The organism is Amaricoccus sp. (assembly GCF_017993425.1).
Taxonomy (GTDB): Bacteria; Pseudomonadota; Alphaproteobacteria; order Rhodobacterales; family Rhodobacteraceae; genus Amaricoccus.
The window spans coordinates 1-56,411 of the sequence record NZ_JAGOMQ010000009.1 but is presented as its reverse complement, the minus strand read 5'-3'; the positions used below and the strand labels follow the sequence as shown (position 1 = coordinate 56,411).

Below are 56,411 nucleotides of genomic sequence, written 5' to 3'. Positions count from 1 at the left end.
CATGGTCGTCGAGGAGGAGGGCGTCTCGGCCCTGGTCGGCTTCATCCGCGGGGTCGGCGACCCGCCCTTCGTCGATGCGGACATCCAGCGCTTCCACCTCTACCTGCCGCACTTCCGCGAGGCGATGCGCTGCGCCGCCCGCATGCATCGGGCCGAGGCCGGCCGAGGCGCGCTGGCCGAGCTGTTCGACTGGATGCGCGTGGCCACCGTCGTGACCGACCGCCTCGGCGCGGTGAAGCACCTCAACGCGGCCGCCCGGGAGCTGATCGCCGAAGGCGACGGCCTCGTCCGGGCGCAGGACCGTCTCGTGGCGGTCGACCGGAACGCCGACCGCGAGCTGCGCGACGCGATCCTGCGGGCCATCGCCGCGAGCGGCCCCGACCCGGCGCGGACGCTGGTGCGGATCCCGCGGCGGCGGCACGCGACCGACCTCCTGGTCTCGGTCGCCCGCGTCAGGGCCGGATCGGGATCCCGCGCGTCGATGCCGCGCCTGCTCGCGGCCCTGTTCGTGTTGGATCCCGAGCGGCGCTACGAGGGCGACGCCGAGGCGTTGCAGCGGCTGTTCGGCCTCACCCGGGCCGAGGCGGCGGTCATGGTCGCCATCGGCTCCGGCCAGCGCCCCCGCGAAGCCGGAGCCGCCCTCGGCCGCAGCTACGAGACGGTCCGCAGCCAGCTCAAGGCCGTCTACGCCAAGACCGGCGCGGCCTCGCAGGCGGACCTCGTCGGCCTCGTGCAGGCCCTGGCGGCGCTGCGCCGGCCCTGACGGCGCGACGCGCGATTTGACAGGCGACGCGGCATTTCGCATCCTCGGCGTCGGATCAGGATGGCAGCGATGCGCGACGATGCGCGTGACGAGATCACCCCCGCCCTCCTCCTGCGCGCCTACGCCTCGGGCGTGTTCCCGATGGCCGACTCGGCCGATTCCGACGAGCTCTACTGGGTCGATCCGCGCCGCCGGGGCGTGCTGCCGCTCGACGGGCTGCATGTCTCGCGCCGCCTCGCGCGGACCTTCGTCTCGACGGCGCTGGAGATCGCCGTCGACCGCGACTTCGCCGGGGTGGTCGACGGCTGCGCGGACCGGCCGGAGACCTGGATCAACCCGCGCATCCGCCGGCTTTATCTCGACCTCCATCGCGGCGGCTACGCGCATTCCGTCGAGGTCTGCGACGGGGCGGCGCTGGTCGGCGGGCTCTACGGCGTCGCGCTCGGCGGGGCGTTCTTCGGCGAGAGCATGTTCAGCCGGCGCCGTGACGCCTCCAAGCTCGCGCTCGTCGCGCTGGTGGCGCGCCTCAACGCCGGGGGGTTCACGCTCCTCGACACCCAGTTCGTCAACGACCACCTGCTGAGCCTCGGCGCCGTCGAGATCGCGCGCGCCGACTACCGCCGCCGCCTCGCCGCTGCGCTCGACCGCCCGGCGAGCTTCCGCGCCCTTGCGGCCGACACGGCCCGCGCCACGCTCCTCGCTCTCGCGACGCCGCCTCGCGCAGAGCCGGCGGCACGGTGACCGGAGGGCGGCGCTATTCCTTGCCGATGGCGGCGCGGAGGTCCGCAACCTCGCGCAGCACGTCCGCGAGCATGGTCTTCACCAGCCGGGTCTCCCGCTCGAGCGCGGCCAGGCGCGCCTCGTCCGACGTCGGCCCGGCGTCGCCGTCGGCGCGGCCATAGCGCCGCATCATGGCCTCCACCGCGGGCCTGAAGAGCGCGCTGCGGTTCTTCGGCGTCGGCGAGGCCGCCGATTTCGACGAGCCGAACTCGCCCCGGGCGATCCCCGCCTCCTCGACCACGCGCCGCGGGAAGGGCCGGTCGTAGGGGGCCCACAGCGTGTACGGGGCCATCTCCCCGGTGCGCGTCATCCGCTTCACCCGGCTCGGGAAGCGCGCGCCGATCGAGGGGACGGGGACGAAGGCGAAGCCGGTGCGGAGGCGGAACTCGGTGATGCTCTTGCCGTAGGCCACCCGCACGGGAAGGCCGGGGGGCAGCGACGAGTTGCGCCGCCAGACGGAGTCCCCCATCGCGCCGATCAGGAAGGCCCGCCCGCGCAGGGCTTCCTCGAAGCCGAGGAACCCGACGTCGTCGCCGATCCCCGCGGTGGCTATGAACTCGAGCACCGCGTCGCGCCGGTCCCCTTCGAACGCCACCGCGAGCGCGGGCACCTCGTCCCCCAGCATGTGGCTGGCGACATGCACGTTGAGCCCGAGCTTCCGTGCGATGTCGGTGCCGGAATCGAGCTTGCCCTTCACCACAAGCTCCATGGTGACGGCGTCGTTGCAGCCGGCGTCCCGCGCCAGCACCGCCACGCAGGGGGAATCGTAGCCCCGGGAGACGGGGGTGATCGGCGGGAACGGCCTCGACCGGCCCGGATCGGTCGCATTCAGGCGGATGTCGCGGATCTTGCCCACCAGGAACGCGCGGTACTCGGCGTAGGTGGTGTAGGGCGCCTCCGGGTCGACGCCGGAAAGCAAAGTGACGCCCCCCTCCGGGTCGACTATGAAGTTGTAGAACATCATGCGCTTGAGCGCGTAGCGCTCGGTCTCGCAGACCGCGGGGTTGTAGAGGTCGATGCCGAGCGTGCTGGCGGTGTTCGTCGACGGGAACAGCGTATCCGCCACGGCCTCGAAGAACGCGTCGCCGGTATCGACCCCGGCCGCGGCGAAGGCGTAGTTGAACGAATTGGAGACGAACGTCTTTCCGGAAACGCGATCCGTGAGGATGTAGAGATATTCCCAGCAGTGCTTGGGCGGGACGAAGATGACGTACTTGTTCCAGACGGCTCCCGAGCCATACACGTATTGCGACCGGTGAAACTGGTGCGCCGCGAAATCTCCGTCCCAGACGCCCTCGAAGATCGACCTCGGTCCCCGCTCGACGCCCGATCCCAGGGTGAAGTCATAGCCGCTCCGGCTGACGACGCAGAGCCACGCGAGCTGGGGAACATGCGCGTCCCGCGACACCCGGACGACCACGTCGGTATCCCGCGCCGGGCGGCCGAGCTTCGCCTGCTGGAGTTGCTGCAACTGCCGGAGCGCCGCGAGGTGCGCCCGCTGCGAGCGGGAGTGGTAGTTCTCCAGCACCTTCTTGGGAACGGTCGGATCCGGTTCTGCCGTCAGCATCTCTTCCCCCAATGTCTCCGCACCGGCCGGCCCGCAGCGCCGCGCCGGGCGTGGACCTTGTCAGGCCCCGAGAAATCCCTCACCCGCCCTCGCAGCCGAGGACCCAGACGTCGTAGCGCGGGTGGTCGAGGGCGGAGAGGGCCGGGGACGAGGCGAACATCCAGCCGGAGAACCGCGGCTCCGCCTCGCGGACGTCGCGTATCTTCAGGAAGGCGTAGGCGTCGCTCTCCGGGGCCTCGCGCGGCACGCGGCACGATTCGAACAGGATCTCGAGCTGTCCGAAGCGCACCATGTCGCCCACCTCCATGGTGATATCCTCGGTGCGGCCGTTCAGCGTGTCGAGCGCCCGAAGGGTCACCCGGCGCGCCGGCACGGTGTCCTGGCTGTTGGCGATCTGGCCGCCGACCACCGCCGGCGCGCCCGATCCCGCCGACTGCGCCGCCACCGCCTGCGCGGCGGCGAGCCCGAAGGCGAGCGCCAGCCCCAGCGCGAACCTCATTGCCCGCCCCCGCCCCCGCCCGCGAACTTCATCAGGAGGTTGAGCAGGCTCACCGAGCTCTGGGTGTTCAGGATCTCGCCTCCGTCGTCGAGCATGAACTCCGAGGCGCCCGGGGTGATCTCGATGAAAGAGCCGCCGAGCAGCCCCTCGGAGGCCACCTTCACGTCCGAATCCTCCGGCAGCTTGACGCTGCGGTCGACGGCGAAGGTCGCCGTCGCCTCGTAGCTCGCCGGGTCGAGCGCGAGGCCGGTCACCGAGCCCACGCGAATGCCCGCCAGCCGCACGTCGGTCCCGACCGCGACGCCCTCGACGCTGCGGAACCGAGCCGAGAGGGCGTAGCTGTCGCGCGTCGCCTGCCGGCCGCTGACCTGCCCGGCATAGACGACGAAGCCGATCGCCGCGGCGATCACCGCGGCGCCGATCACCGTCTCGGCGACGCTGTTCTGCGCCATGCTCGCGGCTCCTCCGGCCTTATTCCGGCGCCCATGCCTCGTAATCGCGCGGCGCGCGCGGCTGGTCGGAATGCAGGCTGCCGGGCGGGTGATAGGCGGCGTCGCTGCCGGTCATATTGGGCAGGTGCGGCTTCTCCCAGGCCTTGCGCGCCAGCGGCTTCTCGGTCGGCGGCTCCTGCCAGGTGTGGTGCAGCCAGCCGTGCCATTCCGGGGCGATCCGGCTGGCCTCGACCTCGCCGTTGTAGATCACCCAGCGTCGCGACCCGTCGGCCGACTGGTAGAACACGTTGCCGGCGGCGTCCTCGCCGACCCGCTTGCCGTTCCGCGCGGTCCAGACCCGCGTCGCCAGCGTCTCGCCGTTCCACCAAGTGAAGATCTGCGCCAGAAGGCCCATGCCCGCCTCGTCGCCTCGCGTTTCCCGACCCTTATGGCGCCTGCCGGCGCCCGGGTCCAGTCACCGGTCCGGTCAGGCGGGCGGCGTGAACGTCCGCCGCGCCGCCGCGACCTCGGCATGGGCGAAGCAGCCGGGGTCGTGGTCGTTGACGAGCCCCATCGCCTGCATGAACGCATAGACCGTGGTCGGCCCGACGAACTTCCAGCCGCGCTTCTTCAGCTCCTTCGACAGCGCCGCCGATTCCGGCGAGGTCGCGCGCACGCCCGCCTCCGAGGCAGGGGGCGCCGCCTCGTAGCGCCAGAAGAACGCCGCCAGCGAGCCCTCGCGGTCGCGCATCTCCAGCGCGCGGGCAGCGTTGTTGATCGTCGCCTCGATCTTGCCGCGGTGTCGGATGATCCCGGCGTCGCCGAGAAGCCGCTCCACGTCGGCCGGGCCGAACCGCGCCACCCGCTCGAAGTCGAAGCCCTCGAAGGCGCGGCGGAAGTTCTCCCGCTTGACGAGGATCGTCCGCCACGACAGCCCGGACTGGAACCCCTCGAGGCAAATCTTCTCGAAGAGCCGCCGGTCGTCGGCCACCGGAAAGCCCCATTCCGTGTCGTGATAGGCCGGGAACTCCGCCTCCGCGCCGGCCCAGCGGCAGCGCGCCACCCCGTCCGGTCCCGTCACCGCAGCCATAGCCCCTCCGTCCGGCCGTTTCGTTCGCTTTTGTTCCGCTGGCGCCGCGCCGTCAAGGATCGTTCCGCGGGGCGCGCGATCGTGCTAGTCTCGGGCCAAGAGAAAACGGGGGAAATCTCGATGCGCGTGGTTCCGACGCTTTGCGTCGCCATCGTCTTGTCCGCCACCTTGTCCGCCGCGCCCGCGCTTGCCGGGCCGGCGCTCGACCGGATCCGCGACAGCGGCATCCTCGTCGGCGCCACCGATCCGGCCTGGCCGCCCTATTCCTGGCGTGAGCCGATCGGCGAGTATGCGGGGTTCGACGTCGACGTGACCCGCGAGATCGCGTCGCGGCTCGGGGCGCGCGCCGAGTTCGTCACGCCGCCCTGGGAGGAGCAGGTCGCCGGCCAGTGGGGCGACGGCTGGGACGTCGCGGTCACCGAGATGACGCCCACCGCCGACCGCGCCGCCCGTCTGGCGTTCCCGGCGGTCTACGCCTACGGCTTCGCCGCGCTCGCCGTCCGCACGGACGACCCGCTCGCCACGGTGGAGGAGGCGTCCGGTCGCAAGATCGCCGTGCTCGAGGACACCATCTTCGACATGTATCTCCGGCATCAGGACATGGGCGTCCAAGGCTCGCCCCCGGTGACGTGGCGCATCGAGAACCCGGAGATCATCGCCTATGCGGTGACCGGCCCGAACTACCTCGCGCTCTCCGAGGGTCGCGTCGATGCGCTGATCGACGACCGCGTCGCCATCGAGGGGCAGATCGCCCGCGGCCGCGCCATCCGCATCGTCGGCGAGCCGCTGTTCTCCGCCCCCGCGGCGGTGGCCATCGCGCAGGGCGACCCCGAACTCGCCGCCGAGCTCGCCCGCATCGTCGGCGAGATGCGCGCCGACGGCACGCTGCGCGACCTCTCCATGCGCTGGTTCGGCTTCGACGCCAGCGTGCCGCCCGCCCTCGTCACCGCCCGGAAATGAGAGCGGGGCCGAAGGGCCCCCGCTTGGCTGGCCGAAGGCCCGCGTCAGTGATGATGCTCGGGCAGGGCCTTCGCGTCATCCTTGGTCATGGCGGTCGTCGCGTGTACGTCGCCGTTCTCGTCCCGCATGAAGTTCAGCTCGCTGACCGCGATGGCGACCGGCCTTGCGCCGATGCCGAGGAAGCCGCCGACATCGACGATGACCTCGCTGCCGGGGCCGGCTCCGTGGACGTGCGAGACCGTGCCCACCTTCTCGTCTCCTGGGCCGTAGATGACCGCGTCGAGAAGGTTCGCTTCCGTGAGATCGCCCGTCGCGAGCGGTCGGTGTGCCGAATGGTCCATGGCCTGGCGGTTCCCGTCGTTGCGTTGTGAGACGACAACGCGGCGCGCCGGCGCCCGTTCCGGAAACGAGAAGGGCCCGGCCGCCATCGGCGCCGGGCCCCTGGAACTCTCGTCTGCCGGACCGTCAGGAGGCCGAGGCGGAGCCTTCCTTGCGATCGACATAGATCAGGAGCGGCTCGCCCTTCCTCAGGATGCACTCCTCGTTGACCACCACCTCGGCGACGCCCTGCATCGAGGGCAACTCGAACATGGTGTCGAGGAGAACCTCCTCGAGGATCGAGCGCAGGCCGCGGGCGCCGGTCTTGCGGTCGATGGCCCGCTTGGCGATGGCGCGGAGCGCGTCCTCGGTGAAGGTGAGCTTGACGTCCTCCATCTCGAAGAGGCGCTGGTACTGCTTGATCAGCGCGTTCTTCGGCTCGGTGAGGATCTTGATCAGCGCATCCTCGTCGAGGTCGGTCAGCGTGGCGAGCACCGGCAGGCGGCCGACGAACTCGGGGATCAGCCCGAACTTCAGCAGATCCTCGGGCTCCAGCTCCTGGAAGAGCTCGCCCACCCGCCGCTCGTCGGCGTCCTTCACGTCCGCACCGAAGCCCATCGCCGAGCCGCGGCCGCGCTGGGCGATGATCTTGTCGAGCCCGGCGAAGGCGCCGCCGCAGATGAAGAGGATGTTCGTGGTGTCGACCTGGAGGAACTCCTGCTGGGGGTGCTTGCGGCCCCCCTGCGGCGGCACAGAGGCGACGGTGCCCTCCATGATCTTCAGGAGCGCCTGCTGCACGCCCTCGCCCGAGACGTCGCGGGTGATCGACGGGTTGTCCGACTTGCGGCTGATCTTGTCGACCTCGTCGATGTAGACGATGCCGCGCTGCGCCCGCTCGACGTTGTATTCCGCGGCCTGCAGCAGCTTCAGGATGATGTTCTCGACGTCCTCGCCGACGTAGCCCGCCTCGGTCAGCGTCGTCGCGTCGGCCATGGTGAAGGGCACGTCGAGGATGCGGGCGAGCGTTTGGGCGAGCAGCGTCTTGCCGCAGCCCGTCGGGCCGATCAGCATGATGTTCGACTTCTGCAGCTCGACGTCGGTGTTCTTCTGGGCGTGGTTCAGCCGCTTGTAGTGGTTGTGGACCGCCACCGACAGCACGCGCTTCGCCACCTTCTGGCCGATGACGTAATCGTCGAGGACCTTGCAGATCTCCTGCGGCGTCGGCACGCCGTCCGACGACTTGACCAGATTGCTCTTGGTCTCCTCGCGGATGATGTCCATGCAGAGCTCGACGCATTCGTCGCAGATGAACACGGTGGGACCCGCGATCAGCTTGCGAACCTCGTGCTGGCTCTTGCCGCAGAACGAGCAGTAGAGGGTGTTCTTCGCGTCGCCGCTCGTCTTGCTCATCGTCCGCCTCCGGCTTTCGCCCTCAAGTTCCCGCACGCTCCCCGATCAGGATCGCGGCGCCGCACGCGACGCCGACCATAGGACATGCATGTCGCGGCAATTACAAGTCCCGAAGCGCCGGCGTTCACGGGCCGGCGCCCGGTCCGTCAAGGGACGGCTCAGGCAGCCTTGGCCTCGCCGAGCGGACGCTTCTCGACGATCTCGTCGATCAGCCCCCATTCCTTGGCGTCCTGCGGCGTCATGAACCGGTCGCGCTCCAGCGCCTGCTCCACCGCCTCGTAGGTCTGGCCGGTGTGCTCGACGTAGATCTGGTTGAGCCGCTCCTTGAGCGCAAGCGTCTCGCGGGCGTGGATCATGATGTCGGTCGCCTGGCCCTGGAAGCCGCCCGAGGGCTGGTGGACCATGATCCGGCTGTTCGGCAGCGAGAAGCGCATCCCCTTCGCGCCGGCGGTGAGCAGGAGCGAGCCCATCGACGCGGCCTGGCCGACGCAGAGCGTCGAGACCGGCGGGCGGATGTACTGCATCGTGTCGTAGATCGACAGCCCCGACGTCACCACGCCGCCCGGGCTGTTGATGTACATCGAGATTTCCTTCTTCGGGTTCTCGGCCTCGAGGAAGAGGAGCTGCGCCACGATCAGCGTCGACATGCCGTCATGGACCGGGCCGGCCACGAAGATGATCCGCTCCTTGAGCAGCCGGGAATAGATGTCGTAGGCGCGCTCGCCCCGGGCGGTCTGCTCGACCACCATCGGCACGAGGGTCATGTAGGTATCGACCGGATCTTTCATCGGGTCCTCGTTCCTTGTCCGGCGGACGAGGCCGTCGTCCCGGCGCCGCCGCTTCCGCGTTTCCTCAGCGCCCCGACACGACGCGCAACCTGCCAGATATTCCTCCCGCCGCCCGCCTACAAGACGTCGCGGCCCGGCCGGCGTCGCTCAACCTGCACGAGAACTCCGGCGACCACAAGATCGGATAAAGCTCACCCGGACCGTGGCCCGAAACGGACCGGGCGGCGCCAACCCGCGCCGCCCGGCATCAACCTGCGTAGGGCACAGGGGCCCCGCCCGCGACGTCAGACCTCGACGACGGTCTGCACGTCCTCGTCGAGCGCCTCGACGGCCTTCTGCAGCTCGTCCTTGGTCACGCTGCGGTCGGCCAGCGCGGCCAGCGTCAGGATGTGGTCGACGACCTTCTCCTCGAAGATCGGCGCGCGCAGCTGCTGCAGCGCCTGCGGGTTCTTCTGGATGAACTCCACGAACTGCCGCTCCTGCCCGGGATACTGCCGGGCTTGGGCGATCACGGCGCGCTGCATCTCCTGATCGGTGACGCCGACGTTCGCCTTGGTGCCCACGTCCGCGAGCAGGAGCCCGAGCCGCACCCGCCGCGCGGCGAGCTTGCGGTGCTCCTCGGTCGGCGAGATCGAGCCGTGGTCGTGGCCGTGGTGGTCGGGATGCTCCTCGTGCCACAGCTGGTGGGCGATCTGGTTCGCCTCGACGTCGACGAGGGTGGGCGGCAGGTCGAAGCCAACCCGCTCGTCGAGGGCGTCCATCAGCCGCCGCTTCAGCACCGCGCGCGAGGCCTGGCCGTACTCGGCCGAGAGCCGGTCGCGCACCTGCGCCTTCAGCGCCTCGAGGTCGTCCGCGCCGAAGCGCGTCGCCAGCTCGTCGTCGATCGGGGCGGGCTTCGGGGCCTTCACGCCCTTGACCGTGACGGCGAAGACCGCGTCCTTGCCGGCGAGATGCGGCGCGCCGTAGGCCTCGGGGAAGGTCACCTTCACCTCGACGTCCTCGCCCGCCTTGGCGCCGACCAGCTGCTCCTCGAAGCCGGGGATGAACCCGCCCGAGCCGAGCACCAGGGGGAAGTCCTCCGCGGCGCCGCCCTCGAACTCGACCCCGTCGATCGAGCCCTTGAAGTCGATCACCACCTGGTCGCCGTCCTTGGCCTTCGAGCCCTTCTTGCGGTCCTCGAAGACGCTCGCCGACTTCGCGAGGTTCTCCAGCGCCTCGGTCACCGCGTCGTCGTCGATCTCCGCGACCAGCCGCTCGAGCTCGATGCCGGAGAAGTCCACCGCCGGCACCTCGGGCAGCGCCTCGTAGGTCATCGAGACCTCGACGTCGTCGCCCTCCTTCCAGCCCTCGTTGGTCATCTTGACCTCGGGCTGCAGGGCCGGGCGATCGCCGGTCGCCTCGAAATGGTCGCGCACCGCGCTGTCGATGGCGTCCTGCATGGCCTCGCCGAGCACGGACTTGCCGAACATCTTCTTCATCAGCGCCGCCGGGGCCTTGCCCTTGCGGAAGCCCTTCATCTGGAAGTCCTTGCGGGCCTCCTCGAGCTTCGCCGTCACCTTGGCCTCCAGCTCGGACGCCGGCACCGTGATGGCGTAGCCCCGCTTCAGGCCTTCGTTCAGGGTCTGCGTGACCTGCATTCCGTCTTCCTCGTCGCCTCGAATCTGGTGCGGGCGGAGGGTCTCGAACCCCCACGCCTTTCGGCGCCAGAACCTAAATCTGGTGCGTCTGCCAATTCCGCCACGCCCGCGGACGGGACCCGCCGCGGCCCCGGCTGAGGGGGCTTCCTAGCAGAGGCCCGAAGGGCGCGCGAGCGAAAAAAGCCGCGGCACGGACGCGGCCGCCCGTCGCCTCCGCCGGACCCGGCCGCGGGCGCCGCGGCGCGCTGCGGAGCCGCCGGCGCCGAGGGGAGGCCTTCACGACCTGCCCCTTGAATATGCAGATTGACTAATTTTCGCACAATGTTCAGAGATTCCCGGCCGCCGGTCGCGCAGCGCGCCGGGGGCCGAATTGCAACCCCCCGGTCAAGCTGGTCACAAGGCCTGACTTCGGAAGACCGGTCTTCACCGACCCAAGGCAGGGAGCCCGCCGCTCATGAAGAAGATCGAGGCGATCATAAAGCCGTTCAAGCTCGACGAGGTGAAGGAGGCGCTCCAGGAGATCGGCATCCAGGGCCTCAGCGTCACCGAGGCCAAGGGCTTCGGCCGCCAGAAGGGCCATACCGAGCTCTACCGCGGCGCCGAGTACGTCGTCGACTTCCTGCCGAAGGTGAAGATCGAGGTCGTGCTTCCCGACGAGCAGGTCGACGCCGCCGTCGAGGCGATCATCAACGCCGCCAAGACCGGCAAGATCGGCGACGGCAAGATCTTCATCGTGCCCGTCGAGCAGGCGATCCGCATCCGCACCGGTGAGGAAGGCAACGACGCCCTCTGACGCCGCCCGCGTTCCGAACCAAACGAAGCCCACAAGCACCAGGAAACCCAGATGGCCGACAAGAACTCGGTTCTCCAGCAGATCAAGGACGAGGAGATCGCCTACGTCGACGTGCGCTTCTGCGACCCGCGCGGCCGGCTCCAGCACGTCTCCGTCATCTCCGACATCGTCGACGAGGACTTCTTCGACGAGGGCTTCATGTTCGACGGCTCGTCGATCGCCGGCTGGAAGTCGATCGACCAGTCCGACATGAAGCTCATGCCGGACCCGTCCTCGGTCTATGTCGACCCGTTCTACGCCGAGAAGACGCTCTGCGTGCATTGCACCGTGCTCGAGCCGGACACCAACGAGCCCTATTCCCGCGACCCGCGCGGCACGGCCCAGAAGGCCGAGGCCTACCTCAAGTCCTCCGGCGTCGGCGACGCCGCCTATTTCGGCCCTGAGGCCGAGTTCTTCCTCTTCGACGACGTCCGCTACCAGGTCGCCCCCAACAAGGTCAGCTTCCAGATCGACGCGGTCGACGCCGCCTGGAACACCGACACCGAATACGAGATGGGCAACATGGGCCACCGGCCCGGGGTCAAGGGCGGGTATTTCCCGGTGAACCCGACCGACAGCGCCCAGGACATCCGCGCCGAGATGCTCTCGACGATGAAGCGGATGGGCATGAAGGTCGACAAGCACCACCACGAGGTGGCCTCGCCCCAGCACGAGCTCGGCCTGATCTTCGGCGGCCTGACCGAGCAGGCCGACAACATCCTGAAGTACAAGTACGTCATCCAGAACGTCGCCGCCGCCTACGGCAAGACCGCGACCTTCATGCCGAAGCCCTACTACGGCGACAACGGCTCGGGGATGCACGTCAACATGTCGATCTGGAAGGGCGGCAAGCCGCTCTTCGCCGGCGACAAGTACGCCGACCTCTCCCAGGAGGCGCTCTGGTACATCGGCGGCATCCTGAAGCACGCCAAGACCCTCAACGCCTTCACCAACCCGGGCACCAACAGCTACAAGCGGCTGATCCCCGGCTTCGAGGCCCCCGTCCTGCGCGCCTACTCCGCCCGCAACCGCTCCGGCTGCGTCCGCATCCCGTGGACCGAGAGCCCGAAGGCCAAGCGCGTCGAGGCCCGCTTCCCCGACCCCTCGGCCAACCCCTACCTCGCCTTCGCCGCGCTCCTGATGGCCGGCATCGACGGCATCAAGAACAAGATCGACCCGGGCGAGCCCTCGGACAAGGACCTCTACGACCTGCCCCCGGAGGAGTTGGCCGCGATCCCGACGGTCTGCGGCTCGCTCCGCGAGGCCCTCGAGTGCCTGGCCGCCGACCACCAGTTCCTGCTCGCCGGCGACGTCTTCACCAAGGACCAGATCGAGGGCTTCATGGCCCTGAAGTGGCAGGAAGTCTACGCCTTCGAGCACATGCCGCATCCGATCGAGTACCAGATGTACTTCTCCTGCTGACGCCTTCCCGCGTCGGAAATCCGAGGGGCGGCGCATCGCGCCGCCCCTTTCCGTTCCGGGCCGTCCTCGTCTACCCTCGGCGCCGCCGCCCCCGCCGAGGTCCCGCGATGCCCGCCCTGACCGTCACGAGCTTCGCCGCCTTCGCCAACCTCGTCGTCGCCGGCTGCAAGCTAGCGACGGGCGAAAGCCCCGTAGACCGACTCAAGGCCCTCGCCGACATCGCCACCGGCGCCAAATCCCTCGACATGGCCTTCCGCGCCACCGGCCTCGCCGCCGTCTCCGCCGGGATGGCCCGCGTCGCCGAGGACCACGCCCGCCGCGCCACCCATCCCGGCCCCGCCCGCGACGACGCGATCGCGCTCTTCTGGCAGGTCGCCCCCGCCGCCTTCGCCGACCCGTCCGTCTTCGCCGCCGCCCACCTTGACCCCGCCCTCACCGCCGACCGCATGGTCGCCGCCATCAAGGCCTCCCCCCACGCCCGCGACTTCTCCGCCACACCCCTCCCCGAGCAATTCTTCCGCGCGGTCGCCCTCGCCACCCTCCGGGTGATGTTCGATCGGAAGGACGTGGTGGACGCCCTCTCCCCCGCCCTCTGGCGCGTATCGCTCCAGACCACCGCCGCGATCAAGGACGATACCGGCGCAATCCGGGAGGATACGTCCGAGCTCCTCGCACTGATGCGCCGCATGGCCGGAACGCAGGAAGCCGAGGCCGCTCACGCCGCAGGCGTCACTCAGGAGAACATCCTCCTCCTCGCCCGGCGCATCGCCCCCGATGTCCCCGACCTCGAGGGAGCCTTCGCCGAGTTGAAACGCGCCGTGGAGATCGCCGCCGAGGTCCAGACCCGGGGCCATGCAGGCTCCAACACCGGTGACTTCGTCGACGCGGTCCTCGCCCGCATGGCCGCCCTCTCGGCCGAGGGCCGGGACGACGAGGCCGCCGCCGAGGCCGACCGCGCCTTCGCCGAATGGCAGGAGCGCCAGCAGCTCGAACGCCAGAAGGGCCACGCCCTCCTCGAAGCAGGTCTCCGCGCCGACCTCCTCCGCCGCGACGCGCGGTCGGCGGCCCGGCGCATCGTCCAGCGCATCGAGATCGAGACGCCCGATCCGGCGTCGATATTCGACGCCCTACGGCGCGAACGGGACGAATGGTACGTCCGCGGCCGGGACAAGGCCCTCAACCTCGACCTCGACGTTTCGATCGAGCTCGCCCGGCTTTCGGTCGGCCGCGCCAAGGATCGGGATCAAACCGGCGCGGGACTGAACAAGCTCGGCCATGCGCTCGCGAGGCTCGGCGCGCGCGAGAGCGGCACGGCGCGACTGGAGGAGGCGGTCGCCGCCTACCGCGCCGCGCTGAAGGAATACGCCCGCGACCGCACGCCGCTCGACTGGGCCCGGACCCAGAACAACCTCGGCGCTGCGCTCCGGACGCTGGGCGCGCGCGAGAGCGGCACGGCGCGGCTGGAGGAGGCCGTCGCCGCCTACCGCGCCGCGTTGGAGGAATACGCCCGCGAGCGCGCGCCGCTCGACTGGGCCCGGACCCAGAACAACCTCGGCGCTGCGCTCCGGACGCTGGGCGAGCGCGAGAGCGGCACGGCGCGGCTTGAGGAGGCCGTCGCCTCCTGCCGCGCCGCGCTGGAGGAATACCCCCGCGACCGCACGCCGCTCGACTGGGCCCGGACCCAGAACAACCTCGGCGCTGCGCTCCGGACGCTGGGCGAGCGCGAGAGCGGCACGGCGCGGCTGAAGGAGGCCGTCGCCGCCTGCCGCGCCGCGCTGGAGGAGCGCACCCGCGACCGCACGCCGCTCGGCTGGGCCATGACCCATAACAACCTCGGCGCTGCGCTCCAGACGCTCGGCGAGCGCGAGAGCGGCACGGCGCGGCTGAAGGAGGCCGTCGCCGCCTACCGCGCCGCGCTGGAGGAACGCACCCGCGACCGCATGCCGCTCGACTGGGCCATGTCCACCGGCAACCAGGGCGTTGCGCTCAGGCTGCTCGCCGAGCGGACCTCGGACGCCGCAATGGCGAAGCTGGCGCTCGACCAGATCGTCGCGGCCGAGGCGGAGATGCGCGCCGGCGGCCACCTCGTCGGCGCCGACTTTTGCGCCGCCCAGATCCCGGAAGCGCAAGTGCTGGCCGCGCGCCTGGCCGCGCCCTGACCGACATCGCCATGAGCCCTTACCCGACCCTCCGCGCCGAGGCCCCCGCCGACCACGCGTCCATCCGCGCGCTCACCGACGACGCCTTCGCCGGCGCCGCCCATGCCTCCGGCACGGAGGGCGCCATCGTCGACGCCCTGCGCGAGGCCGGGGCGCTCGCGCTCTCCCTCGTCGCCGAGGAGGGCGGCGCGATCGTCGGCCATGTCGCCTTCTCCCCCGTCGCCATCCCGGGGGCGGCGGGTTGGTTCGGCCTCGGCCCGGTCGCGGTCCGCCCCGACCGGCAGGGCCGGGGCATAGGCGCCGCGCTGATCCGCGACGGCCTCGCCCGGCTGGAGGCCATGGGCGCGCAGGGCTGCGTCCTCCTCGGCGACCCCGGCTACTACCGCCGCTTCGGCTTCGCGCCCGATCCCCGCCTGCGCTTCGAGGGCGCGCCGCCCGAATACTTCCTCCGCCTCGCCTTTCCCGGCGCGGCGCCGGCGGCAGGCGCGGTCGCCTTCCATGCCGCCTTCCACGCGGCCTGACGTTCGTTAACCCCTCAATCCCGACAATTTCTGTAGCAAACCGGATTCCAGCCGCTTTCCAGCCCGATTCCAGCCACAGCAAAACGCCGTAAACCTCTCTCCCTTTGACGCATTCCCGTCTGCGCCAAGGCGACGTGCTCAAAAGGACCAGATCGACGGCTTCATGGCGCCGAGCGGCCCGGGCGGCGGGCGCGGGGGGCCGGGCGGGAGAGGCCGTCGAGGATGGCGCAGTCGGCGCGGGCGTCGCCGTGGCAGCGGCTGACCAGCGGCGCGAGGGCGGCGCGCATGGCGGCGAGCTCGGCGATCTTGCGGTCGATCTGGGCGAGGTGGGCCTCGACCAGTTGCTTGACGTCGGCGCTGGCGCGATCGGCGTCCTCGTTGAGCGCCATGAGCGCGCGGCATTCCTCGATCGAGAAGCCGAGCGAGCGGGCGCGGCCGAGGAAGGCGAGGCGGTCAACGTCGGCCTCGGCGAAGGCGCGGTAGCCGTTGGCCCCGCGGCGGGGCCGGACGAGGCCGATCTCCTCGTAGTAGCGGATCGTCTTGGGGGGCAGGCCGCTCCGCTCCGCCACGTCGCCGATGTTCATCGTCCCGCCCCTTGACCTTCCAGTTGCTGGAAACCGCATATGGGGCAGGCAACGGGAATTTGCGAGGCCTGCCATGGATGCGTCCACCCTTCCGACCGAAGCCGTCGTGCGCGATCCGGTCTGCGGCATGGTCGTGGATCCCGCGGCCGGCAAGCCGACGCACGAGCACGGGGGCCGGGTCTTCCACTTCTGCTGCGAGGGCTGCCGGAAGAAGTTCGCGGCGGAGCCGGAGGCGTGGCTGGCCGCGGCGGATCCGGTCTGCGGGATGAAGGTGGACCGGGCGAGCGCGCGGCATTTTGCGCGGGTGGCGGGGGAGAAGCATTATTTCTGCTCGGCGCGGTGCCGGGAGCGGTTCGAGGCGGATCCGGCGGCCCATGCCGCGGGGCGGCCGGCGCCGGCGGCGATGCCGGAGGGGACGGTCTATACCTGCCCGATGCATCCGGAGATCGAGCAGGTCGGGCCGGGGGATTGCCCGATCTGCGGCATGGCGCTGGAGCCGAAGGGGGTTCCGGCGGCGGATGCGGGGCCCAATCCGGAGCTGGTCGACTTCCGGCGGCGGTTCCGGGTGGGGGCGGCGCTGACCGTGCCGCTGGTGCTCATCGCGATGGGGCCGATGGTCGGGCTGCCGGTCGGGGCGTGGCTGGGCGGCGCGGCGCGGTGGCTGGAGCTGGCGCTGGCGACGCCGGTGGTGCTGTGGTGCGGCTGGCCGTTCCTGGTGCGGGGCTGGCGGTCGTTCCGGACGTGGCGGCTCAACATGTTCAGCCTGATCGGGATGGGGGTCGTCGCGGCCTATGGCTTCAGCGTCGTGGCGACGCTGGCGCCGGGGCTGTTCCCGGACGGGTTCCGCGACCACCACACCGGGCAGGTCGGGGTCTATTTCGAGGCCTCGGCGGTGATCGTCGTGCTGGTGCTGCTCGGGCAGATGCTGGAGCTCGGGGCGCGGGAGCGGACGGGTTCGGCGATCCGGGCGCTGATGGACCTCGGCGCGAAGACGGCGCGGGTGGTGCGGGCCGACGGGAGCGAGGCGGAGGTTCCGCTCGAGGCGGTCGTGGTCGGCGACCGGGTGCGGGTGCGGCCGGGCGAGAAGGCGCCGGTGGACGGCGTGGTGGTCGAGGGGCGCTCGGCGGTCGACGAGTCGATGCTGACCGGCGAGCCGGCCCCGGTGGAGAAGGGGCCGGGCGACCGGGTGACCGGGGCGACGATCAACGGGACGGGGACCCTGGTAATCGAGGCGGAGCGGGTCGGGCGCGACACGGTGCTGGCGCAGATCGTGGAGATGGTGGCGGCGGCGCAGCGGTCGCGGGCGCCGGTGCAACGGGTGGCCGATGCGGTGGCGGCGTGGTTCGTGCCGGCGGTGATCGCGGTGGCGGTCGTCGCCTTCGTCGCCTGGGCGGTCTGGGGACCGACGCCGGCGCTGGCCTACGGGCTCGTCGCGGCGATCTCGGCGCTGATCGTGGCCTGTCCCTGCGCGCTGGGGCTGGCCACGCCGATGTCGATCATGACGGCGACGGGGCGGGGGGCGCAGGCGGGGGTGCTGGTCCGCGACGCCGCGGCGCTGGAGGGGCTCGCGGGCGTCGACACGCTGGTCGTCGACAAGACCGGGACGCTGACCGAGGGTCGGCCGGCGCTGGCGGCGGTGCTGCCGGAGGCGGGGTTCGGGGAGGCGGAGGTGCTGGCGGTGGCGGCGGCGCTGGAGCGGGGCTCGGAGCATCCGCTGGCCGAGGCGATCCTGCGCGGGGCCGAGGCGCGGGGCGCGCTGCCGGAGGCGGCGGGGGACTTCGAGGCGGTGACGGGCAAGGGGGTGCGGGGCGTCGTCGGCGGGCGGTCGGCGGCGATGGGGAACGAGAGCCTGCTGGCGGAGCTCGGGCTCGCCGCGCCGGCCTCGGCGGAGGCGGACGCGCGGCGGGACCGGGGCGAGACGGTGATGTACCTCGCGGTGGACGGGCGGCTCGCCGGGCTGGTCGCGGTGGCGGACCCGGTCAAGGAGACGACGCCGGCGGCGCTGGCGGCGCTCAGGGGGCTCGGGCTTCGGATCGTGATGGCGACCGGCGACGGCGAGCGGACGGCGCGGGCGGTGGCGGCGCGGCTCGGGATCGAGGAGGTGCGGGCCGGCGCGCTGCCGGAGGACAAGGCGCGGCTGGTGCGGGAGCTGCAGGCCGAGGGGCGGCGGGTCGCGATGGCGGGCGACGGGGTCAACGACGCGCCGGCGCTGGCGCAGGCGGATGTCGGGATCGCGATGGGGACCGGGGCCGACGTGGCGATCGAGAGCGCCGGGATCACGCTGGTGAAAGGCGACCTGCGGGGGATCGTGCGGGCGCGGCGGCTGGCGGCGGCGACGATGCGCAACATCCGGGAGAACCTGTTCTTCGCGCTGGTCTACAACGCCGCCGGGGTGCCGATCGCGGCGGGGGCGCTCTATCCGTTCCTCGGGATCCTGATCTCGCCGATGTTCGCGGCGGCGGCGATGAGCCTGTCCTCGGTCTCGGTCATCGGCAACGCGCTGCGGTTGAGGCGGGTGAGGCTCGACGGATGAGCGAGCGTGTCCACGCGTGAACAGGGGTCAAGCCATTGATTTTACGTGATGCGATGCACGAACATGCACGTTTCTGCACGATCTTGCCGGGTTTGTTCCGACGCCAGGGGAGTGACGAATGCGGTGGGGACGGCGCGCGCCGGGGCGACCCGGACGACCTGCGGGCGGCCGGCAGCCGTGGGGGGACCGAGGGGGGCGGCGTCCTTCGGCCAGGACATGTCCGGCATCGGATGAGGCGGCCGTGGGGGGCCGGAGCCCGGTCGGCCTCCCTGTCCTTGCCGGGCGATTCGCTCCGGAAACCGGGCGTGACCGCGCCGTCCCTTGCACGGCCCGCGGCCGATCCCCGCCATCGCGGCGGATCGGCGCGTCGGCCGCGGCCGGCGGCGACGCTCTCCCATCTTCGCAAGTCACGACGACGCGCGTTGCCACCTCGACCACGGCGGTCGTAGACTTTCGCATCGGCGAGGCTGGTTCGCCGCTGCGAAGTCAGGGCGCGCTTGTTCCAATCCGCTTCTCATTTTGCGCCACAACCCGCGCGGCTGCCGCCGGGTCGGGCGGCGTCGATGATCTCGGTGACGGCGCTGGCCGGCGTGCCGGCGCTGGTGCGCGAGAGCTTCGGGGAGAAGGTGCTCCAGCACGCCAACCGGGCGGCGATGCTCGACATCGAGCTGATCGAGGACCGCGACTGCTTCATCCCGCATGCGACGATGACGGCCTTCCTCGCCGAGGTGGAGCGGCGGTCGGGCGAGGACGTCGGCCTGCTCTGTGCGCCGCACCTGAGCCTCGGGACCTACGGCTGCTGGGGCGAGTACGTGCTCGGCGGCGCGACGCTCGGGGAGGCGACGGGGCGCGCCGCCGCGGGGATCGGCTATCACAGCCGCGGCGACCGGGCGGCGCTGTCGGTCCGGGGCGGGGTGGCGCGGATCGCCTATCTGAGCGCGGCGCGGGGGCGGCCCGGCTATGCCCATGTGGCCACGGGCGCGGCCGGAGTGATCGTCAACCTCTGCCGGAGCTGGGCGCCGCCGGGGTGGCGGCCGCTCGGGGTCGAGCTCGACATTCCGCGCCCCGCCGCGCCGGGCCGGTACGAGGAGGCGTTCGGTTGCGCGGTGCGCTTCGACGCGCCGGCGATCGCCGTCCGGTTTCCGGCGAGCCTGCTCGCGGCGGAGCGGGCGGCGAGCGCGGCGGGCCGCCGGGTGCTGACGCTGGCCGACGTCGGGCGGGCCCGGCTGGAGCCGGCGAGCCGGGACGACCTCATGGGCGTGGTGACGGCGCATGTCTGGTCGCAGGTGCTGGCCGGGGCGGTCTCGCTCGACGCCGTCGCGCAGGCGATCGACGTCAGCACGCGGACGCTGCAGCGGGAGCTGCGCCAGCGCGGCACGGACTTCCGCAGCCTCCGGGACGCGATCAGGATGCAGCGCGCCCGGGAGCTGCTGCGGGGCTCGGGGATCCCGGTCACCGAGATCGCGGCGGAGCTCGGCTATTCGACGCCGTCGAACTTCGCGCGGGCGTTCCGCAAGGCGGTGGGGGTGGCGCCGGACGCGTTCCGCTGAGGGGGGCGGGGCCTTTTGCTGCCGGGCTCGCTTGATCTGTTCCGTTTGGCCGGCGGAATCGACAGGTCCGGGCGTGCCGAAGTTGATCGGGGGAGAATGACGGAGTAAAGAGAATTGCGGGCGTGCCTGCCTGTGCCCGGAATTTGCGCGCAAATATATTTCGAAATATTTTGAATATGAACGGTAAAAATCATTGCATCGTTATCAGCGCCGCATTTCGCGGCGCCGTGCGACTCACTTCGAGGTTCCGCCGTCCCTGCTCCGGCCGCTCCGCGTCGAGCCGGGTGACATGCGCATGTCACCCGGCGGGCGGCGTCGCGGGACGGACCTTGCCGCTCGGGAGGGGCGGCGACGCGGGGAGGGAAGGTCGGGAGCTGAACGCCGAAGCTGGTATCACACGCCGAGGCGGTCGCGGAGGCCGTACCACCACGAGCCCATGACGGAATAGGGGACGCGCAGGGCCTGGCCGCCGGGGAAGGGGACCCAGGGCATCGCGGCGAAGACGTCGAAGCGGGACGTGTCGCCGTCGATCGCCTCGGCGAGGATGCGGCCGAAGGCGTGGGTGCCGGTGACGCCGTGGCCGCTGTCGCCGTGGCCGAAGTAGACGTTGGCGTTCAGGCGGCCGATCTGCGGGACGCGCGTGTAGGAGAGCGCGAAGTTGCCGCTCCAGGCGTAGTCGATCTGCACGCCGCGGAGCTGGGGGAACACCTTGTCGAGGTTGGGGCGGAGCTTCGCCACGATGTCCTTCGGGTCGGTGCCGCCGTAGACGGTGCCGCCGCCGAAGAGCAGGCGCTTGTCGGCGGAGAGGCGGTAGTAGTCGAGGATCCAGCGCACGTCCTCGACGCAGGCGTCGCCCGGCAGCAGGGACTGCGCGAGCTCCTCGCCGAGCGGCTTCGTCGCCATGATCTGGGTCGAGACCGGCATGACCCTCGGGGCGAGCGCCGGCACGACCGCGCCGAGATAGGCGTTGCCGGCGAGGACGAGGATGCGGCTGGCGATCGAGCCCTGGGCGGTGCGCAGGACGGGGCGGGGCGCGGCGACGTCGGCGGCGATCACCGGGGAATGCTCGTAGATCACGCCGCCGTTCCGCTCGAGGGCGGCCGCCTCGCCGAGGGCGAGGTTCAGGGGGTGGATGTGGCCGCCGGTATGGTCGACCGCGCCGCCGACGTAGAGGTCGGAGCGGACGTAGTCGCGCAGGCGGGCGCGGTCGAGCAACTCCTGGTTGCGGAGGCCGAAGCTCTCCCACACCGCGATGCGCTCGCGCAGGCCGCGCAGGTGCGCCTCGGTGAGCGCGACGAAGACGTTGTCGTTCTTGAGGTCGCAGCGGATGTCGTAGTCGCGGACCCGGGCGCGGATGATCTCGCCGCCTTCCTGGACCATGCCGGCGACGAAGCTGGCGGCGTCGCGGCCGTAGCGGCGCTCGATGGTCTGGAGGCTGGCGTTGAAGCCGTTGACGATCTGGCCGCCGTTGCGGCCCGAGGCGCCCCAGCCGACGCGGGCGCCCTCGACGACGGCGACGCGGTAGCCCTTCTCGGCGAGGTGGAGGGCGGTCGAGAGGCCGGTGTAGCCGGCGCCGAGGACGCAGACGTCGGTCTCGAGGTCGCCGCGGAGCGGGGGGCGGTCGGGCGCGGGGTTGGCGGAGGCGGCGTAGTAGCTCGGCGCGTGGGCGCCGTCGCCGGCGTAGGACGGGGCGGCGGCCATCACACCACCTCGAGGTAGCTGTGGTACTCGAAGTCGGTGACGTTCTCGGAGAAGCGCCGCAGCTCCTGGCGCTTGCATTCGAGGAGCATCCGCTGGAGGCGGCGCGAGTAGATCTGCGGGATGTGCGGGCCGTCCTCGAAGGCGTCGAGGGCGGAGGCCCAGTCGGGCGGGAGCTGCGGCAGGTCCTGGGCGTAGGCGTTGCCGGCGATGGGCGCGGGCGGGGCCAGCTCCTGCTCGATGCCGATCAGCGCGCCGCCGAGGACCGAGGCGAGGACGAGGTAGGGGTTGGCGTCGGCGCCGGCGACGCGGTGCTCGATGCGCCGCGCCCGCGGCGAGCCGCCGGGGATGCGGATCGAGACGGTGCGGTTCTCGTAGCCCCAGGCGACGGTGGTGGGCGCGTGGGCGCCGGGGCGGAGGCGGCGGTAGGAGTTCTCGTGGGGCGCGAAGGTGAGCGCACATTCCTGCATGGTGGCGAGGAGGCCGGCGACGGCGTGGCCGAGGACCGGAGTTCCGGCGTCGCCGCCGTCGTCGAAGACGTTGCGGCCCGCGGCGTCGAGCAGCGAGAAGTGGACGTGCATCCCGCTGCCGGCGCGGAAGCCGTAGGGCTTGGCCATGAAGGTGCCGGCGAGCCCGTGCTGGCGGGCGATGCCGCGGACCAGGCTCTTGAAGTGGACCGCGTCGTCGGCGGCGCGGAGCGCGTCGGGGACGTGGGTCATGTTGATCTCGAACTGGCCGGCGCCGTTCTCGGAGATCGCTGCGTCGGCCGGGATGCCCTCGACGGCGCAGGCGGCGTAGATGTCGTTCAGGAGCGCGTCGAAATGATGCAGCTCGTCGAGGGAGAGCACGCCGTCGGAATCGAGCCGCTTCCCGGAAAGCGGCGAGCGCGGCGGCTGCGGCGTGGTCTCGGTCGGGTCGACGAGGTAGAACTCCAGCTCGACGGCCACGACCGGGGTGAGGCCGAGGCGGCGGTAGCGCTCGACCACGGCGGCGAGCGCCCGGCGCGGGTCGCCCTCGAAGGGGCGGCCGTGCTCGTCGGACATCCAGTAGTGGACGAGGCCCGAGGGCTTGCTGGTCCAGCTGATGTCGAGCGGGTCGCGCCCGGTGGGCTCGCAGACGCCGTCGGAATCGCCGGTCTCGAAGACGAGGCCGCTGTTCTCGATGTCCTCGCCCCAGATGTCGACGTTCATGATGGAGAGCGGCATGCGGAGGCCGCTCGCGCCGAGCTTGCGGGCGCTCGCGACCGGCAGGCGCTTGCCGCGCAGCTGGCCGTTGAGGTCGCAGACGCAGGCGAACACGCTCTCGATGTCCGGCCGCTCGTCGAGCCAGGCGGCGATGTCGACCATGTTCCCGGGATCCCTCTGGTTTCCGCCCTGTCTAGCCGGGGCGCGGCGGTTTTGCACGCCTGTCGGGCGCGGGTCAGCTGCCGGGGACGCGGAGCGCGACGGCGCGGGTGGGGACCTGGTCGTCGCTGCCGGGCATCGAGTGATAGGGCGGGGTCTCGTCGAGGAGGGCGAGGCCGAGGGCGGCGATGCGGGCGGCGAAGGCGGGCCAGATCGTCTCCTTGACGGTGAGGACGATGACGCCGCCGGGCCTGACGGCGCGGGCGAGCGCGTCGAGCCCCTCGGCGCCGACATGGCCGGTGGTGAAGACGCCGGTGGCGATGGCCGCGGCGTAGGCGCCGTCGGCGAAGGGGAGGGGGCCGCCGAGCGCGGCGCGGTGCAGCGCGCGGTAGCAGCCCTTGCGGCGGGCGACGGCGAGCATCCCCTCGGAGAGGTCGAGCGCGTCGGCGACGGGGAAGCCGACGAGGCCGAGCCATTCGCCGACGAGCCCCGTCCCGGCGCCGGCGTCGAGGACGGGCGCCGCACCGCGGGGCGCGTGGCGGGCGAGGAGCGCGAGGCCGATCGCCGGATGGCGGTAGCCGAGGCGGCGCATGTCGGCCTCGTAGCCCTCGGCCCAGTCGTCGTAGGCGCGCGTGATCTCGGAGGCGCTGGCGGCGCCGTAGACGGCGTCGAGCTTTTCGGTCATCGGCTTCCCTCGCGATTGACGCCGCGCCCGGCATCATACTCACTCCGCGGGGAGGAGGACCAGATGGAGCCAGAGCAGGAGCTGGAGCCGGCCGCGGCCCTCGCAAGCATTCCGGGCCGGGAGCGCCTCGCCGGCGCGCCGGTGGCGCGGCTCGGCGGGCTGACGAACCGGGTCTTCCGGGTGGGCGAGGGCGCGGAGGCGGTGGCGCTGCGGCTGCCGGGCAGGGGGACGGAGGCCTATATCGACCGCGCCGCCGAGGCGGTGAACGCCCGGGCCGCGGCGGCGGCGGGCGTGTCGCCCGAGGTGCTGCATTTCGGCGCGGACGGGGTGATGCTGACGGCCTACGTTCCCGACGCCGCGACGATGACGCCCGAGCTCTTCGCCGCGCGGTCCGGCGCGGTGGAGCGGGCGGCGCGGGCGTTCCGGCGGCTCCACACGACCGCGGCGCCCTTCGCGGGCCGGTTCGAGCTCTTCGCGATGATCGACGAGTATCTCGGCCATCTCGACCGGCTGGGCGCGAGCCTGCCGGAGGGATACCACGACGTGGTGGCGGAGGCGGGCCCGGTGCGGGCGGCGCTGGCGGCGCGGCCGGCGGCGCTCGCGCCCTGCCACTGCGACCCGCTCTGCGAGAACTTCCTCGATGCGGGCGACCGGATGTGGATCGTCGACTGGGAATACGCCGGCAACAACGACCCGATGTGGGATCTGGGCGATCTCTCGGTGGAGGGCGGGTTCGACGCCGGCATGGATGCGCGGCTGCTGGCCGCCTATCTCGACCGCGCGCCGACGGCGGCCGAGGCGGGGCGGATGACGATCTACAAGGCGATGTGCGACCTCCTGTGGACGCTCTGGGGCCTGATCCAGCACGCGAACGGCAATCCGGCGGACGATTTCTGGGCCTATAGCCTCGGGCGATTCGAGCGCTGCCGGGCGCTGATGGCGGATCCGCGCTTTGCGGAGGCCGTGGCGGCGGTGGCGGCGGGGCGGGACTGATCGTCGCGCCGGGAGGGGCCTTGCGGCCGGCTCCGCTGCGGCGCAATATTACAGTTTCATGACACGCGTGGCCGCATCCCTCCTCTTCTCCGCCGTCCCGGCCTGCGCCGGGCGCGGGCGGCTGCGCCGGCGATGAGCGGGTCGGTCGTCCTGCTCCACCTCGCCGGGGCGGTCGCGCTGATGCTCTACGCGACGCGGATGACGCGGACCGGGGTCGAGCGGGCCTATGGCGAGCTCCTGCGGCTGCGGCTCCGGCGGGTGATGGACCGGCCGGCGATGGCGGTGCTGGTGGGCGCGGGGCTCGCGCTCGCGATGCAGAGCTCGACGGCGGTGACGCTGCTCGTGTCGTCCTTCGCCGGCTCGGGGGTGGTGGGCGGCCTTTCCGGGCAGCTCGCGGTGCGCGGGGCCGAGGTCGGCTCGTCGCTGGCGGCGAAGGTGCTGACCTTCGATCTGTCGCTCGTCGCGCCCGCGGCGCTCGTCGTCGGGACGACGCTCTTCATGGCGACGGAGCGGCGGGCGTTCCGGCAGGTCGGGCGCATCCTCGTCGGGCTCGGGCTGCTGCTCCTGTCGCTGGAGATGATCGGGGCGGCGTCGGAGCCGCTGCGCGAGAGCCGGGCGCTGCCGGGGGTGGCGGCGTATTTCGCCGGCGATCCGGTGACAGCCTACCTGATCGCGGCGGTGGTGACGTGGCTCTTCCATTCGTCGATCGCGGCGATCCTGCTCGTCGCGACGCTGTCGCGACAGGGGCTGGTCGCGCCGGATCTGGGGATCGTGCTGGTGCTGGGGGTGAACCTCGGCAGCTCGGTGATCGCGCCGATGCTGACGCGGGCCATGCCGCCGGCGGCGCGGGTGGTGCCGATCGGCAACCTGCTGATGCGGGGGCTCGGGTCGCTGGGGATGCTCGGGCTGTTCCTCGCCTTCCATCCGGGGCTCGGGTTCCTCGGCGCGGATGCGGCGGGGCGGGTGACCAACGCGCACCTGGCGTTCAACCTGGCGATCCTGGTGCTGGGCCTGCCGCTGTCGCGGCTGGTCTTCGCGGCCTCGTCGCGGCTGGTGGCGCTCGGCGCGCCGGCGGGGCCGAAGGAGGCGCTGGCGGCGCCCGAGGTCTCGGCCCTCGACGAGGCGGCGATCGGGCGGCCGTCGCAGGCGCTGGGGAATGCGACCCGCGAGGTGGTGCGGACCTGCGAGATCGTCGAGGTGATGCTGCGGGGGATCATCGAGCTCTACGAGGACGCGGACGACGAGCGGATCCGGGCGCTCGCGGCGCTCGACGACCGGCTGGACCGCAAGCATGCGGCGATCAAGCTCTACCTCGCCAAGCTCGACCCGGCCGCGTTGAGCGAGGCCGAGGCGGCGCGGCGGGAGGAGCTGCTCGGGGCCTGCATAAAGCTGGAGCAGGTGGGCGACATCATCGTGCGGAACCTGCTGGCGCTGGTGCAGAAGAAGCGCAAGCACGGGCTGGAGTTCACCCATGACGGCTGGGACGAGCTGGTGCGCTTCCATGCCGCGGTGCTGGCGACGGCGCACATGGCGTTCAACGTGCTGGTGTCGCGCGACCTGGAGACGGCGCGGCAGATCGTCGAGGACAAGGACCGGCTGCGCGACCTGGAGCGGGAGAGCAGCTCCAGCCATTTCGGGCGGCTGAGCGAGGGGGAGGCGCGGAGCCTCGAGACGAGCACCATCCATCTCGACACGATCCGCGACCTCAAGCAGATCAACTCGCTCCTCGCGGCCATCGCCTATCCGGTGCTGGAGGAGCGGGGGCTCTTGCGGGGCTCGCGGCTGCGGGCGGCGCGCTGAGCCGGGCGTCCCGGGCCGGGTGTTCACGCGTGAATATTCGCTAAGCCGTTGATTTTGCTTGAGTGGTTAATGTGGGCTTATCCGCTCGGGCACTGCACGACGGTGGAGAGGAAGCCCGGCCGGAAGCAGGTCGCGACGGTGACGACAGACGGATTTGACGCGTGGCAAATCCGTCCGCGATCGCCCCTGCGGGGGGCGAGCGCGATTCCGCGCTCGCCGGGGCGATCACGGCCGGATTGCGCGCGACGGGGAAATCTGCGCCCCCCACGGCCTCCGCGCCAACGCGCTCCGGCCGTCGGCGCGGCGAAAGCCGTGCTTTCGCTTGTCGCGCCGCAGCCTCGCGGGCAGAGCCCGCTTCGGTCGGGGCGAGCGCCGCAGCCTCGGGCGGCGACCGGCTCCTGTCGTGTAGTGTGATCCGCTCGGACACTGCACGACGGTGGAGAGGAAGCCCGGCCGGAAGCAGGTCGCGACGGTGACGCCAGACGGATTTGACGCGTGGCAAATCCGTCCGCGATCGCCCCTGCGGGGGGCGAGCGCGTTGCCGCGCTCGCCGGGGCGACCACGGACGGATTGCGCGCTACGGGGAAATCTGGACCCCCCACGGCTTCCGCGCCAACGCGCTCCAGCCGTCGGCGCGGCGAAAGCCGTGCTTTCGCTTGTCGCGCCGCAGCCTCGCGGGCGGAGCCCGCTTCGGTCGGTCGGCTATCGGCTTCATATCGTTCGGTCCATGGCGGTCGGCGCTCGCGCGCGCGCCCCGTGGATCCGGCAGGGCAGGCGGTGTGCAGTGTGACCCGCTCAGCCGCCCGGCGGGCGGCGGCGGGCGTAGAGGGCGAGGGCGGCGAGGCCGGCGGCGAGGGCGAACCAGGTCAGCGCGTAGCCGAGATGGGCGTTGCGGAAGCGCACCACGGTCAGGCCGCCGAGGGGCAGGCCGCCCGGGTTGGGCGTGGCGTCGGCGTCGATGAAGTAGGGGGCCGGGTCGAGGACGCCGCGCGCGGCGGCGATCGCGGCGACGTCGCGCGAGAACCAGCGGTCGCGGGCGGGGTCGTTGGCGCGGAGGAAGCCGCCGCCGGGCTCGCCGAGGCGGAGGAGGCCGGCGACGCGGACCTCGCCCTCGGCCTGGCCGGCGGGGCGGGTCGCCGGGTCGCGGCGGTCGGCGGGGACGAAGCCGCGGTTGACGAGGATGGTGGCGTCGCGGGTGGCGAGCGGCGTGACGATCCAGTAGCCGCGGCCCGCTTCGGTGACGGCGAGGACGGCGGTCTCGCGGTCGTGGAGGAAGCGCCCAGTGGCCTCGACGCGGCGGTACTCGTCGGCGGCGCGGGTGAGCCCGCGCCAGGCGTCGGGGCCGGGGGCGGGGACCGGGTCGGCGGCGAGGCGGGCCTCGACGCGGGCGATCAGGTCGAGCTTCCAGGCGCGGCGCTCGACCTGCCAGACCCCGAGGCCGAGGAAGAGCGCGATCGCGGCGAGGACGGCCGCGCCGGCGACGGCGCCGCGGGTGCGGGAGGTCATGCGGGGCGCGCCCGATCCGTTCCGGCGGATCGTCGTGCTGCTGGAGCCACTCGAATGACATGACGCGTGTGCGCCGGGAAAGCCAGGATCTGCGCAAGGTGACGAAGGCGCATCGGGATTGGCGCGCAAATATATTTCGAAGTATTCTGAATATGAGCGGTGGAAATCATTGCATCGTTGGCGGCGCCGCATTTCGCGGCCCCGGTCGACTTACTTTGCAGTTGCGCCGGTCCTGCCCCTGCGGCTGCGCGTCGAGCCGGGAGACATGCGCATGTCTCCCGGCGGGCGGCGTCGCGGGAGCACCCTCGCCGCCTCACTCCGCCACGGGCGCGGCGACCTCCGCGTGGGCGCCGTCCATCCCGGGCATCATGTTCCGGTTGAGGTGGAACACCACCCAGAGCGAGCCGGCGAGCGTGATGACGACGAGGACGATGGTGAAGATCGTCGAGAGCAGCAGCCAGCCGTCCTCGGCCTTGGGGGTCATGTGCAGGAAGTAGATCATGTGGACGAGGATCTGCGCCACGGCGCAGAAGAGCACGATCGCGGCGGTGTAGCCGGGGCTGGGGATCAGGCGGGTCATCACCAGGATGAATGGGATCGCCGTCAGGACCACCGCGAGCACGAAGCCGGTCATGTACTCGCGGTAGGTGCCGTGCGGCATGGCGTGGGAATCGTGCTCCTCGCCGTGCGCGCCATGGGCGTCGTGGCCGGGAGCGGTGTCGGTGTGGCCGGCGCTCATCGCAGCACTCCCAGCAGGTAGACGAAGGTGAAGACGCCGATCCAGACGAGGTCGAGGAAGTGCCAGAACAGCGACAGGCAGCTGATCCGGCGCTGGTTGGCGGCGATCAGGCCACGGCGGCGGACCTGCACCATCAGGGTGATCAGCCAGACGATGCCGAAGGTGACGTGCAGCCCGTGGGTGCCGACGAGCGCGAAGAAGGCGGAGAGGAAGCCGGAGCGCTGCGGCCCGGCGCCCTCGTGGATCAGGTGGGCGAACTCGTAGAGCTCGACCGCGACGAAGCCCGCGCCGAAGGCCCCGGTGATCGCCAGCCATTTCAGGGTGTTCTTCTGGTCGCCTTGATACATCGCCAGCATGGCGAAGCCGTAGGTGATCGAGGAGATCAGGAGGAGCGTGGTGTTGAGCGCGACGATGGGGAGGTCGAAGAGGTCGCGGGGCCCGGGGCCGCCGGCGAGGCTGCCGCCGAGCGCGCCGTAGGTGGCGAAGAGCACCGCGAAGATCAGGCAGTCGCTCATCAGGTAGATCCAGAACCCGAGATGGGTGGATCCGCCTTCGGGATGGTGCGGCTCCTCGCGGAGGTGGAACTCGACCGGGGCGCCGGGGGCGTGGACGGGTGCGCTCATCGCCTCACGCCCTCCCGGCGAGCTGCCGCGTCCGCGCGGCCTCGACCGCGGTGACCTCGGCGGCGGGGATGTTGAAGTCGCGGTCGTAGTTGAAGGTGTGCCAGATCGCCGAGGCGACGATCCCGGCGAAGGAGAGGAACGCCAGCCACCAGATGTACCAGATCAGCGCCAGCGCGCAGATCGTGGCGAAGGCGGCGAGCAGCATCCCCGAGGGGGTGTTCTTGGGCATGTGGATCGGACGGAAGCCCTCCAGCGGGCGGACGTAGCCGCGCGACTTCATGTCCCACCAGGCGTCGATGCCGTGGACGACGGGGGTGAAGGCGAAGTTGTAGGCGGGCGGCGGCGAGGAGGTTGCCCATTCGAGGGTGCGGCCGTCCCAGGGGTCGCCGGTCTCGTCGCGGAGCTCGTCGCGCTTCCAGATCGAGACGCCGATCTGCACGATGAAGGCGGCGATGCCGCAGGCGACCAGCAGGGCGCCGAGCGCCGCGATCAGGAACCAGATCTGCAGGTCGGGATCGTCGAAGACGCGCATCCGGCGGGTGACGCCCATCAGCCCGAGCACGTAGAGCGGCGTGAAGGCCACCCAGAAGCCCGCGACCCAGCACCAGAACGAGACCTTGCCCCAGAACGGCTCGAGGCGGAAGCCGAAGGCCTTGGGCCACCAGTAGTAGATGCCGGCGAAGAGGCCGAAGAGCACGCCGCCGATGATGACGTTGTGGAAGTGGGCGACGAGGAAGAGCGAGTTGTGCAGCACGAAGTCGGCCGGCGGCACGGCGAGCATCACCCCGGTCATGCCGCCGATGGCGAAGGTCAGCATGAAGGCGACCGTCCACATCATCGGCAGCTCGTAGTGGATGCGGCCGTGATACATGGTGAAGAGCCAGTTGAAGATCTTCGCCCCCGTCGGGATCGAGATGATCATCGTGGCGATGCCGAAGAACGAGTTGACGCTCGCCCCGGAGCCCATGGTGAAGAAGTGGTGGAGCCAGACGATGTAGGAGAGCACCGTGATGCAGACCGTGGCGTAGACCATCGAGGAATAGCCGAAGAGCGGCTTGCGGCAGAAGGTCGCGGTCACCTCGGAGAAGATGCCGAAGGCCGGCAGGACCAGCACGTAGACCTCCGGGTGGCCCCAGATCCAGATGAGGTTGACGTACATCATCGGGTTGCCGCCGTTGTCGGCGGTGAAGAAGTTGGTGCCGACGTAGCGGTCGGCGGCGAGGAGGACGAGGGTCGCGGCGAGGACGGGGAAGATCGCCACGATCAGGACGTTGGCGCAGAGCGCCGTCCAGGTGAAGATCGGCATGCGCATCATGGTCATGCCGGGGCAGCGCATCTTCACGATGGTCACGATCAGGTTGATGCCGGAGAGCGTGGTTCCGACGCCGGCGACCTGTAGCCCCCAGATGTAGTAGTCGACCCCGACGTAGGGCGACGCGTCGATGCCGGAGAGCGGCGGGTAGGCGAGCCAGCCGGTCTGGGCGAACTCGCCGACGAAGAGCGAGGCCATGACGATGACCGCGCCGCCGACCGTCATCCAGAAGCTGAAGTTGTTGAGGAAGGGGAAGGCGACGTCGCGGGCGCCGATCTGCAGCGGCATGATCAGGTTCATCATGCCGGTGACGAAGGGCATCGCCACGAAGAAGATCATGATGACGCCGTGGGCGGTGAAGATCTGGTCGTAGTGGTGGGCGTTGAGGTAGCCCTCGGAGCCGTTGAAGGCCCAGGCCTGCTGGAGCCGCATCATCACCGCGTCGGCGAAGCCGCGGAGCAGCATGATCAGGCCAAGGATCATGTACATGATCCCGATCTTCTTGTGGTCGACGCTGGTGAACCACTCGTTCCAGAGGTAGCCCCAGAGGCGGAAATAGGTGAGGGCCGCGACGAGGGCGACGCCGCCCAGGGCGACGACGACGAAGGTGGCGAGCACGATCGGCTCGGTCGGGATGGCGGCCCAGGTCAGGCGGCCGAAGAGGAAGCTGGTCTCGGGCGCGACGAAGTGTTCAACGGCCATTGTCAGGTCCTGCCCGGCTCAGAGGGTTTCTTTGGCGTCGCCGCCGGCCGCCGGCAGGGCGGCGGGGGGCGGCGGGTCGAGCAGCACGAGGCCCTGCGGGCCGTAGTCCGCCTCGGCGTCGGCGATGGTGCAGAACGACCGGACGTAGAAGGGCGCGGTCCCGATGGCGCTGGCCTGGCGGGTCGCGTCGGGGACGGTGTTGATCGTGCCGGAGAAGCCCGTGCCGCCGCGGGCGTCGAGCGCCGTCATCTCGTCGATGCACATCCGCCCGTCCTCGACGCAGCGGTTGAGGATGCGGCGGAAGAGGTCGGGGTCGACGTCGTCGAAGCTCATGACCGGGACGTTCTCGCTCGGGGCGGCGAGCTCGCGGTAGCGGGCGAGGTCGAGGGCGCCGTCGCCGGCGATGCGGGCCTTGGCGACCCAGACGTCGAAGTCGGCCCGCTCGAGCCCGTGGAAGCGGAAGCGCATCCCGGAGAAGCCGGCGCCGCTGTAGTTGGAGGAGAAGCCGTCGTACTCGCCGGGGACGTTCATCACCGCGTGGAGCTGCGATTCCATCGCCGGCATGGCGTAGATCATCCCGGCCAGCGCGGGGACGTAGAAGGCGTTCATCACCGAGGCCGAGGTGAGCCGGAACCGGATCGGGCGGTCGATCGGGGCGGCGACGTCGTTGACGGTGGCGATGCCCTGCTCGGGGTAGATGAACAGCCATTTCCAGTCGAGCGCCACCACCTCGATCTCGAGCGGCGTCTCGTTGGCCGGCACCGGCCTGCGCTCGCCGATGTGCTCGAGCGGGCGGAACGGGTCGAGGAGGTGGGTGCCGACCCAGGTGATCGCGCCGAGGCAGATGATGATCATCAGCGGCGCCGCCCAGATCAGCAGCTCGAGCCCGGTCGAGTGGCTCCAGTCGGGCTCGTAGCGCGCCCCGCGCCTGGCGCTGTAGCGCCAGGCGAAGAAGGCGATGAGCACCATGACCGGGATGATGATGACGAGCATCAGCAGGGTGGAGGTGAGGAGCAGGTCGCGCTGGCGGGCCGCGATGTAGCCCGAGGGCGAGAGCACCACCATGTCGCATCCAGCGAGGAGGGGGACCGCCAGCAGGGCCAGGAGTTTCGTTCGTCGCATGTCGCGCCCCCTGTCCACGCACGTCCGCCCGCGCTTGGGCCGCGGGCCTGATTCCCCGTTAGCATAACCCGATGCGACAGGTATAAGGAGATTCGGATGGGCCTTTTCCGAGCAGGTCCGTCGTTTTGTGGAGGCGCTCGCGATGAGCTACGAGACGGCCGGCGCGGGCGGGGCCGAGGGCCGCCACGAGACCAGCCCCGTCGAGATCGCGGTGGGCGTGATCATCGGGCGCAGCTCGGAGTTCTTCGATTTCTTCGTCTACGCCATCGCCTCGGTGCTGGTCTTCCCGCGGGTGATGTTCCCCTTCGCCGAGCCGACGGCGGCGATGATGTGGTCCTTCGCGGTCTTTGCGCTCGCCTTCATCGCCCGGCCGTTCGGGACGCTGATCTTCATGGCGATCGACCGGCGCTGGGGGCGGGGCGTCAAGCTGACGCTGGCGCTGTTCCTGCTCGGCTGCGCCACGGCCGGCATCGCCTTCGCGCCGGATTATTCGGTGGCGGGCGGCTATGCGATCGTCATCCTCGCGACGATGCGGCTGGCGCAGGGGATCGCGCTCGGCGGGACCTGGGACGGGCTGGCGTCGCTCCTGGCGATGAACGCGCCGGAGAACAAGCGCGGCTGGTATGCGATGATCCCGCAGCTCGGGGCGCCGGTGGGGCTCTTCGTCGCGAGCGCGCTCTTCATCTACCTGATCACCGGCCTGTCGGAGCAGGACTTCCTGGAATGGGGCTGGCGGTATCCGTTCTTCGTCGCCTTCGCGATCAACGTGGTGGCGCTGTTCGCGCGGCTGCGCATCGTGGTGACGCCGGAATATGCGGCGCAGTTCGAGAACCTCGAGCTGCAACCGACGCGGGTGCGCGAGACGTTGCAGGCGGAGGGGGTCAACATCCTGATCGGCGCCTTCACGCCGCTCGCCACCTTCGCGCTCTTCCACATGGTCACGGTGTTCCCGCTGTCGTGGGTCTACCTTACCTCGGAGCACCAGCTGACCGGGTTCCTCGGGATCGAGATCGGCACGGCGTTGCTCGGCCTCGCCGCGATCATCGCCTCGGGGGCGCTGGCCGACCTGATCGGGCGGCGGCGGCTGCTGCTCGCCTGCGCCATCGCCATCGCGGTCTTCGCGCTGGTGGCGCCGGTGCTGCTCGACGGCGGGCAGGTGGGCGAGTTCCTCTACATGGTGCTGGGCTTCGCGCTGCTCGGGCTGTCGTTCGGGCAGTCCTCGGGCGCGGTGGCGTCGCGGTTCACCCGGCGGTATCGCTACACCGCCTCGGCGCTGACCTCGGATCTGGCGTGGATGTTCGGGGCGGGGTTCGCGCCGCTGGTGGCGCTGTTCCTCGCCACGCATTTCGGGCTGGCCTCGTCGGGCGCCTATCTGCTGTCCGGCGCGATCTGCACGATCATCGCGGTCTGGGTCAGCGGCCGGCTCGACGTGCAGGGCGAGTAGCGCCGGCGTGCAGGCCCCTTGAAACCGCGGCCGCGGCGGCGACATTCCTGAGCGACCCGAGCGGAGGGAGCCGGAGATGGCGACGACGGAGAAGACCTACGCGGTGACGCGGAGCGAGGCGGAGTGGCGCGCGCGGCTGACGCCCGAGCAGTATGCGGTGATGCGGGGCCACGGCACGGAGCGGCCGGGGAGCTGCGCGCTCCTGCACGAGAAGCGGGCGGGGAGCTTCGTCTGCGCCGGCTGCGACACGCCGCTTTTCGCGGGCGGGCGCAAGTTCGAGAGCGGCACCGGCTGGCCGAGCTTCAACGAGCCGGTGGCGGGGGCGGTGGAGACCACTACGGACCGCAGCTACGGCATGGTGCGGACGGAGGTGCATTGCGCGACCTGCGGCAGCCATCTCGGGCACGTCTTCCCGGACGGGCCGCCGCCGACGGGGCTGCGCTACTGCATCAACGGGGTGGCGCTGGAGTTCCGGCCGGATTGAAAGGCGTGCGTTTCGCACACGAGGGTCATGTCGTTTGATTCATTGTGAACTCATGACATTTCGACCTGCGCCGACACTAAGCCCGGCAGGAAGCGGGTCGCAACGGCGCCGTCAGACGGATTTGACCCGTGGCAAATCCGTCCGCGATCGCCCCTGCGGGGGGCGAGCGCGTCGCCGCGCTCGCCGGGGCGACCACGGACGGATGGCGCGCTACGGGGAAATCTGGCCCCCCCACGGCTTCCGCGCGCAACCGCGCTCCAGCCGTCGGCGCGGCGAAAGCCGTGCTTTCGCTTGTCGCGCCGGGCCTCGCGGGCAAGCCCGCTTCGGTCGGGCAGCTATCGGCTTCATATCGTTCGGTCCATGGCGGCTGGAGGAGAAGTGTGAATTGCTAGCCCCTCGGGGGGCGAGCGCGTTGCCGCGCTCGCCGGGGCGCTCACGGACGGATTGCGGCGACGGGGAAATCTGGACCCCTGCCGGCCTCCGCGCCAACGCGCTCCGGCCGCCGGCGCGGCGAAAGCCGTGCTTTCGCTTGTCGCGCCGGGCCTCGCGGGCAGAGTCCGCTTCGGACGAGCGGTGGACATGGATCGGGGCGGATGCGAGCGTCTGGCAGGTCAGTCGGCGCGTTCGCAGAACATAGTCGAATTCGCCCCGCTGCTCCGCTCCGAGCCGGGAGACATGCGCATGTCGCCCGGCGGGCGTCGTCGCGGGACTGACCTTGCCGCGAGGGAAGCAGAAGACGCCTCAGCCGCCCTCGGCGATGCGCAGGAGGTAGCGGCCGTATTCGGTCTTGAGGTAGGGCGCGGCGAGGTCGCGGAGGGCGCTCGCGTCGATCCAGCCCTGGTGGAAGGCGATCTCCTCGGGGCAGCCGACCTTGAGGTTCTGGCGCTCCTCGATGGTGCGCACGAAGTTGCCGGCGTCGAGCAGGCTCGCATGGGTGCCGGTGTCGAGCCAGGCGTAGCCGCGGCCCATGCGCTCGACGGTGAGCTGGCCCTCGGCGAGGTAGAGGTTGAGCAGGTCGGCGATCTCGAGCTCGCCGCGCGCCGAGGGCCGCAGCGTGGCGGCGCGCGCGGGCGCGGCGCCGTCGAGGACGTAGATGCCGGTCACCGCGAAGTTCGATTTCGGCTTCTCGGGTTTTTCCTCGATGGAGAGGACGCGGCCGTCGGCGTCGAAGGCGACGACGCCGTAGCGCTCGGGGTCGCGCACCGCGTAGCCGAACACCGTGCCGCCGGAGGGGCGGGCCGCGGCGGCGTGCAGCATCTCCGGCAGGCCGTGGCCGAAGAAGACGTTGTCGCCGAGGACCATGGTCGAGCCGGCGCCGGCGAGGAAGTCCTCGGCCAGCACGTAGGCCTGGGCGAGGCCGTCGGGCCTGGGCTGGGCGATGTAGTCGATCCGCATCCCCCAGCGGCCGCCGTCGCCGAGGAGCCGGCGGAACTGGTCCTGGTCGGCCGGCGTGGTGATGATCGCCACCTCGCGCAGGCCGGCGAGCATCAGCACCGACAGCGGATAGTAGATCATCGGCTTGTCGTAGAGCGGCAGCAGCTGCTTGGAGATCGAGTGGGTGATCGGGTAGAGCCGCGTTCCCGAGCCGCCGGCGAGCACGATGCCCTTGCGCGGGCCCTGCGGGGTTGCTGCGGTCATCACTCGCTCCATCGTCACACGCACAGGTCCGCCCGTGGCGGACCGGATCGGGTTACGAGCCGCGGGGGGCGAGGTAAAGGGACTTCGCGCGACATGGTGAGCGGCGGGCGCGGCGATGGTGGCGGATCGGCCATGGCGCGCGCGAAAAATCGCCCGCGTCGGGGGCTTCGTCTTGCAAGGGTTAACGAATGCCCTAGGCTTCGCAAAACGCAAAAGAAAATCAGGGCAGAGCCGGTACGGGATGAAGCGTCGGACGAGCAGAGCGCGCCTTGCCGCCGTTGCGGCGTCCGTGGCCATCGCCGCGACGGCGCCCGCGCAGGCGTTCTCGCTCTTCGGCATCCATCTCTGGGGCGAGCGCGAGGACCAGGAGGCGGGGTTCGAGATCATCGACCCGCTGGCCTATGACGTGCAGTTCGTGGTGACGGGCGGCGACGGCGGGCTCGAGGCGCAGCTGAAGAACGCCTCCGGGCTGTGGGCGGGGCGGGACAAGCCGGCCTCGGGGGTCGGCGGGCTCCTGTCGCGCTCGCGGGGCGACTATCGGCGGCTGCTCGCGGCGCTCTACAACCAAGCCTATTACGGGCCGGAGATCTCGATCCGGCTCGCCGGGCAGGAGGCGGCCGACCTCACGCTCGACGCGCGCCTGCCGCGGCCGACGCCGGTCGTGGTCGCCATCCGGCCCGGGCCGCGGTTCAAGTTCGGGCAGGCGGTGATCGTCAACCCGCCGCCGCGCGAGGTCGCGGAGGACGACGAGGTGGACAACGACCTCGGCGACGACTTCCGCACCGGCGCCGACGCCAACGCGGCGATCGTGGCGGCGGCGTCCTCGACGGCGATCGAGCGCTGGCGGCAGCTGAGCCGGGCCAAGGCGCGCGAGACCGACCGCTCGGTGACGGCGGACCACCCGACGAGCAAGCTCGACGTGGTGATCACCCTCGACCCCGGCCGGCCGGCGAGGTTCGGGCGGACGAGCGTCAGCGGCACGCAGCGGGTGGATCCGGGCTTCGTGGCCTACATGGCGGACCTCACCCCCGGCGACAGCTTCGATCCCGACCGGGTGAAGGCGGCCGAGGACCGGCTGGCGCGGCTCGGGGTGTTCAGCTCGATCCGGGTCGAGGAGGCGCCGGAGATCGCGCCGGACGGCACGCTCGACATGGCGGTCCGGCTCCAGGACGGCACGGCGCGGACGCTCGGCGTCGGCGCGACGCTGTCGACGATCGAGGGCGCCGGCGTCGAGGCGTTCTGGGAGCATCGCAACCTCTTCCATCGCGCCGAGCGGCTGCGCTTCTCGGCGAGCGTGACGGGCCTCGGCGTGGTCGGCGACGTGGGCGACTTCGACTACGAGGCAGGCGTGACCTTCACGCGGCCGGGGGTCATCAATCCGAACGTCGACTTCTTCGCCTCGCTGACCGGGCGGCGGCTCGATCTCGACACCTACCGCGAGGAGTCGCTGACGGCGCGGTTCGGGTTGCAGCGGACCTATGCGCGCTGGCTGAACGGCGAGATCTCGGCCTTCGCGACGCGGGCGCGGTTCGACGACTTCTTCGGGATCCGGCGCTTCCTGATGTTCGGCGTCACCGGCAAGGGCACCTACGACCGCCGCGACGACGTGATGGATCCGACGCGCGGCTACTACCTCGCGGCGGAGGCGGAGCCGTTCTACGAGGCGGAGTACGGCAACGCCGCGGCGCGGGGGACGCTGGAGGGGCGGATCTACCACGGCTTCGGCGAGGAGCGGCGCTTCGTGCTGGCGGCGCGGGCCAAGGCGGGGAGCTTCGTCGGGCCGTCCGACCGGGAGAGCCCGCCGGACAAGCTGTTCTTCGCGGGCGGCGCCGGGTCGATCCGCGGCTACGCCTATCGCTCGGTCGGCGTCGACTATACCGAGCCGGACGGCGACACCGGCGTGGTCGGCGGGCGGAGCCTCGTCGAGGGCTCGGGCGAGGCGCGGTTCCGCATCAACGACCGCTTCGGGGCCGTGGGCTTCGTCGACGCCGGCTTCGTCTCGGCCTCGTCGAGCTTCACGAGCGACGACACCGACGTGCGGGTCGGCGCCGGGGCGGGGTTGCGGTACTTCACCGGGCTCGGGCCGATCCGGCTCGACGTGGCGACGCCGATCAACCCGCGCGACGACGACGACGTGGTCGCCTTCTATGTCGGCATCGGACAGGCGTTTTGAGACGGCTCCTCGTCATCTTCGGGCTGCTTGCGCTCGTCGCCGTGGCGGCGGTCGGCCAGGACCAGACGTCCGGGCAGGACGACAACGGCTTCATCATCAACTTCATCCAGAGCCGCATCTCGGCGCCCGGCCGGGAGATCCGGCTGCAGGGGGTGAGCGGCGCGCTCTCGTCGCAGGCGCGGATCGCCTCGCTGACCGTCTCGGACGACGAGGGGGTGTGGCTTACGCTGACCGGGGTGGAGATCGACTGGACGCGGCTGGCGCTGCTCCGCCGGCGGCTCGACATCAACCGCCTCGCGGTGGAGCGGATCGACTTCGCCCGCCGGCCCGTGCCGCACGAGGCGGGGATCGCCGACCGGCTGCCGCAGCAGGCGGAGGCGCAGCCGTTCCGGCTGCCGGAGCTGCCGCTGTCGGTGCGGGTGGCGGAGCTCGACCTGCCGCGGATCGACCTCGGGCCGGCGGCGGCGGGGCAGGCGGCGCAGCTCGCGGCGACCGGCTCGGCGGACCTGGCGCGCGGCGCGCTCGACGCGGCGCTGAACGTGCGGCGGCTGGACGGGCCGGGGGGCGAGCTGGCGCTCGACCTGGATTTCGCCAACGCGACGGGCGTGCTCGATCTCGACCTTGCGCTGACCGAGCCTGCGGGGGGCGTCGTCGCCACGCTGGCGGGGATCGAGGGGCGGCCGGCGATCGACCTGCGGCTGAAGGGCGGCGGGCCGCTCGACAACCTCGACCTCGCGTTCAGCTTCGACGCGGATGCGGCGCGGATCGCCACGGGCGACATCCGGCTGCGTGCGACGCCGGAGGGGCGGGGGTTCACGGCGGATTTCCGCGGCGGGCTGGCGCCTGTCGTGCCGGCGGCCTACCGGCAGTTCTTCGCGGGCGAGACCTCGGTGGAGGTCGCCGGCGTGGCGCTGGCGGCCGGGGGGATGCGGCTCGACCGGTTCGCGGTGCAGGGGGCGGAGCTCGACCTGACGGGGACGCTCGCCACCGCGGCGGACGGGTTTCCGAACCACCTGACCCTTTCCGGGCGGCTCGGGGATCCGCGCGGGCCGGCGGTGGTGCTGCCCGTGCCGGGCGGCGCGACCAGCATCCATTCCGCGGTGCTGCATCTCGCCTATGGCGAGGGCCGGCGGTGGAGCGGGCTGGTGGCGCTCGACCGGCTGTCGGCAGGGGACGTCGCCGTCGAGGACCTGACGCTGACCCTCGGGGGGCTGGCGGAGAACCTGAACGACCCGGCGACGCGCAACCTCAGCTTCGCGGTCGAGGGGGTGGCGACGGGCGTCTCCTCGGCGAACCCGGACGTGGCGGCGGTGCTGGGGAGCCGGCTCGACCTCTTCGTGGACGCGGCGCTGCCGCCGGGGGGGCCGCTGCGGGTGCGGCAGGCGCAGGCGACGGGCAAGGACGTGTCGCTGTTCGCGGCGGGCGACGTGGAGGGCACGGCCTTCGAGGGGCGGATCGCGGCGCGGCTGGCCGACCTCGCGCCGGCCTCCGGCCTGGCGGGGCGCGACCTGGGGGGCAAGCTGGACCTGCGGCTCGACGGCAAGCTCGCGCCGCTCGACCGGTCGTTCGACCTCGCGGTGGACGGGACGGCGGAGGATCTGCGGCTGGGCGATCCGCGGCTCGACGGGCTGCTTGCGGGCGAGACCACGCTCGGGGGCCGGGTTGCGCGGGATGCGGAGGGGTTCCGGACCGACGGGCTGCGCCTCGCCAATCCGCAGGTGGAGATCGCCTCGACCGGGCGGCTGACCAGCGCGGCGACCGACCTTGCGATCGAGGCGCGGCTCGCGGACCTCGCGGCGCTCGATCCGCGGCTCGAGGGGGCGCTGACCGCGACGGGGCGGGCGTCGGGCACGGGGCGGCCGCTCGCGGTGACGTTCGAGGCGCAGGCGCCGGAGGGGCGGCTCCTCGGCCGCGACCTGACGGGCGCGCGGCTCGGGTTCGACGGGAAGCTCGCGGGGGCGGACGTCTCGGGGGCGATCTCGGGCGCGGGGGCGCTCGGGGGGCAGCCGATCCGCATCGCGGCCAACGTCGACGTCGCCGGGGGCGCGCGGGCGGTGCGCGCCATCGACGTGCATGTCGGGCCGAACGCGATCACCGGCGAGCTGTCGCAGCAGCCGGGCGCGCCGATCCTCGGGGCGCTGAACGTCGACGCGCCCGACCTCGCGCCGCTCGCCGCGCTGGCGCTCGCCGAGGCGGCGGGCGCGGCGCAGGCGACGCTGCGCTTCGAGGCGGCGGAGACGGGGCAGGGGATCGCCGCGACGGCGACCGCGCGCGACGTCGTGGTTGGCGCGACGCGGCTCGGCGGGCTCGACCTCGACGCCTATGTCGAGGATGCGCTGGCCGCGCCGCTGGTGCGCGGGCGACTGGATGCGACCGGGCTGGTCGCCGGGGGCGTCGACGTGACCAGCCTGTCGGCGCGGGCCGAGCAGACCGGGCCGCGGGCGATGCGGATCGACGCGGACGCGCGGCTCGCCATCGGCACCGAGGCGCGGCTCGCCGGCACGCTCGACCGGCTCGATGACGGCTTTGCGGCGACTTTGGAGACGCTGTCGCTGCTGCAGCAGGACGTGGCCGCGCGGCTGACCGCGCCGGCGACGGTGACGGTCGCGGGCGGGACGGTGACGCTGACGCCGCTGGCGCTCGACCTCGGCGGGGGGCGGCTGACGGCGCAGGGCAAGGCGGACGAGAGCCTCGACGTGTCGGTGGACCTGCAGAGGCTGCCGCTGTCGCTCGCGAGCCTCGTGCAGCCGGCGCTCGGGCTCGAGGGGCAGGTGGACGGGCGGCTGCGGGTCACCGGGGCGCGCGCTGCGCCCGACATCGCCTTCGACGTGACCGGGGCGGGCGTGGCCGCGGCGGCGTCGCGGGCCGCCGGGCTGCCGCCGGCGCGGGTGGTCGCCTCGGGGCGGACCTCGGACGGGCGGCTGCGGCTCGACGCGCAGGTGGCGGCGGAGGGGCTGGCGGCGCGGGCCTCGGGCTCGGTTCCGCTGGGGGCCGGCCCGCTCGACGTCGCCGTGGAGCTGACCTCGCTGCCGTTGCAGCTCCTCGACCGGGTCGCCGGCAATCGCGGGCTCGGGGGCACGGTCTCGGGCACGGCGCAGGTCGGCGGCACGACGGCGCAGCCGGACGTACGCTTCGACCTGCGCGGGACCGGGATCACCGCGCAGCCGCTGCGCGACGCGGGCGTGAGCCCGCTCGCGGTCGAGGCGCGGGGCGAGTTCCTACGCAACGTGCTGACGCTCTCGGAGGCGACGGCGCGCAACGACCAGGGGCTGGCGCTGCGGGCCTCGGGCCGGGCGCCGCTGCAGGGGCCGGGGCTCGACATGCGCGCGACCGGCGAGGCGCCGCTGGCGCTCGCCGACGCGCTGCTCGCCGACCGGGCGGCGCAGGCGCGCGGGCTGGCGCGGCTCGACCTGACGGTGCGGGGGACGCTGGCGCGGCCGCTGCTCTCGGGGACGGCGAGCCTTGCGGGGGGGACGTTCACCGATCCGCAGACCAACCTCCGGCTCCAGGACATCTCGGCCGATCTCGGCTTCGAGGGGCAGACCGTCACGGTGCGGAGCTTCCGGGCGGCGCCGGCGGCGGGGGGGACGATCACCGCCTCGGGCACGGTCTCGCTGGCCGCCGGCAATCCGGCGAACCTCGAGATCACCTTCGCCGGGGTGCGCTACACCGACGGGCAGTTCGTCTCGACGACCGTCGACGGGCGGCTCCGCGCCGAGGGGCCGCTGCGCGGCGGCGGCACGATCTCGGGACGCATCGACCTCGGGCATACCGAGATATCGGTGGCGGAGGGGCTCGGGGCCAACGTGACGCAGACGCTGGAGCAGGTCGTGCATGTGAAGCCCGACGCCGGCGTGGTGGAGACGCTGCGGCGGGCGCGGCTCGACGAGCCGCGGGAGATCGCGACGGCGCGGCTGCCGCTCAACGCCGACATCCGCATCCGGGCGCCGAACCAGATCTTCGTGCGCGGGCGCGGTCTCGACGTCGAGCTCGGCGGCGAGATGCGGATCACCGGGCCGCTGAACGACCTCGTGCCGGTCGGGCAGTTCGAGCTGCGGCGGGGGCGGCTCGACATCCTCGGGCAGCGCATCGAGTTCACCCGGGGCTCGCTACAGCTCACCGGGAGCTTCAACCCGATCATCGACTTCCAGGCGCAGACGCGGGCGCGGGGGGTGACGGCGATCGTGCAGGTCACGGGGCGGGTGTCGCAGCCGGAGATCCATTTCTCGTCGCAGCCGGCGTTGCCGGAGGACGAGGTGCTGGCGCGGGTGATCTTCAACCAGAGCGTCTCGCAGCTGTCGCCGTTCCAGATCGCCGAGCTGGCGGCGACGGCGGCGGAGCTTGCCGGGCGGGGGGGCGGTCCGGGGATCCTCGAGCAGCTGCGCGGGGCGATCGGGTTCGACGACCTCGACATCGTCACCGAGGACGACGGCTCGACGGCTTTGCGGGCGGGGACGTATATCGACGACAACATCTATCTCGACGTGCAGACCGGCACGGGCGGGGACACCAAGGCGCAGATCAACCTCGACGTGACGGACAACCTGACGGTGCGCGGATCGGTGGGGAGCGACGGCAACTCGACGATCGGGGTGTTCTTCGAGCGGGATTATTGAGGGCCGGCGGGCCGGGGGGAGGTCGCACGGGGCGACGCGTCGAGCCGGGAGACATGCGCATGTCTTCCGGCGGGGCGCCGTCGCGGGTCCGAGGGGGACGCTCGGCAGGCAAAAGAGAAACGCCGCCGGGGGGGGCCCCCGGCGGCGTTCCTGGTCTTGTCGGCGGCTTGCGCCCGTCAGGCGGCGATGAGGCCCATCTGCTCCAGCTTCAGGATGACCTGCTGGGCGCAGTAGTCGACGTCCATGCCCTCGGTGTCGAGACGGATCTCGGGGTTCTCGGGGACGTCGTAGGGGTCGGAGATGCCGGTGAACTCCTTGATCTTGCCTTCGCGGGCAAGCTTGTAGAGCCCCTTGCGGTCGCGCTTCTCGCATTCCTCGATCGTGGTCGCGACGTGGACCTCGACGAAGGCGCCGAAGGCCTCGATGTCCTCGCGCACGCCGCGGCGGGTGGCCGCGTAGGGCGCGATCGGGGCGCAGATGGCGACGCCGCCGTTCTTGGTGATCTCCGACGCGACGTAGCCGATGCGGCGGATGTTGATGTCGCGGTGCTCCTTGGAGAAGCCGAGCTCGGACGAGAGGTGCTTGCGGACGAGGTCGCCGTCGAGCAGCGTCACCGGGCGGCCGCCCATCTCCATCAGCTTGACCATGAGCGCGTTGGCGATCGTCGACTTGCCCGAGCCGGAGAAGCCGGTGAAGAACACCGTGAAGCCCTGCTTCGAGCGCGGCGGCGAGGTGCGGCGCAGCTCCTGCACCACGGCCGGGAACGAGAACCAGTCGGGGATCTCGAGGCCCTCGCGCAGGCGGCGGCGCAGCTCGGTGCCGGAGATGTCGAGGATGGTCTGGCCCTCCTCGACCTCGTCGCGGGGCTCGTACTGGGCCTTCTCCTGGACGTAGACCATCTGCTTGAAGTCGACCATCTCGACGCCGATCTCGCCCTGGAGCGAGCCGAAGAGCTGCTGGGCGTCGTAGGGGCCGTAGAAGTCCTTGCCCTGGCTGTTCTTGCCCGGGCCGGCGTGGTCGCGGCCGACGATCATGTGCGTGCAGCCGTGGTTGCGCCGGATCAGCCCGTGCCAGACCGCCTCGCGCGGGCCGCCCATGCGCATGGCGAGGCCGAGGAGCGAGAGCGTCGTGGTCGAGGTCGGGTACTGGTCGAGCACCGCCTCGTAGCAGCGGACGCGGGTGAAGTGGTCGATGTCGCCCGGCTTGGTCATGCCGACCGACGGGTGGATCAGGAGGTTGGCCTGCGCCTCGCGGGCGGCGCGGAAGGTCAGCTCCTGGTGGGCGCGGTGCAGCGGGTTGCGGGTCTGGAAGGCGACGATGCGCCGCCAGCCGAGCTTGCGGAAGTAGGCGCGCAGCTCGTTCGGGGTGTTGCGGCGGGCGCGGAAGTCGTAGTGGACCGGCGCCTGGATGCCGGTGACCGGGCCGCCGAGATAGACGGGGCCGGCCTTGTGGTGGAGGTAGTTGACCGCCGGGTGGGCGATGTCGTCGGCGCCGAAGACCTTCTCGGCCTCGTGCGACTTGTTCGGCGTCCACTTGTCGGTGATCGAGAGGATGGCGAGGATCACGCCCTCGGGGTCGCGGAGCGCGATGTCCTGGCCGGGCTCGACCTTGGCGGCGAAGGCCTCGGAGACGTCGAGCGTGATCGGCATCGGCCAGAGCGTGCCGTCGGCGAGCCGCATGTCGTTGACGACGCCGTCGTAGTCCGCCTCGCCGAGGAAGCCCTTGAGCGGGAAGAAGCCGCCGTTCATCAGAAGCTCGAGGTCGCAGACCTGCCGCTGCGTGAGGTCCCAGGAGACGAGCTCCGCCGCCTCGAGCTTCAGCTTCGCCGCGCTGTCGTAGGAGACGTAGAGCTCCGGGATCGGGGCGAGGTTGGACGCGGGCGGGGAGGGGTACTTCACGAAGGCCTCGACGGGTTTCGGTGCGGTGGCGGAACGGGACGCGGCCATAAGGGCACTCTCACTGGTGATTCGACACCGCCGGGTGGTATCAGGGCAGGCCCCCGCGGTCAAAGACCGCGGCGACGATTGGTTTACCCTTTTGCTGCGGCGCCACATGAGGCCTCACCCGGCAGGCCCGGATGCGAGCGCCGCGGCCTCCGCGAGGTCGATTCCGTGGGCGAGCGGGTCGGCGTGGCGGTGGACGAGCCGCCAGGCGTCGCCGTCGCGGCGGTAGACGAGGGTCACGCGGAGCGCCCAGGGCTGCCGGGGGAGGCCGCCGACCGCGACCTCGGCGCGCTCGACCAGCGCCAGCGCCACCATGTCGGGGGTGCTCCAGGAGCCGGCGAGGTCGACCTCGAGCGTGCCGTCGCGGAAGAAGCGGCGCATCCCTTCCCAGGTCTCCGCGGTCACCTCGGCGCCCGGGGTGGGCCGGCCGCCGAAGGGCGACATCAGCAGGAAGTCGTCGGCGAGGGTGACGAGGGCGCGGTAGGCGTCGACGTCGCCGCGCAGGAGCGCGGCGTTCGCCTCGGCGGAGAGGCGGAGGAGGCCGGGGGCGGCGTCGTCGGGGGCGCCGGCGAGGGCGGGGGCGAGGGCGGGGGCGGCGAGGCCCGCGCCGGCGGCGGCGAGGACGGTGCGGCGGGTGGGGCGCATGTCGGTGTCTCCGGGTTCCGGCGGGGCGGGGCGCCGCGCCGACGGAGGGGATCGCAGTTCCCGCGTGATGAATCCAATGGTATGATTTCAGCGATATGCTGAACAGGATTGATCTCTCGCGCGTCGATCTCAACCTGCTGGTGCTCTTCGAGGCGGTGCTGGAGGAGCGTCATGTCGGGCGGGCGGCGGCGCGGCTGAGCCTGACGCCGTCGGCGGTGAGCCACGGGCTGGGGCGGCTCCGGCGGCTGCTCGACGATCCGGTGTTCCTGCGCACGCCGCGCGGGGTGACGCCGACGGCGCGGGCGCTCGACCTCGCCCTGCCGATCGCCGAGGCGCTGGCGCGGGTGCGCGGCGTGCTGGCGCTCGCCGCGCCGTTCGATCCGGCGCGCTCGACGCGGCGCTTCGTGCTGGGCGGGCCGGACGGGGTGCTCGCGGTGCTGGCGCCGCCGCTGCGGGCGCGGCTGGCGGCGGAGGCGCCGGGGGTGGATCTCGGGCTGCGGCCGCTGCTGCCGGCGCCGGGGGAGATGGCGCCGGGGCGGGCCTGGGCGGAGGCGTTCGCGGAGCTCGACGCGCGGCGGCTCGACGCGGCGCTGCTGCCGGTGGGCGAGGCGCCGGCGCGGTTCTGGCGCCGGCGGGTCTATGACGAGGATTTCGTGGTGGCGATGCGGGCGGGCCATCCGCTGGCGGCCGGGATGACGCTCGACGGGTTCTGCGCCGCGGGGCATGTCGTCGTGTCCGCGTCGGGGGATCCGGAGGGGTTCGTCGATCTCGTGCTCGCGGAGGTCGGGCGGCGGCGGCGGGTGGCGCTGACCGCGCCGAACTTCGCCTTCGCGCTGCTGATGCTGGGGGAGACCGGGCTGGTGGCGGCGGCGCCGCGGCGCTTCGCGACGCGCCATGCCGGGCGGCTGGGGCTCGTGTGGCGGGAGGCGCCGCTGCCGCTCGGCAGCTTCGCGATCAACGTGGTGGCGCCGGCGGCGGCGATGCACGATGCTGGCCTCGCCTGGATGCTCGACCGGATCGCGCTGGGGGACGCCGATGCCTGACCGACTGCGCCGCGAGATCGAGGCGCGGCGCGACGACCTCGTCGCGCTGACCGCGGCGCTGATCCGCATCCCGACGGTGAACCCGCCGGGGGAATTCTATCGCGAGGCCTGCGAGCTGGTGGCCGCGCGGCTGCGGCCGCAGGGGTTCGAGTGCCGGTTCCTGCGCGCCGAGGGGGCGCCGGGGGACAGCGAGCGGCATCCGCGCTGGAACCTGCTCGCGTGGCGCGAGGGGACGCGGCCGGGGCAATGCGTGCAGTTCAACGGCCATATCGACGTGGTGGAGGCGGGGCAGGGCTGGACCGTCGATCCGTTCGGGGGCGCGCTGATCGACGGCAAGGTCTACGGCCGCGGGGCCTGCGACATGAAGGGCGGGCTCGCGGCGGCGATCGTGGCGGTGGAGGCGTTCCTTGCCGTCTCGCCGGATTTCCCGGGCGCGATCGAGATCACCGCGACGGGGGACGAGGAGACGGGGGGATATGGCGGGGTCGCGTATCTCGCGGAGCAGGGGCTCTATGCGCGGGTCGACCATGTCATCATCCCCGAGCCGCTCAACAAGGACCGGGTCTGTCTCGGGCACCGGGGGGTGTGGTGGGCGGAGATCGAGACCTTCGGGCGGATCGCCCATGGCTCGATGCCGTTCCTCGGCGACTGCGCGGTGCGGCACATGGGGGCGATCGTCGCGGAGATGGAGGCGACGCTGATCCCGGCGCTGGCGCGGAAGCGCACGGCGATGCCGGTGGTTCCGGAGGGGGCGCGGGCCTCGACGGTCAACATCAACTCGATCCATGGCGGGCAGGCGGAGCAGCCGGCGGGCTTCGACGGGCTGCCCTCGCCGGTGGTGCCGGACCGCTGCCGCATGGTGATTGACAGGCGCTTCCTCGCCGAGGAGCGGCTGGAGGACGTGAAGGCGGAGCTCAGGGCGACGATCGAGCTGGCGCAGGACCGGCGGCGGTTCCGGGCGGAGGTGCGCGACCTCTTCGAGGTGCAGCCGACGATGACGGAGCGCGACGCGCCGGTGGCGGCGGCGCTGGCCGCGGCGGTGGCGACGGTGCTGGGGCGGGAGGCGGAGTTCGTGGTCTCGCCGGGGACCTACGACCAGAAGCACGTCGACCGGATCGGGCGGCTCAGGAATTGCGTGGCTTACGGGCCCGGCATACTGGACCTCGCGCATCAACCCGACGAATATGTCGGCGTGGACGACATGCTCGACGCGGCGCTGGTGATGGCGATCGCCCTCGGCGACCTGCTCGGGCGCGGACCCGGCTGACGACCTTCCTACTGCGGAGACCCTCGATGACACATCCCCTGTCGGCGCTGGCGCTGGGGCTCGCCCTGCTCGCCGGGCCGGCCTTCGGCCAGGACCATGCGGCGTCGAACCAGATCGTCGTCGGCATGCAGCTCGAGCCGCCGCATCTCGACCCGACGGCCGGAGCGGCCGCGGCGATCGACGAGGTGGTCTACGCCAACGTCTTCGAGGGGCTGACCCGCATCGGGCCGGACGGGCGGGTCGGGCCGGGGCTTGCGGAGAGCTGGGAGGAGGCGCCGGACGGGCTCTCGTGGGTGTTCCACCTGCGGCCGGGGGTGACCTTCCACGACGGGGTGGCGTTCACCGCGGAGGACGTGGTGTTCTCCTTCGACCGGGCCCGCGGGGAGGGGAGCGTCAACGCGCAGAAGCAGCTCTTCGACGGGATCAACGAGGTCACGGCGATCGACGACGCGACCGTCGAGATCGGGCTCGACGCGCCGAAGGGCGACCTGCTCTTCAACCTCGCCTGGGGGGACGCTGTGATCGTGTCGCCGGCGACGGCGGAGGCGAACAAGACGCATCCCGTCGGCACCGGGCCGTTCGAGTTCTCGAGCTGGGTGCAGGGCGACCGGATCGAGCTGGTCAGGAACCCGGACTACTGGGGCGAGCCGGCGAAGCTCGACAAGGTGACGTTCAAGTTCATCTCGGACCCGACGGCCGCGTTCGCGGCGATGATGGCGGGGGACGTGGACGCGTTTCCGGTGTTCCCGGCGCCGGAGAACCTCGCGCAGTTCCAGGCGGATCCGCGGTTCTCGGTGATCGTCGGCACCACCGAGGGCGAGACGATCCTCGCGATGAACAACGCGAGGCCGCCCTTCGACGACATAAGGGTGCGCCGCGCGGTGGCGAAGGCGATCGACCGGCGGGCGATCGTCGACGGGGCGATGTTCGGCTACGGCACGCCGATCGGCAGCCACTTCGCGCCGCATCATCCCGCTTATGTCGACCTGACCGGGGAGAACGCCTACGACCCGGAGGGGGCGAAGGCGCTGCTCGCCGCGGCGGGGCATCCGGACGGGTTCCAGACCACGCTGGCGCTGCCGCCGCCGCCCTATGCGCGGCGGGGGGGCGAGATCGTGCAGGCGCAGCTGCGGGCGGTGGGGATCGACGCGCAGATCGTCAACATGGAATGGGCGCAGTGGCTGGAGCAGGTCTTCACCAACAAGGATTTCGGGATGACCATCGTCAGCCATACCGAGCCGATGGACATCGGGATCTATGCCCGGCCGGACTATTACTTCGGCTCGCATGACCCGGTGATGGTGGCGCTGGTGGCCGGGCTCGCCGGGATGAGCGACGAGGCGGACCGCAACGCGGTGCTGGGCGCGATGCAGGAGCGGGTGGCGGAGCAGTCGGCGGCGGTGTTCCTGTTCCAGCTCGCCAAGACCGGCGTCGCCGACGCGCGGCTGCGCGGGTTGTGGGAGAACGCGCCGATCCAGGCCGACGACATGACCGGGGTCCACTGGCAGAAATGAGCGACGCGCCCGCGGACGGGGTGCTCGGCCGGATCCGGGCCGAGCTCGCCACCCACCGCGCCTTTCACATCGCGCTCGCCTGCGGGGTGGCGGTGTGGTTCGCGACCTGGGGACGGCATCCGCCGCTCCGGGTGCTGCTGGCGGCGGACGTGTTCTTCCTCGTCTTCATCGCGCTGATGATGCGGCTGGCGTTCAGCCTCGACCCCGAGGGCTTGCGGAAGCGGGCGAAGGCGCGGCTCCGGACCGGGCTCGGCATCGTGTTCGTGCTGACGCTGGTCGCGATGCTGCTGAGCCTGTGGTCGATCTTCCTGCTGCTGAACCACCCGCAGAGCGAGGGGCGGGCGTTTCCGATCCTCGCGGTGCTGAGCGTGCCGCTGAGCTGGGCGATGACGCATACGCTCGCCGCCTATCAGTATGCGAGCCTCTACTACCGGCCGGGGCCGGACGGGAAGCCGCGGGGCGGGATGAGCTTCGCCGGCGACGAGCCGCCGGACGGGCTCGACTTCCTCTACCAGGCCTTCGTCATCGGGGCCTCGGCCTCGGTGTCGGACGTCGCGGCCTCGTCGAAGGCGATGCGGCGGGCGGTGATGATCCACTCGCTGGCCGCCTTCGCCTACAACACGGTGCTGATCGCCATCGCGGTCAATGCGGCGCTGATCATCGCCCGGTGAGGGGGGCGGGAAATGCCGCACGGGGAGACGCTGGTCAAGCTACTGGATTTGCTTGGTGATTTTGGTCGTTGACCTTTGAGCCCCGTTGCGCGTCAGGGGTTAACGCGCGCGCCGTGCTGGACAAGCGGGCTGCGGTCGGGCATTTCCGGAGGCAAGGCGGCCGCCGGCGAGCGGCTCCGCAGGGGAGGCAGGATGCGCGCAGAGCGGCCCGTCCGCCATGCCGACCGGGTGCAGCAGACGATCGCGGGCGACGCGCCGGCGCGGTCGGCGCTGGCCGCGTCGTGGCGGCGCTCCTCGGCCCTGCACCATCTTGACCCTTCCGAGCGGGCCGCGCCGCGGCGGCTGACCGAGGCGGAGCTGAAGGCGGCGCGCGAGCGGACCGGGCCCTTGCTCCATGCGGCGCAGGCGAGCCTCGACCGGCTGTTCCAGGCGGTGGGCTCGGTCGGCTGCTGCGTGCTGCTGGCGGACGGCGAGGGGGTGCCGATCGACCGGCGGGGCGCGCCGGGCGACGACGTGGCCTTCCGCGACTGGGGGCTGTGGACGGGGTGCGTGTGGTCGGAGGCGGCCGAGGGCACCAACGGCATCGGCACCTGCATCGTCGAGCAGCGGGCGCTGGCCATCCACCGCGACCAGCATTTCTTCACCCGCAACACCGGGCTCAGCTGCGTGACCGCGCCGGTCTTCGACCACGAGGGGCGGCTCGCCGCGGCGCTCGACGTCTCGTCCTGCCGGGCGGACGCGACGGAGGCGTTCCTCGGGCTGATCACGGTGGCGGTGCAGGATGCGGCCCGCCGCATCGACGCGGAGGCGTTCCGGCTGGCGTTTCCCGATGCCCGGATCGTGGTGGCGCCGGGGGTCGGGGCGACGGGGGGCGGGCTGATCGCCGTCGACGGCGACGACGTGGTGATCGGCGCGAGCCGGGCGGCGCGGCAGTCGCTGGGGATGCCGGCGACCGGCCCGGCGCGACCACGGCCGCTCGCCGACGTGCTCGGCTTCGCCGGCGGGGGCGAGCTCGACGACGCCGAGCGCGGGGCGCTGCAGCGGGCCATGGTCCGGGCGGGCGGCAACGCCTCGGCGGCGGCGAAGGCGCTGGGGATCAGCCGGGCGACGCTTTATCGCAAGCTGAACCGGTTTCATCTGCTGTAGGGCGCTGGCCCGCCGCGGGCAGCCCGCATCACGACAGGAGGTCCGCGTCGGGCAGGGTGGCCGCCCTGCGGTCGAAGGTTACGAGCGGTGCAGCGCCGGCGCGGCGCGCGGCCGCGGCGATCATCCGGTCGCCGAGTCCGGCGCCGCCGCTCCGCCAGTCCGCGACCGCGGCGGCGATGTCATCCGCCGTCTCGACCACGATCTCGCGCGCAGTGAGGAGCCCGTCGAGGGCGTCGGCGATCCGGTCCCGCTCCATCCGGTAGGTGCGCTGGAGCACCCAGACGGTCTCGAGGACCACCTCCCGACAAACGAAGCCTGGCCGGCTCTCGTCGAGGCTCGACATCAGGCGGCGCGCGGCCTCGGTCTGTCCGGGATCGTCACCGACGAAGAAGCGGATGAGGACGTTGGTGTCGAGCCCGATCACCCGAGCCCGGTCTCATCCGCCGCTCCGGCGGCGATGCCGTCTTCCATCTCGTCCAGCGTGGCCGGTGCGCGCCGGGCGTCGCGGAGAAGGCCGTCGAGCTCCATGATGGACCGGACCTTCAGCAGCCGCACCTTGTCGCCTTCGACGACGTAGCGCACACGATCGCCAGCCGCCACGCCGAGCGCTTCGCGAACCGCCTGCGGAATGGTCGTTTGGCCCTTCGCCGTGATGGTCGATTCCTTCATGGAGCGTTCCTCTGACCGGGACGCCTTACCTTACGCCAAAAAGTAAGGACAGAGAAGACCCACAGCGCCATGCGCCGGGAGCATAGCCGCTGACCGCGCCGGAACGGGGCTTGACTGTCGCATTCCTGATACAGGCCCGGCGCGGCGGCGGGGGCGGCCGGGGTGACGCGGGGCGAGTCGCGGCGCAATTTCCTTGCACCGCGGCGCAGCGAGCGTCGCGAATGTGACCGGGAGGACGGGCATGAACAAAGTCGAATTCTTCCGCGCGGCGAAGGCCCCCTTCGCTCCGCGCTATGACAACTTCATCAACGGCGCCTGGGTGGCGCCGAAGGCGGGGCGCTATTTCGACAACACCTCGCCGGTGACCGGGCAGGTGCTGAGCGAGATCGCCCGTTCCGACGCGACGGACGTCGAGGCGGCGCTCGACGCCGCCCATGCCGCCAAGGACGCCTGGGGGCGCACCAGCGTCGCCGAGCGGGCGCGTATCCTGAACCGCATCGCCGACCGCATGGAGGAGAACCTCGACCTGCTGGCGCGAGCCGAGACCTGGGACAATGGCAAGCCGATCCGCGAGACGACGGCGGCCGACCTGCCGCTCGCCATCGACCATTTCCGCTACTTCGCCGGGGCGATCCGGGCGCAGGAGGGGAGCCTCGCCGAGATCGACCACGACACCGTCGCCTACCACTTCCACGAGCCGCTCGGCGTCGTCGGGCAGATCATCCCGTGGAACTTCCCGCTGCTGATGGCGGTCTGGAAGCTCGCGCCGGCGCTCGCCGCCGGCAACTGCGTGGTGCTGAAGCCGGCCGAGCAGACGCCGGGCTCGATCCTGGTGCTGATGGAGCTGATCGGCGACCTGCTGCCGCCGGGCGTGCTCAACGTGGTGAATGGCTTCGGGCTGGAGGCGGGCAAGCCGCTGGCGTCGTCGAACCGGATCGCCAAGATCGCCTTCACTGGCGAGACGACGACCGGGCGGCTGATCATGCAGTACGCCAGCCAGAACCTGATCCCGGTGACGCTGGAGCTCGGCGGCAAGAGCCCGAACATCTTCTTCGCCGACGTGGCGCAGGAGGACGACGACTTCCTCGACAAGGCGCTCGAGGGCTTCACGATGTTCGCGCTCAACCAGGGCGAGGTCTGCACCTGCCCGAGCCGGGCGCTGGTCCACGAGAAGATCTTCGACCGCTTCATGGAGAAGGCGGTGGAGCGGGTGAACGCCATCGTGCAGGGCGACCCGCTCGACCCGGCGACGATGATCGGCGCGCAGGCCTCGGGCGAGCAGATGGAGAAGATCCTCTCCTACATCGACATCGGCCGGCAGGAGGGCGCCGAGGTGCTGGCCGGCGGAGGCCGGGCGGAGCTGACCGGCGATCTCGCGGGCGGCTACTACGTGCGGCCGACGGTGTTCCGCGGCCACAACAAGATGCGGATCTTCCAGGAGGAGATCTTCGGGCCGGTGGTCTCGGTGACGACGTTCAAGGACGACGAAGAGGCGCTCGCGATCGCCAACGACACGCTCTACGGCCTCGGCGCCGGCGTCTGGACCCGCGACGGGACCCGCGCCTACCGCTTCGGCCGGGCGATCCAGGCGGGGCGGGTGTGGACGAACTGCTACCACGCCTATCCGGCACATGCGGCCTTCGGCGGCTACAAGCAGTCGGGCATCGGGCGCGAGAACCACAAGATGATGCTCGATCACTACCAGCAGACCAAGAACCTGCTGGTGAGCTACAGCCCGAAGAAACTCGGGTTCTTCTGATCGAGATCAGGGGCCGGCGTCCGCGCCGGCCCTATGTTGCGCTTCACAAGAGGAGGAGAAAGGCCATGGCGAAGACCATGAAGGCGGCCGTCGTCCGCGCGTTCGGCCAGCCGCTCAGCATCGACGAGGTCCCGGTTCCCGAGCCGGGGCCGGGGATGATCCAGGTGGCGATCCAGGCTTCGGGCGTCTGCCATACCGACCTCCACGCCGCCGAAGGCGACTGGCCGGTGAAGCCGAACCCGCCGTTCATCCCCGGCCATGAGGGCGTCGGCTACGTCTCCGCCGTCGGCCAGGGCGTGAAGGTGGTCAAGGAGGGCGACCGGGTCGGGGTGCCCTGGCTCTACACCGCCTGCGGGCATTGCCGGCACTGCCTCGGCGGCTGGGAGACGCTGTGCCTGGAGCAGCAGAACACCGGGTATTCGGTGAACGGGGGGTTCGCGGACTATGTCGTCGCCGATCCGAACTATGTCGGGCATCTGCCGGACGGGGTGAGCTTCGCCGAGATGGCGCCCGTGCTCTGCGCGGGCGTGACGGTCTACAAGGGGCTGAAGGTGACCGACACCAAGCCCGGCGACTGGGTGGTGATCTCCGGCGTCGGCGGCCTCGGCCATATGGCGGTGCAATACGCCAAGGCGATGGGCCTCAACGTCGCCGCCGTCGACATCGCCGAGGACAAGCTCGACCTCGCGCGGCGGCTCGGCGCGACGCTGACCGTCAACGCGCTGGAGGAGGACCCGGCCGAGGTGATCCGCCGCGAGACCGGCGGCGGGGCGCAGGGCGTGCTGGTGACGGCCGTGAGCCGCAAGGCCTTCGAGCAGGCGATCGGCATGGTGGCGCGCGGCGGCACGGTGTCGCTGAACGGCCTGCCGCCGGGGGACTTCCCGCTCGACATCTTCGGGATGGTGCTGAACGGGATCACCGTGCGGGGGTCGATCGTCGGCACGCGGCTCGACCTGCAGGAGTCGATCGACTTCGCGGCGCAGGGCAAGGTGAAGGCGACGATCCACATGGCGAGGCTCGAGGAGGTGAACGACGTCTTCGCCCGGATGCATAGGGGCGAGATCGAGGGCCGCGTCGTGCTGGACATCGCATCATGAAGCGGGGCGTCATGAGCGGGGCGTCATGAGCGGGGACGGTCTCGGCAAGGTCAGCGCCACGCCGGCGGCGCTGGCGCTCCTCGCCGAGATCGTCGCCGACCACGGGCCGGTGATGTTCCACCAGTCCGGCGGCTGCTGCGACGGCTCCTCGCCGATGTGCTATCCGGCGGGGGAGTTCCTGGTGGGCGACGGCGACGTGCTGCTCGGCCGGATCGGGGGCGCGCCGTTCTGGATCGGGGCGGCGCAGTTCGAGGCGTGGAGGCACACCGACCTGATCCTCGACGTGGTTCCGGGGCGGGGCGGCATGTTCTCGCTCGACAACGGCCGCGAGCGCCGCTTCCTGATCCGCTCGACCCTGTGCGCGTCGCCCCCGGGCTGACGTCGCCGGGCAGGGCGGGAGGGCGACGCGGGGGGTGGATCGGAGCCGGTCGCACGCCGGGCCGGACATTGCGCCCCTGGCCGACCCCCGGAGGCGTTCGCCGCCGGACCCCGGGCGACCCGCATTCGCAGGTGCAGACGGGGCCCTCGCCGGTCTCCGGCGCTGCTCTCCAGGTTTCTGGCCGTTTCGGGAAGGGCTGCGCCGCAGGGAAGGAATGCCGTTCCGGCGACACGGAGTAAGGGCCGCGTGGGGATGGTCTCGTCGAGGTTGAGGGCGCGCCGGGTGCGGAGAAGGGCCACGGGCGCGCCCGCCGGTCTGCCCGATCTCCGGCGTCGGGCTGCCGCCGGGCGGGGATCGGCGGCGCCTTGGGCGGGGGGGCGCCGCTTGGCCGGAGCGGGTCGTGACCGGACGGTGCGCCCGCAGCCGATCCCCGGGCGGTTCGCCGCCGGACCCTTGGGCGACCCGCGTTCGCGAGGTGCCGAAGGGGGCCTTCACGGCGAGAGCAACGGCCCGCGTGCGGTTCGCCTGCGGACCCTGGCGGCCCGAGTTCGCGGGGCCGAGCGGGGTCTGGCCGGCCTCGCCTTCGCGTCTCCGGGCGCCGCTCTTCGGCGTTCTGTCCGGTTGGGGAAGGCGGCGCCTCCGGGGAGGACCGTCGATCCGGCGTCGCAGGCCGACGGGGTTTTGCCGCATCATCGTCGCGGTCAGGCGGCGCGGGAGACGGGCGCGAGCGCGGGTTCAGGGACGGCGGGCGCGCTGCGGCGCGTTCCTTGGGGCGTGCTGGAGCACCCCCGGAATGCATCGACGCCGCGCCGCGCCGCCGCTACTGTCCGCGTCCCGGCGGGAGGGCGGCCCGCGGCGCGAGAGGAGCGAACCGATGCGCAGGCGATCCTTCATCCTGACCGGCGGCGCGGCCCTTCTCGGCGCCTGCTCCGGCGGCGGCGCCGCGCCGCGCGGGACCGCCCGCGCCGGCGCCGACGTGCTCTCGGTCGCCCGCGGCGCGGGCGCCGGCCGCTTCGCCCGCGCCGCCGGGGAGACCGGCGTCGCCGAGACCCTCGCCGGCCCCGGCCCCTTCACCCTCTTCGCCCCCACCGACCGCGCCTTCGCCGCGGCGGCGCGGCGCAGCCCGGACCTCGCCCGTCTCGTCGCCTACCACGTGGTGCCCGGCGAGCTGACCAGCGAGTTCCTCGAGGGCATGGACGTCAACCACACCACGCTCCTCGGCACGAGCCTCAACGTCGACGGCAGCGGCGGCGCGCTCCGCGTCAACGGCGCCTCTGTCCTGCGCGCCGACCTGATGGCCTCGAACGGCGTGGTCTTCCTCATCGACACGGCCCTCACCCCCCGCTGACGCCACGATCCGCCCCGCGGCGCGGCTCCCCCGCCCCGGCCCCGGCGTCGATCGCGCGCCCGGCAGGAACCGCCTTGTTACTCCGGAATTTGGCCCGTATACCGGCCGCCGGAGAGGTGGCCGAGTGGTCGAAGGCACACCCCTGCTAAGGGTGCAGGCGGGGAACCGTCTCGAGGGTTCGAATCCCTTCCTCTCCGCCACTTGCCCT

General features: G+C 71.8%; 47 protein-coding genes and 2 tRNA genes (1 of these 49 running past the window's edge). 25 read left to right on the top strand and 24 right to left on the bottom strand.

Features of this window, described 5'->3' with window-relative positions; genetic code table 11:
* On the top strand, positions 1-763 hold the 3' portion of the coding sequence (locus KBB57_RS06145) for a hypothetical protein (protein WP_290747661.1). It extends 380 nt beyond the left edge of the window; 763 of the gene's 1,143 nt are visible here — the last part of the coding sequence; its start codon lies off the left edge, out of view; its stop codon occupies positions 761-763.
* A gap of 69 nt (positions 764-832) precedes the next feature.
* Positions 833-1,504, top strand: a complete 672-nt coding sequence (aat, locus tag KBB57_RS06140; protein ID WP_290747660.1) for a leucyl/phenylalanyl-tRNA--protein transferase — start codon at positions 833-835, stop codon at positions 1,502-1,504.
* 13 nt (positions 1,505-1,517) lie between these two features.
* Here aat and KBB57_RS06135 read toward each other — a convergent pair whose 3' ends face one another.
* The 5 genes from KBB57_RS06135 to KBB57_RS06115 all read right to left on the bottom strand — a co-directional run bounded on the left by KBB57_RS06135 (position 1,518) and on the right by KBB57_RS06115 (position 5,130).
* Complete coding sequence (locus tag KBB57_RS06135) at positions 1,518-3,110, bottom strand: hypothetical protein (protein ID WP_290747659.1); 1,593 nt, start codon at positions 3,108-3,110, stop codon at positions 1,518-1,520.
* A 79-nt stretch (positions 3,111-3,189) separates the two neighbouring features.
* Positions 3,190-3,609, bottom strand: a complete 420-nt coding sequence (locus KBB57_RS06130; protein WP_290747658.1) for a DUF2155 domain-containing protein — start codon at positions 3,607-3,609, stop codon at positions 3,190-3,192.
* The gene (gene mlaD, locus KBB57_RS06125; protein ID WP_290747657.1) at positions 3,606-4,061 is read right to left on the bottom strand and encodes an outer membrane lipid asymmetry maintenance protein MlaD; all 456 of its coding nucleotides are present in this window, start codon (positions 4,059-4,061) and stop codon (positions 3,606-3,608) included. The genes KBB57_RS06130 and mlaD overlap by 4 nt, the downstream gene beginning before the upstream one ends.
* Positions 4,062-4,080: 19 nt before the next feature.
* Positions 4,081-4,455: an NADH:ubiquinone oxidoreductase subunit NDUFA12 gene (locus KBB57_RS06120; RefSeq protein ID WP_290747656.1), complete on the bottom strand. Its 375-nt coding sequence runs from the start codon at positions 4,453-4,455 to the stop codon at positions 4,081-4,083.
* A gap of 72 nt (positions 4,456-4,527) precedes the next feature.
* Positions 4,528-5,130, bottom strand: a complete 603-nt coding sequence (locus tag KBB57_RS06115) for a DNA-3-methyladenine glycosylase I (RefSeq protein WP_290747655.1) — start codon at positions 5,128-5,130, stop codon at positions 4,528-4,530.
* A gap of 120 nt (positions 5,131-5,250) precedes the next feature.
* Between KBB57_RS06115 and KBB57_RS06110 the strand changes: the two genes are divergently transcribed.
* Complete coding sequence (locus tag KBB57_RS06110; protein WP_290747654.1) at positions 5,251-6,090, top strand: transporter substrate-binding domain-containing protein; 840 nt, start codon at positions 5,251-5,253, stop codon at positions 6,088-6,090.
* Positions 6,091-6,134: 44 nt separating this feature from the next.
* On the opposite strand, the gene KBB57_RS06105 is transcribed toward KBB57_RS06110, so the two are convergent.
* From KBB57_RS06105 to KBB57_RS06085, 5 genes are all read right to left on the bottom strand, one after another.
* Complete coding sequence (locus KBB57_RS06105; RefSeq protein ID WP_290747653.1) at positions 6,135-6,518, bottom strand: PRC-barrel domain containing protein; 384 nt, start codon at positions 6,516-6,518, stop codon at positions 6,135-6,137.
* 37 nt (positions 6,519-6,555) lie between these two features.
* Entirely contained in the window at positions 6,556-7,818 is a 1,263-nt protein-coding gene (clpX, locus tag KBB57_RS06100) for an ATP-dependent Clp protease ATP-binding subunit ClpX (RefSeq protein WP_290747652.1), read from the bottom strand.
* Positions 7,819-7,976: 158 nt separating this feature from the next.
* A complete protein-coding gene (gene clpP / locus KBB57_RS06095) occupies positions 7,977-8,606 on the bottom strand; it encodes an ATP-dependent Clp endopeptidase proteolytic subunit ClpP (RefSeq protein WP_290747651.1) in 630 nt (209 codons plus the stop codon).
* A 284-nt stretch (positions 8,607-8,890) separates the two neighbouring features.
* Entirely contained in the window at positions 8,891-10,243 is a 1,353-nt protein-coding gene (tig, locus tag KBB57_RS06090; protein ID WP_290747650.1) for a trigger factor, read from the bottom strand.
* Positions 10,244-10,268: 25 nt separating this feature from the next.
* A tRNA-Leu gene (locus KBB57_RS06085) sits at positions 10,269-10,353 on the bottom strand.
* Positions 10,354-10,697: 344 nt separating this feature from the next.
* Between KBB57_RS06085 and KBB57_RS06080 the strand changes: the two genes are divergently transcribed.
* The 4 genes from KBB57_RS06080 to KBB57_RS06065 all read left to right on the top strand — a co-directional run bounded on the left by KBB57_RS06080 (position 10,698) and on the right by KBB57_RS06065 (position 15,177).
* Positions 10,698-11,036 (top strand): P-II family nitrogen regulator, encoded by a 339-nt coding sequence (locus KBB57_RS06080; RefSeq protein ID WP_290747649.1) that lies wholly within the window; start codon positions 10,698-10,700, stop codon positions 11,034-11,036.
* A gap of 51 nt (positions 11,037-11,087) precedes the next feature.
* Positions 11,088-12,497, top strand: coding sequence for a type I glutamate--ammonia ligase (gene glnA, locus KBB57_RS06075; RefSeq protein WP_290747648.1), 1,410 nt, complete (start codon positions 11,088-11,090; stop codon positions 12,495-12,497).
* 107 nt (positions 12,498-12,604) lie between these two features.
* Positions 12,605-14,656, top strand: coding sequence for a tetratricopeptide repeat protein (locus KBB57_RS06070; protein ID WP_290747647.1), 2,052 nt, complete (start codon positions 12,605-12,607; stop codon positions 14,654-14,656).
* An 11-nt stretch (positions 14,657-14,667) separates the two neighbouring features.
* A complete protein-coding gene (locus KBB57_RS06065) occupies positions 14,668-15,177 on the top strand; it encodes a GNAT family N-acetyltransferase (RefSeq protein WP_290747646.1) in 510 nt (169 codons plus the stop codon).
* A gap of 161 nt (positions 15,178-15,338) precedes the next feature.
* Here KBB57_RS06065 and KBB57_RS06060 read toward each other — a convergent pair whose 3' ends face one another.
* Positions 15,339-15,761, bottom strand: coding sequence for a MerR family DNA-binding protein (locus tag KBB57_RS06060; RefSeq protein WP_290747645.1), 423 nt, complete (start codon positions 15,759-15,761; stop codon positions 15,339-15,341).
* 73 nt (positions 15,762-15,834) lie between these two features.
* Here KBB57_RS06060 and KBB57_RS06055 point away from each other — a divergent pair, with 73 nt between their 5' ends.
* A complete protein-coding gene (locus tag KBB57_RS06055) occupies positions 15,835-18,294 on the top strand; it encodes a heavy metal translocating P-type ATPase (RefSeq protein ID WP_290747644.1) in 2,460 nt (819 codons plus the stop codon).
* A 563-nt stretch (positions 18,295-18,857) separates the two neighbouring features.
* The gene (locus tag KBB57_RS06050) at positions 18,858-19,844 is read left to right on the top strand and encodes an AraC family transcriptional regulator (RefSeq protein WP_290747643.1); all 987 of its coding nucleotides are present in this window, start codon (positions 18,858-18,860) and stop codon (positions 19,842-19,844) included.
* A 393-nt stretch (positions 19,845-20,237) separates the two neighbouring features.
* On the opposite strand, the gene KBB57_RS06045 is transcribed toward KBB57_RS06050, so the two are convergent.
* The 3 genes from KBB57_RS06045 to KBB57_RS06035 all read right to left on the bottom strand — a co-directional run bounded on the left by KBB57_RS06045 (position 20,238) and on the right by KBB57_RS06035 (position 23,570).
* Positions 20,238-21,545: an FAD-binding oxidoreductase gene (locus KBB57_RS06045; RefSeq protein WP_290747642.1), complete on the bottom strand. Its 1,308-nt coding sequence runs from the start codon at positions 21,543-21,545 to the stop codon at positions 20,238-20,240.
* Positions 21,545-22,888, bottom strand: a complete 1,344-nt coding sequence (locus tag KBB57_RS06040; RefSeq protein WP_290747641.1) for a glutamine synthetase family protein — start codon at positions 22,886-22,888, stop codon at positions 21,545-21,547. Before KBB57_RS06040 ends, KBB57_RS06045 begins: the two co-directional genes overlap by 1 nt.
* Before the next feature lie 73 nt (positions 22,889-22,961).
* Positions 22,962-23,570: a class I SAM-dependent methyltransferase gene (locus KBB57_RS06035; protein ID WP_290747640.1), complete on the bottom strand. Its 609-nt coding sequence runs from the start codon at positions 23,568-23,570 to the stop codon at positions 22,962-22,964.
* 63 nt (positions 23,571-23,633) lie between these two features.
* Between KBB57_RS06035 and KBB57_RS06030 the strand changes: the two genes are divergently transcribed.
* Both KBB57_RS06030 and KBB57_RS06025 read left to right on the top strand, forming a co-directional pair.
* On the top strand, positions 23,634-24,563 hold the full coding sequence (locus tag KBB57_RS06030; RefSeq protein WP_290747639.1) for a choline/ethanolamine kinase family protein: 930 nt from the start codon (positions 23,634-23,636) through the stop codon (positions 24,561-24,563).
* Positions 24,564-24,695: 132 nt separating this feature from the next.
* Complete coding sequence (locus tag KBB57_RS06025; protein ID WP_290747638.1) at positions 24,696-26,363, top strand: Na/Pi cotransporter family protein; 1,668 nt, start codon at positions 24,696-24,698, stop codon at positions 26,361-26,363.
* 795 nt (positions 26,364-27,158) lie between these two features.
* Here the strand turns inward: KBB57_RS06025 and KBB57_RS06020 are convergent.
* The 5 genes from KBB57_RS06020 to cyoA form a co-directional block, all read right to left on the bottom strand.
* Positions 27,159-27,869 carry an SURF1 family protein gene (locus tag KBB57_RS06020; protein ID WP_290747637.1) on the bottom strand — a complete coding sequence of 237 codons (711 nt, stop codon included), beginning with the start codon at positions 27,867-27,869 and terminating at the stop codon, positions 27,159-27,161.
* Between the two features lie 313 nt (positions 27,870-28,182).
* Positions 28,183-28,608 (bottom strand): cytochrome o ubiquinol oxidase subunit IV, encoded by a 426-nt coding sequence (gene cyoD, locus KBB57_RS06015; protein ID WP_290747636.1) that lies wholly within the window; start codon positions 28,606-28,608, stop codon positions 28,183-28,185.
* Positions 28,605-29,231 carry a cytochrome o ubiquinol oxidase subunit III gene (cyoC, locus tag KBB57_RS06010; protein ID WP_290747635.1) on the bottom strand — a complete coding sequence of 209 codons (627 nt, stop codon included), beginning with the start codon at positions 29,229-29,231 and terminating at the stop codon, positions 28,605-28,607. Before cyoC ends, cyoD begins: the two co-directional genes overlap by 4 nt.
* Positions 29,232-29,235: 4 nt before the next feature.
* Complete coding sequence (gene cyoB / locus KBB57_RS06005) at positions 29,236-31,245, bottom strand: cytochrome o ubiquinol oxidase subunit I (protein ID WP_290747634.1); 2,010 nt, start codon at positions 31,243-31,245, stop codon at positions 29,236-29,238.
* Between the two features lie 18 nt (positions 31,246-31,263).
* Positions 31,264-32,367: a ubiquinol oxidase subunit II gene (cyoA, locus tag KBB57_RS06000; protein WP_290747633.1), complete on the bottom strand. Its 1,104-nt coding sequence runs from the start codon at positions 32,365-32,367 to the stop codon at positions 31,264-31,266.
* Between the two features lie 142 nt (positions 32,368-32,509).
* On the opposite strand from cyoA, the gene KBB57_RS05995 reads away from it, so the two are divergent.
* Both KBB57_RS05995 and msrB read left to right on the top strand, forming a co-directional pair.
* A complete protein-coding gene (locus tag KBB57_RS05995; RefSeq protein WP_290747632.1) occupies positions 32,510-33,811 on the top strand; it encodes an MFS transporter in 1,302 nt (433 codons plus the stop codon).
* Between the two features lie 76 nt (positions 33,812-33,887).
* Positions 33,888-34,295, top strand: coding sequence for a peptide-methionine (R)-S-oxide reductase MsrB (gene msrB / locus KBB57_RS05990; protein ID WP_290747631.1), 408 nt, complete (start codon positions 33,888-33,890; stop codon positions 34,293-34,295).
* A 741-nt stretch (positions 34,296-35,036) separates the two neighbouring features.
* Here msrB and rfbA read toward each other — a convergent pair.
* Complete coding sequence (gene rfbA, locus KBB57_RS05985; RefSeq protein WP_290747630.1) at positions 35,037-35,933, bottom strand: glucose-1-phosphate thymidylyltransferase RfbA; 897 nt, start codon at positions 35,931-35,933, stop codon at positions 35,037-35,039.
* A 289-nt stretch (positions 35,934-36,222) separates the two neighbouring features.
* On the opposite strand from rfbA, the gene KBB57_RS05980 reads away from it, so the two are divergent.
* Together KBB57_RS05980 and KBB57_RS05975 are read left to right on the top strand one after the other, a co-directional pair.
* Complete coding sequence (locus tag KBB57_RS05980; RefSeq protein WP_290747629.1) at positions 36,223-38,106, top strand: autotransporter assembly complex family protein; 1,884 nt, start codon at positions 36,223-36,225, stop codon at positions 38,104-38,106.
* The gene (locus KBB57_RS05975; protein WP_290747628.1) at positions 38,103-42,722 is read left to right on the top strand and encodes a translocation/assembly module TamB domain-containing protein; all 4,620 of its coding nucleotides are present in this window, start codon (positions 38,103-38,105) and stop codon (positions 42,720-42,722) included. Before KBB57_RS05980 ends, KBB57_RS05975 begins: the two co-directional genes overlap by 4 nt.
* Before the next feature lie 176 nt (positions 42,723-42,898).
* Here the strand turns inward: KBB57_RS05975 and KBB57_RS05970 are convergent, their stop codons facing one another.
* Together KBB57_RS05970 and KBB57_RS05965 are read right to left on the bottom strand one after the other, a co-directional pair.
* On the bottom strand, positions 42,899-44,668 hold the full coding sequence (locus KBB57_RS05970; protein WP_290747627.1) for a bifunctional sulfate adenylyltransferase/adenylylsulfate kinase: 1,770 nt from the start codon (positions 44,666-44,668) through the stop codon (positions 42,899-42,901).
* Between the two features lie 114 nt (positions 44,669-44,782).
* The gene (locus tag KBB57_RS05965) at positions 44,783-45,310 is read right to left on the bottom strand and encodes a nuclear transport factor 2 family protein (protein WP_290747626.1); all 528 of its coding nucleotides are present in this window, start codon (positions 45,308-45,310) and stop codon (positions 44,783-44,785) included.
* 95 nt (positions 45,311-45,405) lie between these two features.
* Here KBB57_RS05965 and KBB57_RS05960 point away from each other — a divergent pair, with 95 nt between their 5' ends.
* The 5 genes from KBB57_RS05960 (at position 45,406) to KBB57_RS05940 (ending at position 50,951) form a co-directional block, all read left to right on the top strand.
* Complete coding sequence (locus KBB57_RS05960) at positions 45,406-46,353, top strand: LysR family transcriptional regulator (RefSeq protein WP_290747625.1); 948 nt, start codon at positions 45,406-45,408, stop codon at positions 46,351-46,353.
* Complete coding sequence (locus tag KBB57_RS05955) at positions 46,346-47,620, top strand: acetylornithine deacetylase/succinyl-diaminopimelate desuccinylase family protein (RefSeq protein WP_290747624.1); 1,275 nt, start codon at positions 46,346-46,348, stop codon at positions 47,618-47,620. The genes KBB57_RS05960 and KBB57_RS05955 overlap by 8 nt, the downstream gene beginning before the upstream one ends.
* Positions 47,621-47,646: 26 nt before the next feature.
* A complete protein-coding gene (locus KBB57_RS05950; protein ID WP_290747623.1) occupies positions 47,647-49,134 on the top strand; it encodes an ABC transporter substrate-binding protein in 1,488 nt (495 codons plus the stop codon).
* A complete protein-coding gene (locus tag KBB57_RS05945) occupies positions 49,131-49,805 on the top strand; it encodes a DUF1345 domain-containing protein (RefSeq protein WP_290747622.1) in 675 nt (224 codons plus the stop codon). Before KBB57_RS05950 ends, KBB57_RS05945 begins: the two co-directional genes overlap by 4 nt.
* A gap of 192 nt (positions 49,806-49,997) precedes the next feature.
* On the top strand, positions 49,998-50,951 hold the full coding sequence (locus tag KBB57_RS05940) for a helix-turn-helix domain-containing protein (RefSeq protein ID WP_290747621.1): 954 nt from the start codon (positions 49,998-50,000) through the stop codon (positions 50,949-50,951).
* Between the two features lie 28 nt (positions 50,952-50,979).
* Here the strand turns inward: KBB57_RS05940 and KBB57_RS05935 are convergent, their stop codons facing one another.
* The gene (locus KBB57_RS05935; protein ID WP_290747620.1) at positions 50,980-51,375 is read right to left on the bottom strand and encodes a PIN domain-containing protein; all 396 of its coding nucleotides are present in this window, start codon (positions 51,373-51,375) and stop codon (positions 50,980-50,982) included.
* Positions 51,372-51,620, bottom strand: a complete 249-nt coding sequence (locus KBB57_RS05930) for an AbrB/MazE/SpoVT family DNA-binding domain-containing protein (protein ID WP_290747619.1) — start codon at positions 51,618-51,620, stop codon at positions 51,372-51,374. Before KBB57_RS05930 ends, KBB57_RS05935 begins: the two co-directional genes overlap by 4 nt.
* A gap of 241 nt (positions 51,621-51,861) precedes the next feature.
* Between KBB57_RS05930 and adh the strand changes: the two genes are divergently transcribed.
* From adh to KBB57_RS05905, 5 genes are all read left to right on the top strand, one after another.
* Entirely contained in the window at positions 51,862-53,379 is a 1,518-nt protein-coding gene (gene adh / locus KBB57_RS05925) for an aldehyde dehydrogenase (protein ID WP_290747618.1), read from the top strand.
* 65 nt (positions 53,380-53,444) lie between these two features.
* Positions 53,445-54,476, top strand: a complete 1,032-nt coding sequence (adhP, locus tag KBB57_RS05920; protein ID WP_290747617.1) for an alcohol dehydrogenase AdhP — start codon at positions 53,445-53,447, stop codon at positions 54,474-54,476.
* A 25-nt stretch (positions 54,477-54,501) separates the two neighbouring features.
* Positions 54,502-54,855 carry a DUF779 domain-containing protein gene (locus tag KBB57_RS05915; RefSeq protein WP_290747616.1) on the top strand — a complete coding sequence of 118 codons (354 nt, stop codon included), beginning with the start codon at positions 54,502-54,504 and terminating at the stop codon, positions 54,853-54,855.
* 874 nt (positions 54,856-55,729) lie between these two features.
* On the top strand, positions 55,730-56,203 hold the full coding sequence (locus KBB57_RS05910; protein WP_290747615.1) for a fasciclin domain-containing protein: 474 nt from the start codon (positions 55,730-55,732) through the stop codon (positions 56,201-56,203).
* A gap of 110 nt (positions 56,204-56,313) precedes the next feature.
* Positions 56,314-56,403 (top strand) — tRNA-Ser (locus KBB57_RS05905).
* Positions 56,404-56,411: the final 8 nt, after the last annotated feature.

Coding starts and splice junctions, on each gene's coding strand:
- KBB57_RS05995 (WP_290747632.1), top strand. CDS start 32,510: ATGAGCTACGAGACGGCCGGCGCGGGCGGGGCCGAGGGCCGCCACGAG.
- KBB57_RS06080 (WP_290747649.1), top strand. CDS start 10,698: ATGAAGAAGATCGAGGCGATCATAAAGCCGTTCAAGCTCGACGAGGTG.
- KBB57_RS05965 (WP_290747626.1), bottom strand. CDS start 45,310: ATGCGCCCCACCCGCCGCACCGTCCTCGCCGCCGCCGGCGCGGGCCTC.
- KBB57_RS06020 (WP_290747637.1), bottom strand. CDS start 27,869: ATGACCTCCCGCACCCGCGGCGCCGTCGCCGGCGCGGCCGTCCTCGCC.
- KBB57_RS05955 (WP_290747624.1), top strand. CDS start 46,346: ATGCCTGACCGACTGCGCCGCGAGATCGAGGCGCGGCGCGACGACCTC.
- KBB57_RS05960 (WP_290747625.1), top strand. CDS start 45,406: ATGCTGAACAGGATTGATCTCTCGCGCGTCGATCTCAACCTGCTGGTG.
- KBB57_RS06035 (WP_290747640.1), bottom strand. CDS start 23,570: ATGACCGAAAAGCTCGACGCCGTCTACGGCGCCGCCAGCGCCTCCGAG.
- KBB57_RS05910 (WP_290747615.1), top strand. CDS start 55,730: ATGCGCAGGCGATCCTTCATCCTGACCGGCGGCGCGGCCCTTCTCGGC.
- KBB57_RS06070 (WP_290747647.1), top strand. CDS start 12,605: ATGCCCGCCCTGACCGTCACGAGCTTCGCCGCCTTCGCCAACCTCGTC.
- KBB57_RS05945 (WP_290747622.1), top strand. CDS start 49,131: ATGAGCGACGCGCCCGCGGACGGGGTGCTCGGCCGGATCCGGGCCGAG.
- KBB57_RS05950 (WP_290747623.1), top strand. CDS start 47,647: ATGACACATCCCCTGTCGGCGCTGGCGCTGGGGCTCGCCCTGCTCGCC.
- cyoC (WP_290747635.1), bottom strand. CDS start 29,231: ATGAGCGCACCCGTCCACGCCCCCGGCGCCCCGGTCGAGTTCCACCTC.
- KBB57_RS05970 (WP_290747627.1), bottom strand. CDS start 44,668: ATGGCCGCGTCCCGTTCCGCCACCGCACCGAAACCCGTCGAGGCCTTC.
- KBB57_RS06030 (WP_290747639.1), top strand. CDS start 23,634: ATGGAGCCAGAGCAGGAGCTGGAGCCGGCCGCGGCCCTCGCAAGCATT.
- KBB57_RS06105 (WP_290747653.1), bottom strand. CDS start 6,518: ATGGCGGCCGGGCCCTTCTCGTTTCCGGAACGGGCGCCGGCGCGCCGC.
- KBB57_RS06055 (WP_290747644.1), top strand. CDS start 15,835: ATGGATGCGTCCACCCTTCCGACCGAAGCCGTCGTGCGCGATCCGGTC.
- glnA (WP_290747648.1), top strand. CDS start 11,088: ATGGCCGACAAGAACTCGGTTCTCCAGCAGATCAAGGACGAGGAGATC.
- mlaD (WP_290747657.1), bottom strand. CDS start 4,061: ATGGCGCAGAACAGCGTCGCCGAGACGGTGATCGGCGCCGCGGTGATC.
- KBB57_RS05930 (WP_290747619.1), bottom strand. CDS start 51,620: ATGAAGGAATCGACCATCACGGCGAAGGGCCAAACGACCATTCCGCAG.
- msrB (WP_290747631.1), top strand. CDS start 33,888: ATGGCGACGACGGAGAAGACCTACGCGGTGACGCGGAGCGAGGCGGAG.
- adhP (WP_290747617.1), top strand. CDS start 53,445: ATGGCGAAGACCATGAAGGCGGCCGTCGTCCGCGCGTTCGGCCAGCCG.
- KBB57_RS06130 (WP_290747658.1), bottom strand. CDS start 3,609: ATGAGGTTCGCGCTGGGGCTGGCGCTCGCCTTCGGGCTCGCCGCCGCG.
- cyoD (WP_290747636.1), bottom strand. CDS start 28,608: ATGAGCGCCGGCCACACCGACACCGCTCCCGGCCACGACGCCCATGGC.
- aat (WP_290747660.1), top strand. CDS start 833: ATGCGCGACGATGCGCGTGACGAGATCACCCCCGCCCTCCTCCTGCGC.
- clpX (WP_290747652.1), bottom strand. CDS start 7,818: ATGAGCAAGACGAGCGGCGACGCGAAGAACACCCTCTACTGCTCGTTC.
- KBB57_RS06045 (WP_290747642.1), bottom strand. CDS start 21,545: ATGGCCGCCGCCCCGTCCTACGCCGGCGACGGCGCCCACGCGCCGAGC.
- KBB57_RS06060 (WP_290747645.1), bottom strand. CDS start 15,761: ATGAACATCGGCGACGTGGCGGAGCGGAGCGGCCTGCCCCCCAAGACG.
- KBB57_RS06110 (WP_290747654.1), top strand. CDS start 5,251: ATGCGCGTGGTTCCGACGCTTTGCGTCGCCATCGTCTTGTCCGCCACC.
- KBB57_RS06135 (WP_290747659.1), bottom strand. CDS start 3,110: ATGCTGACGGCAGAACCGGATCCGACCGTTCCCAAGAAGGTGCTGGAG.
- KBB57_RS05940 (WP_290747621.1), top strand. CDS start 49,998: ATGCGCGCAGAGCGGCCCGTCCGCCATGCCGACCGGGTGCAGCAGACG.
- tig (WP_290747650.1), bottom strand. CDS start 10,243: ATGCAGGTCACGCAGACCCTGAACGAAGGCCTGAAGCGGGGCTACGCC.
- adh (WP_290747618.1), top strand. CDS start 51,862: ATGAACAAAGTCGAATTCTTCCGCGCGGCGAAGGCCCCCTTCGCTCCG.
- rfbA (WP_290747630.1), bottom strand. CDS start 35,933: ATGACCGCAGCAACCCCGCAGGGCCCGCGCAAGGGCATCGTGCTCGCC.
- KBB57_RS05915 (WP_290747616.1), top strand. CDS start 54,502: ATGAGCGGGGACGGTCTCGGCAAGGTCAGCGCCACGCCGGCGGCGCTG.
- cyoB (WP_290747634.1), bottom strand. CDS start 31,245: ATGGCCGTTGAACACTTCGTCGCGCCCGAGACCAGCTTCCTCTTCGGC.
- KBB57_RS06115 (WP_290747655.1), bottom strand. CDS start 5,130: ATGGCTGCGGTGACGGGACCGGACGGGGTGGCGCGCTGCCGCTGGGCC.
- KBB57_RS06065 (WP_290747646.1), top strand. CDS start 14,668: ATGAGCCCTTACCCGACCCTCCGCGCCGAGGCCCCCGCCGACCACGCG.
- KBB57_RS06050 (WP_290747643.1), top strand. CDS start 18,858: ATGATCTCGGTGACGGCGCTGGCCGGCGTGCCGGCGCTGGTGCGCGAG.
- clpP (WP_290747651.1), bottom strand. CDS start 8,606: ATGAAAGATCCGGTCGATACCTACATGACCCTCGTGCCGATGGTGGTC.
- KBB57_RS06025 (WP_290747638.1), top strand. CDS start 24,696: ATGAGCGGGTCGGTCGTCCTGCTCCACCTCGCCGGGGCGGTCGCGCTG.
- KBB57_RS06120 (WP_290747656.1), bottom strand. CDS start 4,455: ATGGGCCTTCTGGCGCAGATCTTCACTTGGTGGAACGGCGAGACGCTG.
- KBB57_RS06040 (WP_290747641.1), bottom strand. CDS start 22,888: ATGGTCGACATCGCCGCCTGGCTCGACGAGCGGCCGGACATCGAGAGC.
- cyoA (WP_290747633.1), bottom strand. CDS start 32,367: ATGCGACGAACGAAACTCCTGGCCCTGCTGGCGGTCCCCCTCCTCGCT.